The 41162-nt window shown below is 71.0% G+C and carries 31 protein-coding genes; 12 read left to right on the top strand and 19 right to left on the bottom strand.

Annotated features, from left to right (window positions below; all coding sequences use genetic code 11):
• Positions 1-101: 101 nt before the first annotated feature.
• The 3 genes from ACWC5O_RS41660 to ACWC5O_RS41650 all read right to left on the bottom strand — a co-directional run bounded on the left by ACWC5O_RS41660 (position 102) and on the right by ACWC5O_RS41650 (position 5163).
• Positions 102-2669, bottom strand: coding sequence for a polynucleotide kinase-phosphatase (locus ACWC5O_RS41660; protein ID WP_450591659.1), 2568 nt, complete (start codon positions 2667-2669; stop codon positions 102-104).
• Complete coding sequence (locus tag ACWC5O_RS41655; RefSeq protein WP_450591660.1) at positions 2666-4144, bottom strand: 3' terminal RNA ribose 2'-O-methyltransferase Hen1; 1479 nt, start codon at positions 4142-4144, stop codon at positions 2666-2668. Before ACWC5O_RS41655 ends, ACWC5O_RS41660 begins: the two co-directional genes overlap by 4 nt.
• A gap of 86 nt (positions 4145-4230) precedes the next feature.
• Complete coding sequence (locus ACWC5O_RS41650; RefSeq protein ID WP_450591661.1) at positions 4231-5163, bottom strand: hypothetical protein; 933 nt, start codon at positions 5161-5163, stop codon at positions 4231-4233.
• A 187-nt stretch (positions 5164-5350) separates the two neighbouring features.
• Between ACWC5O_RS41650 and ACWC5O_RS41645 the strand changes: the two genes are divergently transcribed.
• Entirely contained in the window at positions 5351-6280 is a 930-nt protein-coding gene (locus ACWC5O_RS41645; protein ID WP_450591662.1) for a D-alanyl-D-alanine carboxypeptidase family protein, read from the top strand.
• 64 nt (positions 6281-6344) lie between these two features.
• Here the strand turns inward: ACWC5O_RS41645 and ACWC5O_RS41640 are convergent, their stop codons facing one another.
• The 3 genes from ACWC5O_RS41640 to ACWC5O_RS41630 form a co-directional block, all read right to left on the bottom strand.
• Positions 6345-7286, bottom strand: coding sequence for a CbrC family protein (locus tag ACWC5O_RS41640; protein WP_450591664.1), 942 nt, complete (start codon positions 7284-7286; stop codon positions 6345-6347).
• Entirely contained in the window at positions 7283-7780 is a 498-nt protein-coding gene (locus tag ACWC5O_RS41635) for a hypothetical protein (protein WP_450591665.1), read from the bottom strand. The genes ACWC5O_RS41640 and ACWC5O_RS41635 overlap by 4 nt, the downstream gene beginning before the upstream one ends.
• A gap of 123 nt (positions 7781-7903) precedes the next feature.
• On the bottom strand, positions 7904-8827 hold the full coding sequence (locus ACWC5O_RS41630; protein WP_450591666.1) for an LLM class F420-dependent oxidoreductase: 924 nt from the start codon (positions 8825-8827) through the stop codon (positions 7904-7906).
• Positions 8828-9040: 213 nt separating this feature from the next.
• Between ACWC5O_RS41630 and ACWC5O_RS41625 the strand changes: the two genes are divergently transcribed.
• On the top strand, positions 9041-9199 hold the full coding sequence (locus tag ACWC5O_RS41625) for a hypothetical protein (RefSeq protein WP_450591667.1): 159 nt from the start codon (positions 9041-9043) through the stop codon (positions 9197-9199).
• A 33-nt stretch (positions 9200-9232) separates the two neighbouring features.
• Here the strand turns inward: ACWC5O_RS41625 and ACWC5O_RS41620 are convergent, their stop codons facing one another.
• From ACWC5O_RS41620 to ACWC5O_RS41605, 4 genes are all read right to left on the bottom strand, one after another.
• On the bottom strand, positions 9233-9718 hold the full coding sequence (locus tag ACWC5O_RS41620; protein WP_450591696.1) for a DUF6099 family protein: 486 nt from the start codon (positions 9716-9718) through the stop codon (positions 9233-9235).
• Between the two features lie 202 nt (positions 9719-9920).
• Positions 9921-10265: a nucleotide pyrophosphohydrolase gene (locus ACWC5O_RS41615; RefSeq protein WP_450591669.1), complete on the bottom strand. Its 345-nt coding sequence runs from the start codon at positions 10263-10265 to the stop codon at positions 9921-9923.
• On the bottom strand, positions 10262-11533 hold the full coding sequence (locus ACWC5O_RS41610) for an ATP-binding protein (protein ID WP_450591670.1): 1272 nt from the start codon (positions 11531-11533) through the stop codon (positions 10262-10264). The genes ACWC5O_RS41615 and ACWC5O_RS41610 overlap by 4 nt, the downstream gene beginning before the upstream one ends.
• A gap of 239 nt (positions 11534-11772) precedes the next feature.
• Positions 11773-12162: a cell division protein SepF gene (locus tag ACWC5O_RS41605; protein ID WP_450591672.1), complete on the bottom strand. Its 390-nt coding sequence runs from the start codon at positions 12160-12162 to the stop codon at positions 11773-11775.
• 225 nt (positions 12163-12387) lie between these two features.
• Between ACWC5O_RS41605 and ACWC5O_RS41600 the strand changes: the two genes are divergently transcribed.
• Positions 12388-14160, top strand: a complete 1773-nt coding sequence (locus ACWC5O_RS41600; RefSeq protein WP_450591673.1) for a hypothetical protein — start codon at positions 12388-12390, stop codon at positions 14158-14160.
• Here ACWC5O_RS41600 and ACWC5O_RS41595 read toward each other — a convergent pair.
• Complete coding sequence (locus ACWC5O_RS41595; RefSeq protein WP_450591674.1) at positions 14141-14656, bottom strand: YceI family protein; 516 nt, start codon at positions 14654-14656, stop codon at positions 14141-14143. The genes ACWC5O_RS41600 and ACWC5O_RS41595 overlap by 20 nt on opposite strands.
• A 97-nt stretch (positions 14657-14753) precedes the next feature.
• Between ACWC5O_RS41595 and ACWC5O_RS41590 the strand changes: the two genes are divergently transcribed.
• From ACWC5O_RS41590 to ACWC5O_RS41570, 5 genes are all read left to right on the top strand, one after another.
• Positions 14754-15257: a MarR family winged helix-turn-helix transcriptional regulator gene (locus ACWC5O_RS41590; protein WP_450591676.1), complete on the top strand. Its 504-nt coding sequence runs from the start codon at positions 14754-14756 to the stop codon at positions 15255-15257.
• Positions 15258-15366: 109 nt separating this feature from the next.
• A complete protein-coding gene (locus ACWC5O_RS41585; RefSeq protein ID WP_450591677.1) occupies positions 15367-17172 on the top strand; it encodes a methylmalonyl-CoA mutase family protein in 1806 nt (601 codons plus the stop codon).
• A complete protein-coding gene (gene scpA, locus ACWC5O_RS41580; protein ID WP_450591678.1) occupies positions 17172-19346 on the top strand; it encodes a methylmalonyl-CoA mutase in 2175 nt (724 codons plus the stop codon). Before ACWC5O_RS41585 ends, scpA begins: the two co-directional genes overlap by 1 nt.
• Positions 19347-19351: 5 nt before the next feature.
• Positions 19352-20356, top strand: a complete 1005-nt coding sequence (gene meaB, locus ACWC5O_RS41575; protein ID WP_450591680.1) for a methylmalonyl Co-A mutase-associated GTPase MeaB — start codon at positions 19352-19354, stop codon at positions 20354-20356.
• Positions 20357-20371: 15 nt separating this feature from the next.
• Positions 20372-22750, top strand: a complete 2379-nt coding sequence (locus ACWC5O_RS41570) for an nSTAND3 domain-containing NTPase (protein WP_450591681.1) — start codon at positions 20372-20374, stop codon at positions 22748-22750.
• Positions 22751-22754: 4 nt separating this feature from the next.
• On the opposite strand, the gene ACWC5O_RS41565 is transcribed toward ACWC5O_RS41570, so the two are convergent.
• From ACWC5O_RS41565 to ACWC5O_RS41555, 3 genes are all read right to left on the bottom strand, one after another.
• Positions 22755-23573 carry an SDR family NAD(P)-dependent oxidoreductase gene (locus ACWC5O_RS41565; RefSeq protein WP_450591682.1) on the bottom strand — a complete coding sequence of 273 codons (819 nt, stop codon included), beginning with the start codon at positions 23571-23573 and terminating at the stop codon, positions 22755-22757.
• Positions 23574-23658: 85 nt separating this feature from the next.
• On the bottom strand, positions 23659-25038 hold the full coding sequence (locus tag ACWC5O_RS41560; RefSeq protein WP_450591683.1) for an esterase/lipase family protein: 1380 nt from the start codon (positions 25036-25038) through the stop codon (positions 23659-23661).
• Entirely contained in the window at positions 25035-29294 is a 4260-nt protein-coding gene (locus ACWC5O_RS41555; RefSeq protein ID WP_450591684.1) for an AAA family ATPase, read from the bottom strand. The genes ACWC5O_RS41560 and ACWC5O_RS41555 overlap by 4 nt, the downstream gene beginning before the upstream one ends.
• A gap of 287 nt (positions 29295-29581) precedes the next feature.
• Between ACWC5O_RS41555 and ACWC5O_RS41550 the strand changes: the two genes are divergently transcribed.
• A complete protein-coding gene (locus ACWC5O_RS41550) occupies positions 29582-30604 on the top strand; it encodes a translation initiation factor 2 (protein ID WP_450591685.1) in 1023 nt (340 codons plus the stop codon).
• 24 nt (positions 30605-30628) lie between these two features.
• Here the strand turns inward: ACWC5O_RS41550 and ACWC5O_RS41545 are convergent, their stop codons facing one another.
• Both ACWC5O_RS41545 and ACWC5O_RS41540 read right to left on the bottom strand, forming a co-directional pair.
• The gene (locus ACWC5O_RS41545) at positions 30629-31066 is read right to left on the bottom strand and encodes a hypothetical protein (protein WP_450591687.1); all 438 of its coding nucleotides are present in this window, start codon (positions 31064-31066) and stop codon (positions 30629-30631) included.
• Positions 31067-31147: 81 nt separating this feature from the next.
• Positions 31148-31906, bottom strand: coding sequence for a TioE family transcriptional regulator (locus tag ACWC5O_RS41540; RefSeq protein WP_450591688.1), 759 nt, complete (start codon positions 31904-31906; stop codon positions 31148-31150).
• A gap of 131 nt (positions 31907-32037) precedes the next feature.
• On the opposite strand from ACWC5O_RS41540, the gene ACWC5O_RS41535 reads away from it, so the two are divergent.
• The 3 genes from ACWC5O_RS41535 (at position 32038) to ACWC5O_RS41525 (ending at position 35143) form a co-directional block, all read left to right on the top strand.
• A complete protein-coding gene (locus tag ACWC5O_RS41535; RefSeq protein WP_450591689.1) occupies positions 32038-33021 on the top strand; it encodes an ATP-binding cassette domain-containing protein in 984 nt (327 codons plus the stop codon).
• A complete protein-coding gene (locus ACWC5O_RS41530) occupies positions 33018-33842 on the top strand; it encodes an ABC transporter permease (RefSeq protein WP_450591690.1) in 825 nt (274 codons plus the stop codon). Before ACWC5O_RS41535 ends, ACWC5O_RS41530 begins: the two co-directional genes overlap by 4 nt.
• Before the next feature lie 113 nt (positions 33843-33955).
• A complete protein-coding gene (locus ACWC5O_RS41525) occupies positions 33956-35143 on the top strand; it encodes an erythromycin esterase family protein (RefSeq protein WP_450591692.1) in 1188 nt (395 codons plus the stop codon).
• A 119-nt stretch (positions 35144-35262) separates the two neighbouring features.
• On the opposite strand, the gene ACWC5O_RS41520 is transcribed toward ACWC5O_RS41525, so the two are convergent.
• The 3 genes from ACWC5O_RS41520 to ACWC5O_RS41510 all read right to left on the bottom strand — a co-directional run.
• Complete coding sequence (locus tag ACWC5O_RS41520) at positions 35263-35643, bottom strand: winged helix-turn-helix domain-containing protein (protein ID WP_450591693.1); 381 nt, start codon at positions 35641-35643, stop codon at positions 35263-35265.
• Between the two features lie 266 nt (positions 35644-35909).
• Positions 35910-36122: an MbtH family protein gene (locus tag ACWC5O_RS41515; protein WP_381654708.1), complete on the bottom strand. Its 213-nt coding sequence runs from the start codon at positions 36120-36122 to the stop codon at positions 35910-35912.
• A gap of 46 nt (positions 36123-36168) precedes the next feature.
• The coding region (locus ACWC5O_RS41510) for an amino acid adenylation domain-containing protein (protein WP_450781220.1) at positions 36169-41162 on the bottom strand (4994 nt) is incomplete at its 5' end.

The raw sequence follows: 41162 nt of genomic DNA, 5'->3' as shown, positions 1-41162 counted from the left end.
CGGAAGCCCTCGTACTGGACGTACTTGGGCTTTCGGCCGGTGCGGCGAGAGTGCGTGCCGGGCGTCGCGACGGGGCGAACGTTGCCTGCCGGGGCACTAGCTCACAGGCGCGGGTCGACCGGCTCGGACTCCAGGGCCAGCACCCCGAACACCGCCTCGTGCACCCGCCACAGCGGCTCCCCGTCCGCGAGCCGGTCCAGGGCCTCCAGGCCCAGGGCGTACTCGCGGATCGCCAGCGACCGCTTGTGGTTCAGGAACCGCTGCCGCAGCTTGGCGAGGTTGTCCGGCCGGGTGTACTCGGGACCGTAGATGATCCGCAGGTACTCGCGGCCCCGGCACTTGATGCCGGGCTGGACCAGCCGGCCCTCCGGACTGCGCACCACCGCCCCGACCGGCTTGACGACCATGCCCTCGCCGCCCCGGCCGGTCATCTCCAGCCACCAGTCGACGCCGGCGCGGACCGACTCGGGGTCGCCCGTGTCGACGTACAGCCGCCGGGTGGTCTGCAGCAGTCCGGTGCCGTCGTGCTCCACCATCCGGTCGATCAGGGCCAGTTGCTCGTCGTGCGGCAGCGCGGCCAGGCTGCGCCCGCGGACGGCCAGGATCTGGAAGGGGGCCAGGCGGACCCCGTCCAGGCCGTCGGTCGTCCAGCAGTAGCGGCGGTAGGCGTCGGTGAACGCGGCCGCGTCCGCGGCGCGGTCACGCTGCCGGTCCAGCAGCCCGCCCACGTCGGTGCCACGGGCGGCGGCGGCCTCCAATGCGGCGAGCGCACCGGGGAACACCGCGCCGGACGCGGCGCCGACGGCCGCGTACTGCGAGCGCAGCAGACCGGACGCCTTCAGGGACCAGGGCATCAGCTCGGCGTCCAACAGCAGCCAGTCCGTGTCGAGTTCGTCCCACAGCCCGGCGTCCCCGACCGCCGAGCGCAGCCGGCCGAGGATCTCCTCGGTCACCTGCTCGTCGTCGAAGAACGGCCGCCCGGTACGGGTGTACAGGGACCCGGTGGGGCCGTCCACACCGAACCGCTCCCGTGCCGCGTCCGCGTCCCGGCACACCAGGGCCACCGCCCGCGAGCCCATGTGCTTCTCCTCGCACACGACCCGCGCGACCCCGTCCGCCGCGTACTGCGCGAAGGCCTCCACCGGGTGCTCCAGGAAGTGTCCATCAGCGGCTCCGCCGCGGGCCTCCTCCTGTGAGGTCGCCGTCGGTGCCATGGTCGGCGGCAGATACGGCAGCAGGCGCGGGTCGACCGCGAAGCGGCTCATGACCTCCAGGGCCGCGGCCGCGTTCTCCTCGCGGATCGCGACCCGGCCCGCGTGCCGGGTCTCCACGGCCCTGCGGCCGTGCACGTCCGCCAGGTCCAGCGGCCGGCCGTCGTGCCCGCCGGGCGCCTCGCTGCGCAGCGGCTTCGTCGGCTCGTACCAGACCCGCTCCGCCGGTACGTCCACCAGCTCGCGCTCCGGCCAGCGCAGCGCGGTCAGCTTGCCGCCGAAGACGGCGCCGGTGTCCAGGCAGATGGTGTTGTTCAGCCAGGTGGCCTCCGGGACCGGGGTGTGCCCGTAGACGACGGCCGCGCGGCCCCGGTAGTCCTCCGCCCACGGGTAGCGCACGGGCAACCCGAACTCGTCGGTCTCGCCGGTGGTGTCGCCGTACAGGGCGTGCGAGCGCACCCGGCCGGAGGTGCGGCCGTGGTACTTCTCGGGCAGACCGGCGTGGCAGACGACCAGCTTGCCGCCGTCGAGCACGTAGTGGCTGACCAGCCCCTCCAGGAAGCGGCGCACCTCCGCCCTGAACTCCTCGCTCTCGCCCTCCATCTGCGCGATGGTCTCGGCGAGCCCGTGGGTGTGCTGGACCTTGCGGCCCTTGAGGTAACGGCCGTACTTGTTCTCGTGGTTGCCGGGCACGCACAGCGCGTTCCCGGACCCGACCATCGACATCACCCGGCGCAGCACGCCGGGGCTGTCCGGGCCGCGGTCGACCAGGTCGCCGACGAAGACGGCGGTACGGCCGTCCGGGTGCACGCCGTCGATGTAGCCCAACCTGGCCAGCAGCGTCTCCAGTTCCAAGGCGCAGCCGTGGATGTCGCCGACGATGTCGAAGGGGCCGGTGAGGTGGGTCAGGTCGTTGAAGCGCTTCTCGGTGACGACGGTGGCACTGTCGACCTCCTCCACTCCGCGCAGGACGTGCACCTTGCGGAAGCCCTCGCGCTCCAGGTGCCTGAGGGAGCGGCGGAGTTCGCGGATGTGCCGCTGGATGACCCGGCGGGGCATGTCGGCGCGGTCGGTGCGGGCCGCGTTGCGCTCCGCGCACACCTCCTCGGGCACGTCCAGCACGATGGCGATGGGCAGCACGTCGTACTTCTTGGCCAGCTCGATGAGCTGGCGCCGGCCGTCCTGCTGCACGCTGGTGGCGTCGACGACGGTACGACGGCCGGCGGCCAGCCGCTTGCCGGCGATGTAGTGCAGGACGTCGAAGGCGTCCCTGCTCGCGCTCTGGTCGTTCTCGTCGTCGGCGACGAGACCGCGGCAGAAGTCGGAGGAGATCACCTCGGTGGGCTTGAAGTGCCGGCGGACGAAGGTGGACTTGCCCGAGCCGGAGGCGCCGACGAGGACGACGAGGGAGAGGTCGGTGACGGGGAGGACCCGTCCCTTGTTCTGCGTCTCGGTCATGCTGCCTTCGCCTCCTTCGGAGTGTCGCCCAGGATCTCGTCGCGGTGGAACACGGCCATCTGGGTGGGCGGCCCCACCTCGGGGTCGTCCGGCCCGACGGGCTGGAAACCGACCTCGTAGCCGTGGCGTTCGGCCACGGCCGCCGCCCAGGTGCGGAACTCCTCGCGGGTCCACTCGAAGCGGTGGTCGCCGTGCCGGACGTGTCCGGCGGGCAGGGTCTCCCAGCGGACGTTGTACTCGACGTTCGGGGTGGTCACGAGGACCGTGCGCGGGCGCGCGTGTCCGAACACCGCGTACTCCAGGGCGGGCAGCCGGGGCAGGTCGAGGTGCTCGACGACCTCGCTGAGCACGGCCGCGTCGTAGCCCTTGAGCCGGTTGTCGGTGTAGGCGAGCGAACCCTGGAAGAGCTTGACGCGGGCCGCCTGCCGCTCCCCCATCCGGTCGAGCTTGAGCCGCCGCGAGGCGATGGTGAGGGCCCGCACCGACACGTCGACGCCGACGACCTCGCTGAACCGCGCGTCCTTGAGCAGGTCCTGCACCAACTGGCCCTGCCCGCAACCCAGGTCGAGAACCCGGGCGGCGCCGGACGCGTGCAGGGCGGCGAGGATCGCCTCCCGCCGCTGCACGGCGAGCGGGGTCGGCTTCTCCTCGGCCTCCGACTCCTCCTCCACGGCGTTGTCGATCGACTCGACCTCGCTGTCGTCGGCCTCGGCCAGGCGCACCAGCTCCAGCCGCTCCATCGCCTGCCGGGTCAGCGACCAGCGACGGGACAGGTACCGGCTGGTGATCAGCTTCTGCTCCGGGTGCGTGGGCAGCCACCCCTCGCCGGCCCGCAGCAGCTTGTCGACCTCGTCGGAGGAGACCCAGTAGTGCTTGGCGTCGTCGAGGACGGGCAGCAGCACGTACAGGTGACGCAGTGCCTCGGCGAGGGTGAGCTTCTCCGACTCCAGGACGAGGCGGACGTAGCGCGAATCGCCCCACTCCGGGAACTCGGTGTCGAGGGCGACGGACTCGGCGGTCACCGCCCAGCCGAGCGGTTCGAAGAGCAGTCGTACGAGGTCGGGGCCGCCCCGGGCGGGCAGCGCGGGCACCTCGATGCGCAGCGGCAGGGGCTCGGCGGCCCGCTTTGGGCGCGCGTTGCACACGCCCCGCAGGGCGCTCGAGAACACGCCGCTGAGCGCGACCGCGAGCAGCGAGGAGGCCGCGTAGGGGCGGTCGTTGACGTACTGCGCGAGTGCCGCGTCGGGTGCTCCGCCACGGCCCTTGCCCTTGCCCCGCCGGACCAGCGCGACCGTGTCGACCTCGAGCAGGAGTGCGGCCGTGCAGCGCTCGGCGTCCGCCTCCGGGTAGAAGACGTGCGCGGTGCCGTAGGAGGTCGAGAACTTCTGCGCCTTGTCGGGGTGCTTGTGCAGCAGGAACCCGAGGTCGGTGGCGGGGAGGGCGGCGGTGCCGCTCGTGGATATCGTCAGGAACACGTGTCCGAGTCTTCCGCGTTCGGCGCACTCTGACCATCGGTTTTAGAGCGACGCCCGGCCCGCCGGTGCCGCCGGCGGGCGCCGCCCTACGCCTTCTCGATGATCGTCCGGGCGTTCCCGACAGCCCGCTCGTTCGCCGCGCGCATGGCGTCCAGGTCCTTCTGGCGCTCGCCGATGACCTTCTTCTGGGCGCGGGCCTCGATGGCGTGGACGGTGTCGATGTAGTCGGTGTCGAGCTTGCACCGGGCGTCCGCGGACGCCGTCTTCTTCTCCTTGCCCGACGGCTTCTCGGTCCGGTACCAGGCGGTGTCGAGCGATGCCTCGTCCGGGTCGGCGTAGTGGTAGCCCTTCTCCTTCATGCAGGCCGCCCACACGCGGTCGGCCTTCTTCCAGGCCGGGTCCTTGCGCGCCGTCTTGTGGGACTCGTACCAAAGTTCGAGGGGCAGTGAGTAGTAGCCGGTGAGCTTCGTGCCGCCCACCTTCGTCGCTCTGGGCGCAGGGCCGTAGATCCGCCGCGTCGCCTGTCCCAGACACCCGCCCTCGGGGATGAGGTTCCCGTGGGCCCGGTGGCTGTCGCCGGAGTCGAACGTGCCGGTGAGGGCTACGTACTGGTCGGACGGCCACTCCTGGGGCTGGGAGGACTGCTCCCGGTCCTGATCGCGGTTGTGGTAGCCGTGCTCGGCAGCCAGGTCGGGGTCGTCGACCCCGTAGGGGCTGTCGTCACCGGTCGTACTGCGGCTCGCGAGCGTTCCCTGCCGGACCGGGTACGTCGACTCGACGTCCTTGGTCGCGAGCACCGCGAAACCGGAGAAGCCGAGCCGGATCATGCACTTCTTCGCGAGAATCCACTGCGCCTTGCCGATGGCCCGTCCCCCGTCCGACGACGGGTCCGGTATGTAGGCGTGCAGCGGGAACGACTCCATGGAGTTGAGGCGGTGGGCGTCGCCGGCGGGGTCGTCCTGGCCGGCGAACTGACAGGCCGACAGGGCCAGCAGGCCGGTGGCTGCGAGAGGGAGCACTTTACGCACCCGGTCATCCGATCAGGCCTGGATCACGCGCGCCGTGACGGAGCCCACAGTTCCGGCACAGCGAGTCCACACGGTGACCACATCGTGTCGCTTCCTGTGATCTTCGCCATGGCTCTCCGGGCCACGGCCTGGTGAAGTGAGTGATCGTCAACTGACCACTGACAGAACGGGGATGGCAATGACCATCGACACGGGCGTACCCATGCGCAGACGAGCCGCGATCGCGGCGACGGCCGCCGTCGTGCTCTCCACGGGGGTTCTCGCGGCCGCTCCCGCCCAGGCCGCTCCGTCGGCGCCGCCGGCGCCTTCCGTGTCGGCTCAGGGTGCGTACGCGATGAACGCGGCCACCGGCAAGGCGCTGTTCGGAAAGGCGGCGGACACCGAACTGCGGACCGGCTCCACGACGAAGATCATGACGGCGCTCGTGGTGCTGTCGCAGCGGAACGTGGACCTCGGCCGCAAGGTGAAGATCAAGAAGGAGTACACGGACTACGTCATCGACCCGAAGACCGGCGCCCAGCGGTACTCCAGCGCCAAGCTGGTCCTGGGCGACTCGATGAGCGTGGGGGACCTGCTGTACGGGCTCATGCTGCCGTCCGGCTGCGACGCGGCGTACGCGCTCGCGGACACCTACGGGTCCGGGTCGACGACGGCCCAGCGGACGACGTCGTTCATCGCGAAGATGAACAGCAAGGCGCGCGAACTGGGCCTGACGCACACCCACTTCGACTCCTTCGACGGGGTGTCCAACGGCAAGAACCACGCATCCCCCCGCGATCTGACCAAGCTGGCCGGGGTCGCGTTGAAGAACAAGACGTTCAAGAAGGTCGTCGGCACCAAGGTGTACGACGACATGAAGTCCTACCGGCCCGGTGGCGGAACGCACGCGATGGCACCGTGGAAGAACACGAACACGCTGCTGGACACCTACCAGGGCGCGATCGGCGTGAAGACCGGTTCCGGTCCCGAGGCGAAGTTCTGCCTGGTCTTCGCGGCGACCCGCAACGGCAAGACGGTCGTGGGCGCGGTGCTCGCGGACACGTCGGTGGACGAGCGGCTCAACGACGCGAGGAAGATCCTCGACTACGGCTTCGCGCAGCGTGGCTGAGTGAAGGACGGCGGGGGCCGGGCGGGCAGCAGTCCGCCCGGCCCCCGTCGGCGCCTCGGCCCTCTCAGGTGAAGTCCGAGCAGGCGAGGTGGGTGCCGCAGACCCGGCAGCGGAACAGGTACGCGGTCGGCTGGTCGTCCGCGTCGAGCGCCGCGAGGTACGCGTCGACCCGCTCGACGGACCAGCCCCACTCAGCGCACTCCCGCCGCAGCACCTCCACGGCGTCCGGGACGTGCCGCAGCTCCTCGCCCCCGGCCGGCTTGAGGAACTCGGCGCCGTCCCCGCAGTGCGCCGGCCAGCGCGGGGACTGCCAGGACGGGATGCCCGGCGTGCGCTCCAGGATCTCCCGCGCCACCTCGCCCGGGACCTCGCCGTCGATGACGTCGTTGAAGGTGGCGCCGTAGCGTTCGGCGGCCTTGCCGAAGGCGACGCAGTACGGGCAGATGCCCGCGTCCGGCGCCTCGGCCCCGTACACCGGGCCCGTGTACACCCAGCCGCGCACCTGTCCGCAGCACACGCACGGCTCGTCCGACGGTGCCACCACCCCGACCCCCGAGTGGTAGGTGAACCGGGGCAGGATCGGCCGCCTCGGGGGCTCCGGCAAGGGACGGACGACCTGCTCGATCGCCCGGCCCGACCAGGTGGCGGACGGCACGACGATCGCGTGGGCGCGCAGGTCGCCGTCGGGCAGGTGCCGCCGGTCGTGCTCCCGCTGCAGGAGCACGGGACAGTCCAGCGGCATGACCACGGCGCCGGTGCGGCGGGCGAGTTCGGCCGTCCGGTCGAGGACGAGGCGGCCGGAGACATGGGTGAACGACAGGCAGGTGGCGTCGCCGTACACCTCCGCCTCGCCGCCGTCCGGGGTCCGCAGGTTCCACCACTCGGGCAGGCCCCGGTCGGGCAGGCCGCCCACGGTGGCCGGACCCAGCACCTCACGGATCACCGCCTCCTTCATCGGAACCGGCTGCCCGTCGCGGAACTTCAGCACGTGGAAGGGGTGGCTCATCGCTCTCCTCCCCCGGTGTTCGCCCGGGCCCGGCGTTCGGCGGCGTACCCGTTCGCCACGACCAGCGCGATCGACGCCAGGGCCAGCACCGCGACCACCGTGTTGATCCAGAAGTAGGCGGGGCTGCTCGGGTAGGTGCCGCCGTCGTCCAGGACGCAGTCGAAGCGCAGCGGCAGATAGGAGGCCGTCTGCCCGACGAGGTGGGCGGCCCGGTAGTCGTCGCGGCACTCGTGGGCCGGCGTGGAGTCCGCGCCGGACGAGGACTCGTGCACGGCGAGCCCGACCGCCCCGGCACCGAGCACATAGAGGATCACCGCGCCCCAACCCGCCATCCACGCGGACCAGCGCAGCAGATCCCGCCGCCAGTCCGGGCGCCGGCCGGGCGCCGCCACGGAGATGAGTTTGACGGCGACCACGATCACCCAGACCGGAACCGCGAGGACGGCGGGAATGCTCAGCAGGAAGAAGAAGGAGCCCAGCACGGATTCACGCATCGGACGAGGTCATCAGGGCGGCACGGATCCGGCTGTGGCGGAGGCCATAGTTCCGGTCACAGGGTCGTCACAGGTCGCACGGCCCCTCCGGCCTCGGGCCGAGAGGGGCTGGTACGGGGCGTGTTACGACAGCTGCGACTGGACCTGACCGGAGATCAGCTCCAGGTGGTCGAGGTCGGCCAGGTCGAGGACCTGGAGGTAGATCCGCCGGGAGCCGATCTCGGCGTACCGGCCGATCTTGTCGACCACCTCGGCGGGCGAGCCGGCCAGACCGTTGGCCTTCAGCTCGTCCACCTCGCGGCCGATCGCCGCGGCCCGCCGGGCGACCTCCTGGTCGTCCCTGCCGACGCACACCACGAGCGCGTTGGAGTACGTCAGGTCGTCCGCGCTGCGGCCCGCCTCCTCAGCGGCGGCGCGCACCCGGCCGAACTGCCGCTCGCTGTCCTCGACGGAGGCGAAGGGGATGTTGAACTCGTCCGCGTACCGGGCCGCGAGGCGCGGGGTGCGGGTCGCGCCGTGGCCGCCGATGAGGACCGGGATCTTCTCCTGGGCCGGCTTGGGCAGCGCGGGCGAGTCGGTGAGGTCGTAGTGCCGGCCGTGGAAGTCGAAGGTCGCGCCGGGCTTGGTCGCCCACAGCCCGGTGACGATCTCCAGCTGCTCCTCCAGGCGCGCGAACTTGTCCTTCGGGAACGGGATGCCGTACGCCCTGTGCTCCTCCTCGAACCAGCCCGCGCCCAGGCCGAGTTCCACCCGGCCACCGGACATCTGGTCGACCTGGGCCACCTGGATGGCGAGCACGCCGGGCAGCCGGAAGGTGGCGGCCGTCATCAGGGTGCCGAGGCGGATGCGCCTGGTCTCCCGGGCCAGGCCGGCCAGGGTGATCCAGGCGTCCGTGGGGCCGGGCAGGCCGTCCACGTTGCCCATCCGCACGTAGTGGTCACTGCGGAAAAACGCGTCGAATCCGAGGTCTTCGGTGGCCTTCGCCACGGTGAGCAAGGTGTCGTACGTCGCCCCCTGCTGGGGCTCGGTGAAGATTCGAAGGTCCATACATCCATCCTGCACGCCACCTGCCCCGTCAACCTCACTGGTACCGCCGGGCGCGGCCGTCCACGGTCGGGTGAAAATCATCCATTGTGCGCGCCGGGTGAGGCGTGGGCCAGTGACCGGCCCCGGCGGTGATCGTTGGCCCGTCGGAGCCGGACCGTCCGGCGCCCGCGCCGGACGGTCGCCGCCGTCGCGTGTCGGGCCGAGGAGGCCGTCATGTTCGAAGAGCCCATTCCCTCGCGGAGTGGCTCCGCCGGTCAGCCGAAGGGGCTGCTGGAGCAGATGGAGGAGCTGATGGCGGCGTTGAACGCGGATCTGTCAGCCCTGGACGCGGATCTGCAGCGGGCGTCGGCCGAAGAGGGCGAACTTGCCTGACGCGCCGCAAGGCTGGTCTGCGCAGCGTTCGTCTCACACGCCGGACGGGCTGTCCTTCGCCTCCTCCGGTAACACCTCCTCCCGCGCCGCCAGTTTGCGCAGCATCTCCACGACCCGGTCCCGGGACTCGTCCGCGGCGTCGATGGCCTCCATGCACTGCCAGTAGGTCGTCTCGTCGGCCGCGGAACTGGCCATGCCGACCAGGGCGATGCCGACCTCGCCGAGCAGCCCGCCGAGGAAGAGAAGGGTCTGCCGGGCGTCGTCCAACTCGGTGAGCTGGGCGGCACGCAGGTCGCCCGGGTCGAGTTCGGGAGGGTCCAGGACGCCGCAGCCCCGGCCCGCCAGCTCGGTCAGGCCCAGTGCCTCACCTCGCAGCTCGGGCGGGCCGGACACCGCGAGCCGACTGCCGATGGCCTGGGCCAGTGCCTGTGCCTGCCACACCTCGGCCATGATCTCGGGTATGTCGGCGCCTCCCGCCAGAGCACGCCTGCTCGTCACAATGAGCCGTACCGCATCCATGCGCTGCCCCCGTCCCACTTGTCGTGCGTCCTCGCACGTCCGCCTGAACTCCCTTGTCCACTACCCAGCGTGAAACCCCGTAGGGCGAAAAGCCAGAGGTGGTCCGAAATCTGTGGACAACAATTCGGCTTCGGCAGGAGATTCGACTCCGCAGAGTAATAACGGAGTCCTGCAGTCCGGGAGTATGGGCCGTGGGGCGATGTCAGGGGTTGTCATCCGTACCGCGGGCCGGAAAGCGCTGTTCGTTGCGATCGATCTTGGCCGACAGGGCGGTCAGCGGCTCGATGCCGAGCACTTCGCAGAGCTGGAGGAGATAGGCGAGGACGTCGGCGACCTCGTCCGTGACCCGGTGCGCGGTGTCGGGGTCGTCCATCACGCGGGCCGACTCCTCCGGGGTCAACCACTGGAAGATCTCGACCAGTTCGGAGGCCTCCACGCTGAGGGCGGCCACGAGGTTCTTGGGGGTGTGGTAGGGCTGCCAGTTGCGCGCGGCGGCGAACTCGGCGAGCCTGCGCTGGAGTCCGGCCAGGTCAGGGTGTTCCGTCACAGGTTCAGGTGTACCACTGTGACGCCCTCGGTCCCCGCGGCCCACGAGGCGTCGCTCACCGTACCCACGCAGCGGATGTGCCCGCGCTCGCCCATCCGTGCCGCCGTCCGCAGGAGTTCGCGGCGCTGGCCCGGGTCGAGGCCGCGGTCGAAGCCGTCGGCGAGCACGGTGAGGGTCCGCAGGGCGTCGGGCACCTCGCCCGGTGTGTCCATGTCCAGCACGCCGGGTCCGGTCAGCAGCACCAGCGCCAGCGCTACATAGCGCAGTTCGCCGTCGCCGAGCCGGGCCAGTTCGGTGCGGAAGCCGTCGCCGCGGTCGAGCAGCGCCCGGACCGTGCCGTCGGCGAGCGGCTCGGCGACCAGGTCGGTCACCGGCCCCGCGCAGCCCGCGCGGAGCGCATCGACCAGCGCGGAGTGCCGGCGGCCGCATTCGAACCGGGTGCGCCACAGGACGTCGGCGAGGTTGTCGCAGCCCCGCATGAGCCGTCCCGTGCCGGTCGGGACGGGGGTGCGCATGCACTCGGGGCGCGGGTCGCAGGCGAAGACGGAGCGCAGGGCGACGACCATCTGCTCGGCGGCGGCCAGCACATGCCGCTGCCCGTCCGTCTTGCCGGCCACCCGCAGCGGCAGCAGGGCGGTGCCGAGCCGGTCGTCGGGCAGCGGGGCCCGGGTCACCGGGGCGGAGCCCGCGGTGTGCCAGGCGGCCTGCACGGTCCGGCGGCCGGGGTCGCGCAGGGCGGTCTCCAGCAGGACCACGCCCCGCGCCGTCAGCCGCTCGCCCACGATCCGCAGCTCGGGCTCGGCCTGTACGGCGACGTCGAGCCGGACCGGACCCTCGGCACCGTCGGCCGTACACCCGATCCGGAACCCCCGCCGCCCCTCGGCGTCGGGCCGCGCCCGCTCCGGCACACAGGAGACCGGGTCCGGGAACACCTCGGCGAGCCGGACCCCTCCCCCGAGTCGCGCCAGCGCCTCGTACGCCCCGAGCGCGGTCGACTTCCCCGCACCACTGGGCCCGGCGAACAGGGTGACGGCCCCCAGCGGAAACGCGGCCCGCCGATGCCCGGCAAAGGCGGACAGCCGCAACTCGGTGATCCGGGCACGTACGTCGACGGCAGCGGGTTCCGGGGAAACAGGGTCCGCCGGGACGGACTCCGGGGACCGGGCAAGCTGCGCCGGCACGACAGGCTCGGTGAACGTCGAGAGGTCGGGGGCCGCGGAGGGCCCGGAGGACGCGGAGGACTCGGCGGACGCGGAAGGCACGGCCATATCCGGACGGTAGGACTCCACTGCCACGGCGAACCGTTTTGCCGACGGCACCTTCCTACGATCGGGGGACCGGCCGACTCGAAACCGGCCGGACGGCTCGCCACAGGAACGAGCACGTCTGCCGGAAGAACTCGTCCACCGGGAAAGCACGCCTACCGGCAGAACACGTCCACCGGCAGAACACGCCCGCCGACAGGACACGCCCACCGGCACAAGCCCCCGCCCGAAGCCCTCGCGCCTCAGCCCCCGGGCATCCCCGCCCCCTCCATCAACCCGCTGACCTCCGTACCGGGCGGGGTCAGGAGGAACACGTTGCGGTCGACCCGGTGCATGCCGCTGCCCAGGCCGAAGACGACGCCGGTGCTGAAGTCGAGGACGCGCTTGGCGACCTCGCCCTCCGCGTTGGAGAGGTCGAGCAGCACCGGCGCCCCGGCCATCAGCGTCTCGGCGACCTCGCGGGCGTCCGCGAAGACATTGACCCGCAGGACGACGAAACGGCGCCGCGTCTCGGTCTCCGCGTCCGGCAGTGAGCGGTGGTTCACCGCGGACGGCCAGGCGTCCCGGCCACGCAGCGGCACGACCTGGGCGAGCCCTTCCCACTGTTCATCGGTGACGTCGTAACGGCTCACCGGCTCCCCCCGACCTGACTCGCACTCCATGCCTGCACCAGCCAATTCTTACGCCAAGTCACCCGTTCGGCCCAACAACGACACGAAGCGCGACAGGTCCGCCGGCCACTTCCTCCGCCCAACACGAGGCACATGTACGAATACGCCCGTTTCTTACCTCCCTCACACCGGACTCTTCACCTGCGACGACGCCTCGCTCACCGGCTGCCACTAGCGTCCGGTGCCGTGCACTTGGCAGAAACACAGCAGGTGACACCCGCCCGGCGGACGCAGTCGGCGGTGTCCGCCGCCCCGGGGGTCCGCGCGGCGGCCCCGGAGGCTCCCGCGCAGTGGCACCGTGTCCTGACCCTGCTCGCGGACGTGAGCCTGTTCATCGGCACCCGCTCGGTCTGGAACCAGGCGGCCAGCCACCAGCTGGTCCTCGCGGCGGTCATCTCCGTCTGCTACGCCTCGATCCTGATCAGCGGTGTCCTCACCCTCACGGTCCGCCGGGCGCGCTCGCTGGCCCGGCTGGACCTGGTGGTGCTGCTGACCGCGATCACGCTCACCCTGTGCGCCTGGGCGCTGAACCACGCCGGCGGCGACGAGGCGGTCCTCACCACCCAGGCCGCGCGGGAAATGGTGGCCGGGCACCCGATCTACGGGCAGCCGTGGCCCTGGCTGTTCCACACCAAGGGCGTCGCGCTGACGGCGACGATAGACGGCGGTTACGACCTCACGTACGGCTATCCCCCGCTCACCCCGCTGCTGACCGCGCCCCTGCTGTGGCTGGGCCACGGCGGCGCTCCGGCGACGGTGATGGCGACGCTCGCGCTGATCGCGGCCGCGGTGGTGCTGTGGCGGATGCTGCCGGTGCCGTGGCGCTCGGCGGCGACGATGCTCTGTCTGGGCTTCAGTTTCCTGCCGACGTACGCCCGCCAGGGCTACCCGGCGATCGTCGCCCTGGCCCTGCTGGTGCCGGTGGTGGTGCGCTGGCCGAGGATCGGCGCCGGCGGACGGCTCGGCGCGGCGGGGATCGCGCGGGCCGTCTGCCTCGGGGCCGCGTGCGCCGCGCAGCAACTGCCCTGGTTCGTGACGCCGTTCCTGCTGGCCGGCATCTACGCCGTACGCCGGGGGGAACTGGGCGGCCGCGCGGCCCGGCTGATCGTGCTGCGGATCCTGGGGATCGCCGCGGTGACCTGGCTGCTCGTCAACACGTACTTCATCGCGCACGAGCCGGGCCCCTGGCTCGGCGGGATCGCCCTGCCGCTGACGCAGGGCGCGGTGCTGCACGGCCAGGGCCTGGTGGACATCTCCCTGTACTTCACGCACGGCAGCGACCGGCTCGACTGGTACGGCCACGCGAGCGCGCTGCTGGCCGCCGCCCTGCTGGCGCTGTTCGTGCTGTTCGTGCGGCGGCTGGGCCCGGCGGCGACCGTGCTGCCCTGGTGTGCCTTCTACCTGGCGACCCGCTCCCAGGACGGCTACTACCTGATGATGACCCCGCTGTGGCTCGCGGCGGCGATCACCGCGCCGCTGTCGGACTTCGCGCGGGCCTGGCAGCCGCGCCCCCGGTGGCTGACGGGTCCGCGCCGCCGCCCGGCACTGGTGGGCGCGGTGGTCCTGCTGGTGCTGCCCGCGCTGGTGAGCGCGACCCTGGCGGTGACGGGCCGGCCGCCGCTGCGGATGGCCATCGCGTCGGCGCGGCAGGCCACGGGCCAGTCGCCGGCCACGCTGACCCTGCGGGTGACCAACACCGGGAGCGACCCGCTCACCCCGCACTACATGCTGACGAACGGCCAGGGCATGAGCAGGTACTGGTCCCTGGTGCGCGGCCCGGCCACGATCCCGGCGCACGCGACGGCGACCGTCGAACTGCGGGCGCCGTCCGGCCGCTTCCCGCTGCCCGCCAGGAAGAGCGCCCACCTCCGGCTGCGCGCCTTCACGGCGAACCCGCAGACGCTCTCCACCCGGGACCTGCGGCCGGCCGAGCTGGGCCTCAGGCCGCGGCGCGGGTGAACTTGAGAGCGGCCGTCACGGTGGTCAGGCCGCGCATCATGCCGAGCTGGTTCCAGGTCACGCCGAACTGCTCGCGGTCCACGGTGAACTCGGTCTCCAGGGTGAGCGCCTCGGCCGTCGCCGAGGTCAGACGCGCGGTGAGGTTCAGCGGCCTGCTGACGCCCCGCACGCTCAGCTGACCGGTCACCCGGACGCTGTCGCCGTCCAGGCGGTCGGCACCGCGGACGGCGAAGGTGATCTCCGGGTGGTTGCCGGCGTCCAGGAGGTCGGCCGAGCGCAGGTGCTCGTCCCGTTTGGCGTTCCTGGTGTCCAGGGAGGCCACGTCCAGCGTCACGGTGCCGGTGGCCGAGCCGTCCGGCCGGACCTCGCCCCGGCCGGTGACGGCGGCGAAGGCGCCCTTGACGGTGACCAGGCCCCAGAAGGTCCTGTGCCGCAGGCCCACCGTGGACGCGGTCGGGTCGAGCTGCCAGGTGCCTGTTTCCACGGCGACGGTCATGGCCGTCCTCCTCTGTCGTCGACATATGGTCGTTCAAATTTGGATGACCTCACGCTAGCCCAATATCCAAATTTGGACAACAGGTAGACTCGAAGCCATGGCCGCCCCCGACGAACACCCCGCCGACCAGCCCCCCTGCTTCTCCGCCGCGGGCGGCGGACTGCTCCCGGGCGAGCTGCGCGCCTGGATGCTCCTGCTGGCCGCGACGGGAGCGGTGGAGCAGCGGCTGCGGTCGGCCGTGAAGAAGACCCTCGACGTCTCGCACGACGAGTTCCTCATCCTGTGCCTGCTGGCCGAGCAGCCGCGGGGCGGCCTGCGCATGACCCGGATCGCCGACCTCCTCGGCCGCCCCAAGACCCGGCTCACCTACCAGATCGCCTGCCTCCAGCGGGCCGGCCTGGTCACCCGCGAGTCCGTGTGCGGCGACAAGCGCGGCATCGAGGTCACCCTCACCGACAAGGCCCGACGGCTGCTCCGGGAGGCGTCCGGCACCCTCGCCGAGACGGTCCGCGAGGCGCTCTCCCGGTTCGTCGGCCCCGAGCAGCGCGAGGCGCTGTCCGCGCTGGTGCCGGACCTCGCCGAGAGGCCGGACCAACCATAGGAAAAGGGGCCTCCACACCCCCGAGGGGCACAGGTCACAGCCGTAACGAGGGAAAGGTCACAGGCCCACGCTCTGCAGTCACTTGAGCGCCCTGACCTAACATCCGAGCATGACGGTCCTGCCTGACGACGGGCTCTCACTGGCCGCCGAGTTCCCTGACGCGACACACGAGCAGTGGCAACACCTGGTCGAGGGTGTGCTGCGCAAGTCGGGCAAGGAAGTCTCGGGCGCGGCAGCTGAGGACGCTCTGTCCACCACGCTCGAGGACGGGCTGCGCACCCGGCCGCTGTACACCGCGCGCGACGGCGCGCCCGACCCCGGTCTGCCCGGCTTCGCGCCGTTCGTGCGCGGCGGCCGCCCCGAGGGCAACACCGCGGGCGGCTGGGACGTACGGCAGCGGCACGCGGCGCTCGCCGACGGCGCGGTCCTGACGGACCTGGAGAACGGCGTCACCTCGCTGTGGCTGGTCGTGGGACAGGGCGGCATGCCCGTGTCCGCGCTCGCGCGCGCCCTCGACGGGGTCTACCTCGACCTGGCCCCGGTGGTCCTGGACGCCGGCCGTGACGTGGCGGCCGCCGCGGCCGAGCTGCTGCGGCTGTACGAGGAGCGGGGCGTCGACCCGAAGGCCGTCCGCGGCAACCTCGGCGGCGACCCGCTGGGGTACGAGGCCCGCACCGGCGCGGCCCAGGACTTCGCTCCGCTCGCCGGGCTGGCCCGGCGGACCGCCGACCAGTACCCGGGCCTGCGCACGCTGACCGTGGACGCGCTGCCGTACCACGAGGCGGGCGGCTCGGCCGCACAGGAGCTGGGCGCCTCCCTGGCCACCGGTGTCGCCTACCTGCGGGAGCTGACCGCGGCCGGCCTCACGGTCGAAGCGGCCTGCGCGCAGCTGGAGTTCCGGTACGCGGCCACCGCCGACCAGTTCCTGACCATCGCCAAGCTGCGCGCGGCGCGCCGGCTGTGGGCGCGGGTCGCCGAGGTGTCCGGGGCGCCCGGCGCGGGCGCTCAGGTGCAGCACGCGGTGACCTCGCCGGTGATGATGAGCCGCCGCGACCCGTGGGTGAACATGCTCCGCACGACGGTCGCGACGCTGGCCGCCGGGGTGGCCGGCGCCGACTCCGTCACCGTGCTGCCCTTCGACCACGCGCTCGGCCTGCCGGACGCGTTCGCCCGCCGTATCGCGCGCAACACCTCCACGATTCTGGTCGAGGAGTCCCACCTGGCCCGGGTCATCGACCCGGCGGGCGGCTCCTGGTACGTCGAGCGGCTCACCGACGAACTCGCCCACGCCGCCTGGGAGTTCTTCCGGTCGATCGAGCGGGACGGCGGCCAGGCGGCCGTACTGCGCTCGGGCCGGATCCGCACGGACCTGGCGACGACCTGGGCGGAGCGCTCCAAGAAGCTCGCCAAGCGGCGTGAACCCATCACCGGTGTCAGCGAGTTCCCGCTCCTGTCCGAGAAGCCGCTGGAGCGCGAGCCCGCGCCCGAGCCGCCGTCCGGCGGGCTGCCCCGGGTGCGCCGGGACGAGGCGTACGAGGCCCTGCGCGCCCGCTCCGACGCCCACCTGGCGGCGACCGGCGCCCGTCCCCGGATCTACCTGGCCACCCTCGGCACGGCCGCCGAGTACACCGCGCGATCGACCTTCGCCGCCAACCTCTTCCAGGCGGGCGGCATCGAGCCGGTGACCGAAGGCGGCTTCGAGGACAGCGGCGCCACCGAGGCCGTGCTGTGCTCCAGCGACACGCTGTACGCCGAACAGGCCGAGCGGACGGCCGAGTCGCTGAAGGCGGCCGGGGCCCGGCACGTGGTCCTCGCGGGCCGGGGCGACTACGCCGGCATCGACTCGTACGTCTTCGCGGGCTGCGACGCAGTGGACGTGCTGTCCGCGACCCTCGACCGCATGGGAGTGTCCTGATGGGAATCCCCGACTTCTCCGGCATCGAGCTGGGGACCCCCGTCCCCGAGGGCGGTGACGCGGAATGGCGTACGGCCGTCAAGCACGCCACGGGCAGCGAGGCACCGGTGTGGGAGACCCCGGAGGGCATCGGGGTCAAGCCGCTGTACACCGGCGGTGACCTGGAGGGCCTGGACTTCCTCGGCACGTACCCGGGCATGGCGCCGTACCTGCGCGGCCCCTACCCGACGATGTACGTCAACCAGCCCTGGACGATCCGCCAGTACGCGGGCTTCTCCACCGCCGAGGAGTCCAACGCGTTCTACCGGCGCAACCTGGCGGCCGGCCAGAAGGGCCTGTCGGTCGCCTTCGACCTGCCCACGCACCGGGGTTACGACAGCGACCACCCGCGCGTGACCGGCGACGTCGGCATGGCGGGCGTGGCGATCGACTCGATCTACGACATGCGGCAGCTGTTCGACGGGATTCCGCTGGACAAGATGACCGTGTCGATGACGATGAACGGCGCCGTGCTGCCGGTACTGGCGCTGTACATCGTGGCGGCGGAGGAACAGGGCGTACCGCCCGAGAAGCTGGCCGGGACCATTCAGAACGACATTCTGAAGGAGTTCATGGTCCGCAACACCTACATCTATCCGCCGAAGCCGTCGATGCGGATCATCTCCGACATCTTCGCGTACACCTCACAGCGGATGCCCCGCTACAACTCCATCTCCATCTCCGGCTACCACATCCAGGAGGCCGGAGCCACGGCCGACCTGGAGCTGGCGTACACCCTCGCGGACGGAGTCGAGTACATCCGCGCCGGGCGGGAAGCCGGTCTGGACGTGGACGCGTTCGCGCCCCGGCTCTCCTTCTTCTGGGCGATCGGCATGAACTTCTTCATGGAGATCGCCAAGCTGCGCGCGGCCCGGCTGCTGTGGGCCAAGCTGGTCTCCCAGTTCGAGCCGAAGAACACCAAGTCCCTCTCCCTGCGCACGCATTCGCAGACCTCGGGCTGGTCGCTGACCGCGCAGGACGTGTTCAACAACGTCACGCGTACGGCCGTGGAGGCGATGGCGGCGACCCAGGGCCACACCCAGTCGCTGCACACCAACGCCCTCGACGAGGCGCTCGCCCTGCCGACCGACTTCTCGGCACGCATCGCCCGCAACACCCAGCTGCTCATCCAGCAGGAGTCCGGCACCACCCGGGTCATCGACCCGTGGGGCGGCAGCGCCTACGTGGAGAAGCTGACGTACGACCTCGCCCGCAAGGCCTGGGCGCACATCCAGGAGGTCGAGCAGGCGGGCGGCATGGCGCAGGCCATCGACGCCGGCATTCCCAAGCTGCGCGTGGAGGAGGCGGCGGCCCGCACCCAGGCCCGTATCGACTCCGGCCGTCAGCCGGTGATCGGCGTCAACAAGTACCGGGTGGAGAACGACGAGGCGATCGAGGTCCTCAAGGTCGACAACTCCTCCGTGCGCGCCCAGCAGATCGAGAAGCTGCGGCGGCTGCGTGCGGAGCGGGACGAGACCGCCTGCCGGGACGCGCTGGACGCGCTCACCCGGGCGGCCGACGGCGACGGCAACCTGCTGGAGCTGGCCGTGCGCGCGGCCCGCGCCAAAGCCACGGTCGGCGAGATCTCCGACGCCCTGGAGAAGGTGTACGGCCGCCACGCGAGCCAGATCCGTACGATCTCCGGCGTGTACCGCAACGAAGCAGGGGAGTCCCCGTCCGTGGACCGCACCCGTGCCCTGGTGGACGCCTTCGAGGAGGCCGAGGGGCGCCGGCCGCGCATCCTGGTCGCCAAGATGGGCCAGGACGGCCACGACCGCGGCCAGAAGGTCATCGCGACCGGCTTCGCCGACCTCGGCTTCGACGTCGACGTCGGCCCGCTGTTCCAGACCCCGGAGGAGGTCGCCCGCCAGGCGGTCGAGGCGGACGTCCACGTGGTCGGCGTGTCCTCGCTGGCCGCCGGTCACCTCACCCTCGTACCGGCGCTGCGCGAGAAGCTCGCCGAGGAGGGCCGCGAGGACATCATGGTCGTGGTCGGCGGTGTGATCCCGCCGCAGGACGTGCCGACGCTGCTGGAGATGGGCGCCGTGGCCGTGTTCGGGCCCGGGACGGTGATCCCGGACGCGGCGTACGACCTGGTGCAGCGGCTGTCGGCCGACCTCGGCCACGACCTCTGATCCGCATGGCAGCGATCGATCTCGACACGTATGTGAAGGGTGTGCTCGACGGGAAGCGGGCCCTGGTGGCCCGCGCCATCACGCTCGTCGAGTCCACCCGCCCCCAGCACCGGGCGCTGGCACAGGAGTTGCTCACCGAGCTGCTCCCGCACAGCGGCCGGGCGCGGCGGATCGGCATCAGCGGGGTGCCGGGCGTGGGCAAGTCGACGTTCATCGACGCGTTCGGCACGCTGCTGACCTCGCTGGGCCACCGGGTGGCCGTACTCGCCGTCGACCCGTCCTCCACCCGGACCGGCGGCTCGATCCTCGGCGACAAGACCCGCATGGAACGCCTGGCGGTGGACCCGAACGCCTTCGTACGCCCCTCCCCCAGCGCGGGCACGCTGGGCGGGGTCGCGAAGGCGACGCGCGAGTCGATGGTGGTCATGGAGGCGGCGGGCTACGACGTGATCCTCGTCGAGACCGTCGGCGTCGGCCAGTCCGAGACCGCGGTCGCCGACATGGTCGACTCCTTCCTGCTGCTCACGCTGGCCCGCACCGGCGACCAGCTCCAGGGCATCAAGAAGGGCGTCCTGGAACTGGCCGACGTCATCGCGGTCAACAAGGCGGACGGTCCGCACGAGCGTGACGCGCGCGCGGCGGCACGGGAGTTGGCGGGCGCGCTCAGGCTGATGCACGGCAAGGACGCGTTCTGGACTCCGCCGGTGCTGAGCTGCAGCGCCCGTGAGTCCACCGGTCTGGACGTGGTGTGGGAGCGGCTGGAACAGCACCGCACGCTCCTCGACTCCACCGGACGGCTCACCGCCAAGCGGCGGGACCAGCAGGTCGACTGGAGCTGGTCGATGGTCCGCGACGAACTCCTGGGCCGCCTGCACGCGCACCCCGCGGTACGCGCGGCCGCGCCCGCGCTCGAACAGCAGGTCAGGGACGGCACGTTGACGGCGACCCTGGCGGCGGAACGCATTCTGGCCGCGTTCGCGGAAGGGCCGGATTCCGCAGCCGACGCGTGAGTCGACGCCTGCCCCATGGGATCTTGGTACAGCGGCCGTGGACCGGATCCGGGGCCGCTGGACGATCGGGCGGGGGCGGGGCTGGTGGAGACGTTCGACCTGGGCAGGCTCACGGACTTCGACTTCGAGGCCGTGTGCAAGGACCTCTTCGAGCTGGAGTTCGGCGTCCGGCTGGAGATCTTCACCCCGGGACCGGACGGCGGCGTGGACCTCCGGCACCTCAAGGGTGACGACCCCGCCCTCGTCGTGCAGTGCAAGCACTTCCACCGGTCCGGCCGGGCCAAGCTGCTGGACCACATGCGGAAGGTGGAAGCCCCCAAGCTGGCCGGGCTCCGGCCGGGACGGTACGTCCTCGCCACCTCGGTGGAACTCAGCCGGTCCGCGAAGGACAAGCTCCACGCACTGCTGAGGCCGTTCGTCCGATCCCCCGGCGACATCTACGGCAAGGACGACATCGACGCGCTCCTGCGCAAGCACGAGCAGGTGGTCAAGCGGCACCTGAGGCTCTGGCTGACCAGCGCCTCGGTGCTGAACTCCCTTCTGTCCAAGAGCATCGTCACGCGCTCGCAGGACCTCGCCGAGCGAGTCGGCCACACCCTGCGGACGTACGCCGACAACGGGAGCCGTGACGCGGCGCTGCGGCTCCTCGAAGACCGGCACGTGTGTGTCGTCGCCGGAGCGCCGGGGGTGGGGAAGACCACGCTGAGCCATGTGCTGTGCGCCCACTACCTGAGCCAGGGTTACGAACTCGTGGAGATCTCCGAGGACGTGGAGGAGGCCAACGCCCTCTGGAACGCCGAGGTGCCCCAGATCTTCTACTACGACGACTTCCTGGGGCAGACCGCCATCGGCGAGAAACTGGGAAAGAACGAGGACGGCCGCCTCATCTCCCTGATGCAGCGGGTGGCGGGCACGCCCGGCAAGAGGTTCCTGCTCACCACACGGGAGTACATCCTGGCCCAGGCCAGGCAGCGCTACGAACGCCTCGACCGGCACCGCTTCGACCTGTTGACGTGCGTGCTCGACGTGGCCGACTACACCTACCGGGCGCGGGCCGCGATCCTCTACAACCACGTCGCCGCCTCCGGCCTCCCGGACCGGACCAAGTCGCTCTTCGCCTCGCGGGACGTCTACGCGCCCGTCGTCGGGCACGACAACTTCAATCCCCGCGTCATCGCCGCCACCCTGGCGGAGGCTGAGCTGCTCGGCATCGCCACGGACCGCGTCGCGGCCGAGCTGGTGGCGAACCTCGACGACCCGGGCCGGGTGTGGGACCACATCGTCAACCACCAGATCAGCGCGTCGGACGTGCTCGTCCTCAAGACGCTGCTCTCCTTCCTGGCCGCAGTCCGGTTGGACACGCTCGAGGACGTGTGGGTCAAGTCGGGAGGTTCGCTCAGGGAGCTGCGGCATTCTCTGAAGGTGCTGGACGGAACCATGGTCAGGACCGTTCGGACCGGCAGCCATGTCGTCCACTACGTCTTCGTGGAGTTCCACAACCCGTCGGTGCGGGACTACATGCGCGACTTCGTCTCCGGTGACCCCGACGACATGCGGGATTTCGTCAGCCGGATCGGGCTCTTCGAACAGATCGAGTCGCTGTGGTCCATGCTCTCGGCGCGCGGCGGGAAGCAGGTGCTCAAGACACTGAAGCGCTGCCTGCCGGAGCTGGAGGAGGCCGTGGAGAGGGCCTTCCGGGCGGAGACCGTCGTGACGATGGGCCACCACTCTGCAGACGATCCCGCTCACCGCGCCCTGGTCTGCCTGAAGTTCGGCACCGCCGTGGAGTCGGAACGCATTCACGACATCGGGTGGCGGAGCATCCGTGAAGAGGCCGTGATCGGCGAGGCATGGGACCAGGAGACGATCGAGGACATCCTCGTCTGGCTCGGGAATTCGAAGAACCCCCAGCACAATGCGTTCCGCTGGACCGCGATCGATCAGGCGGCGCAGTGGATCGCGGCCGTCGACCTGCCGAACTGGCAGTCCTTCACCCGGGCCCTGCAGTTCGCCGAACTGCTCACGGACTTCGGGGACACGGTCGACGACGCCCATCGGACCATCGTCGATCGCATGGACGACTACGCCGAGTGGGCGCTGGAGAGTTGGGCCGAACATGGTGAGGCGTCCCGCCACCCGGTGGGCGAGATGAAGGAGATCTTCCGTCACTACGAATCCGGGGAAGGCGACCGCGACCGGTTCGACGACGACCTCTACGACAAGGTGCGGGCACGCGTCGAGGCGGCAACCCCGCCCGGCTCGCCCCGCACCACCAGGAATCGCCCCCGGCGCACCCACCGGTCCGCCCCCACGAAGGAGGAGCTGGCCGAGGTCGCCGACATGATGTCGACGCTCGCCCCGGCCACCGGATCGCAGGGTCCGGCCCACACGTGAACGCTCACTGCCGGAGACCGCGTGGCGCGATGCGGAAGTCGAAGGCGTGCGTCCCGGGGTCGAGTGCCGTCGCCCCGCCGTCGACGGTGAGCACGGCGCCGTTGACGTACGACGCCGCCGGGGACAGCAGCCAGCTGATGGCCTCGGCGATCTCCCGCGGCTCACCGGGCCGTCCCATGGGCAGCAGCCTGGTCGCCTCCTCGTAGGCGGCCTCCACGCCCCCGTCTCCCAGGTCCGCCTCCTCGGCGAAGCGAGCCATGCGTCGGTCGGCCATCTCGGTCCGCACCCAGCTGGGGCACACGATGTTGGCACGCATCCCCTGCCGCCCGTAGTCGACGGCGACGGAACGGCAGAGCTGGAGCAGGGCCGCCTTGGAGGTGGCGTACGGCGCGTTGCTCGTGCCGTTGCGCAGTGCGGACACCGAGGCGACGCCGACGACCGCCCCTCCGCTCTCCAGCAGGTGCGGGATCGCCGCGCGCAGAAGGAGCAGCGGACCGGTGACGTTGGTGCGCATGACCTCGTCCCAGTCCGCGAGGGACAGGTCGCCTACGGCTCCCCCGCGCCCGATGCCCGCGTTGAGCACCAGCCCGTCGAGCCGCCCGTACGCGTCCAGAGCCGCCCGGACGAGGCCCTGGGCCGCTTCGGGATCGCCGGTGTCGGAGGGGTGCGCGAGGGCCCCGGTCTCGCGCTCGACCCGCCGCAGGGGTTCGGTCCGCCGGCCGGAGACGACCACCTGGTGGCCCTGCTCGCACAGCAGCCGGGCGGTGGCCTCCCCGATGCCCGTACCTCCGCCGGTCACGACGACAACACGCTTGTCCGACACCGCAGTTCAGTCCCTCCGTCGAGATCACCAAGCACGTTCGAGCCTAGGGCCTGTCCGGGCGGAGGCGGACGTCGGTCAGGTACGGCTAGACGACCAACAGCACGTCCCGGCACGAGTACCCGAGAGCCTTCGAGTAGACCTCCAGAGTCCACCGGCCCGGTTCGGCACGCAGTTCGGCGCGGAAGTCCCCGTCTCCGCACGGCTGCATCGCCTCGTCCGCCACCGGTCTGCCGTCCTCGCCGAGACGGCGGACCCGCAGCCCCATCGCGGCGTCGGCGTTCGTCGCCCACACCTCGAAGAGCTCTCCGGCCTGCGCGAAGTCGGGAAACTCGACACCGACGGGCTCCCCGGTGCTCAGCACCCCGGCCAGTTCGAGGCCGTCGCAGACGCGCCTGAGCTGCTTGAGGGCGTGAACGGAGTTGATGAGGTCCGCGTGCCTGTTGTCGAGCCACACGGTCCGACCGATGTCGGACCACTCTGGCGGGGTCTGGGCGACGTCCGCCACCGTGCCGTCGCCGCGAAGCCGCAGGCCGTGGTCTTCCGGATCACCGGAATCCGAGAAGTCCTGATGGAACTTCGGCCTGCCTCCCGCAGAGAGGGAGAGCGCCTGGTCGGTCCGGTGCTTGTCGCCGCCCAGAGCGACCAGCGTGCAGCGCCTCAGGCCGTGTACGGCGTCGTTCTCCTCGATGGCGTGCTGCACCTCCTGGAAGAAGGCGAAGGAGTCGTCGATCGTCCGCGTCTCCACGCCCTCGACCGGTTGCCCCTTCAGCCGGGACCTGCCCTCCTGACGGTCGACCACCACCCGGTAGGTGGGGATGAGCTGGCCGAGCGAGGGGTAGGTCGAGCAGACCTCGTGGATCCACTCGCGGAACGGGCTCGGCACCCACCGCACCCGGCCGGTCAGGAACCGCAACGCCTTGACGCTCCCCGAGAAGGGTGTGCCCAGTGTGGCGACCGACCGGGTCTGCTCCCATCCCCCGAGCACCTCGGTGTAGTACCGCACCACCAGACCGCCCATGGAACGGCACAGGAAGATCACCTTCGCCTCTTTGGCCCGCGGAAACCGCTCGGGGTCGGCCGTCTCCTGCCACCGGGTCAACCGTTCCTGGACGAAGCGCTTGAGCTTCTCGGCCGAATTGCGGTTGCTCAGGCGCCAGTCGTAGGCGAATTCCACGAATCTCTCCTGCTCGATGCCGAGCAGCTCACGGAGGTCCGGGCATTCCATGTTGGAGACCAGCCCCGGAAGAAGGCGCGGCCCGCGGATCACGCCGCCCACTTCCAGGGCGTGCGGCGGCTCCGGGTCCTCGTCCCCGAGGCCCTTGGGGAGTTTGAGCATGTCTCTCGTTCTCCCGGGCCGGAAGAGCCCGCTCATGGCCTCCGGGGTCAGGTCCCAGATGTCGGCTCCGTTCCGGGTCAGGGCCGTGCCCATGATGCCGGGTACGAGAACCACCAGATCGTCCTTCAAAGAACGCGCTCCCTGTCGCTTCGTGCGGACTCGACGTCTTTGCGTGCGGATTCGCCCGGCCAGGGCACGAACACCTGGTCGCAGCGAACGCTGTGCTGCGCGGTGCCCTGGATCATGAGGGTGATGCCACGGCCGTCGAAGGCCGAGTCCACGCCCGTCACGTCGTACCCTCGCGATTCCATGGGGGCCAGCGCCTTCTCCCGTCTGACGTCCCAGAGCCGGAGGCGGCCGGAGTTCCGGCTCCAGCCCACGAGCACAGGCCGCTGCTCCGGACCGGCCAGAAGGACGCCGTCGAGTGCTCCTCCGGGCTGCCGCGGCAGAACGGTCGGGACGGCGTACCCTCCGTCGCACTCGGCGTACTTCACCGTCTCCCCGGTGGTGAAGGCGATCAGCGGCACCGGCGTGTTCGTGCGCTGCAGCAGGCCCGTGGCCACTGCCTTCGCCTGGATGACGCTGACCGGCTGCGGCCTCGCGCCAGGCTCCGTGAGGTCCCAGACCCGGACCGCGTTGCCGCCCCAGGCCGACAGCCACGAGGGGCCCGAGGCAAGCCCCACCACCTCGAGCCGCTGTACGGCGCCTGCGGCTCCCATCCAGAACGTCTGCGCCTCGCTCCAGGTGCCGGGGTCCCGCATCTCGCGTTCCCAGGTGACCACGCTCTGCCCGAACGGCCACAGCAGCCGCAGCCGGCCGGTTCCGGTGGCCTGGAGAGCCAGGGAAGGCACCGGCCGATCCTCCGGTCCCGGCAGGGCGAAGCTCTCGGTATGCAGCAGTGTCAGTCCCGGCCCGAGCGTCCAGAGAAGAACCTGCCTGCGCCCGACCGCCGCGGTCAGCCAGCGGTCACCGACCCTCGTCGCGGCGAGCGCCTCCACCTTCGCGGGGTGCGCGAGGCGGAGCGCCTCGCCGGCCTGCCCCTCGAAGGAGTGCGGGCTCACCAGCACGTCGGGGCCCTGCGAGCGGCTCAGCAGCAGGGTTCCGTCGGGCCCTGGGTCCGTCACCCGCAGCCGTGTCCGGCCGGCCGCCCTCCCGCCGGTGCGAGGGACGTCCGCCGCTGCACCGTCCGCCGGCGGATCATGGGGCTCCCAGACACGGATCCGCGTCTCGTCCGCCACCGCCAGACGCCCTGTGCCCGAGGGGTCGAAGGCCAGGGACTGGTGATCGTGGTCGCAGGGCAACGAGACCTGTTCCGCGCCCCTCTCGTCCCAGACACGGACTGCCGCGTCCTCACCCACCGCTGTCAGCAGTCCACGCGGACCCCGTCCCACGGTCACGGCCCGCCCGGCGCTCGCGGGGCCGGGGCTGAACAGCGGGCGTGCCTCTCCCTGGAAGAGGTCGTCCATCCGCCAGGTGTGGAGTGCATGGCCGTCCAGCGCCCCGATCACCGCCCCGGGTCCGGCACCGTCCGGCAGGGCCAGTGCAGACACCGCGACGACCTGCTCGATGCCGTCCCCCAGCGACCGGACCCGATGCAACGGCTCCTTCATCGTCTTCCGGCCGGGCACCTCCCACACCTTCACCCCTGCGGCGCCCCCGGTGATCACCGCGGCCCTCTCACCCGCCACCAGGAGACAGACGCACAGGACCGGCACGCCGACGGTGTGCGTACGGAGTTCCTTCCGGGAGTACTCCATGGTGCTGTCCCACCGCCACAGCCAGACGCGGTCACCGTCGACCGTGGCGAGGAGGACCTCCCTGCCCCACCGCACCGAGTCGACCGCGCCGGGAGTCCCGCCCCAGTACAGCTCCTCCACCGGGTACCTGCCGTTGCCGTGCCACATCCGCACGCACAGGCGGTCCACCGTGGCGACCACCCGGCTGTCGCCCCGGCCCGACGCCGTCACGCCCCGCTGCCGCGGAGGGGCGGCCCAGGTGGCCGGCCCGGTGTCCCTGCCCCGGATCTCGTGTCCCTCCGCGGTCCACGACTTGACCTCACCGGCGCCCGAAGCGTGGATGATCCCGTCCCCGTGGGCCTCCCAGTGCACGGCGAGCGCCCCGCCCGACGGGGCGGGCCAGCTCCGGTGCAGCGGAAGCCGTACGGCGCTGCTCCACACGTCGTCCCAGAACACCGACGACGGCTTGGGCACGGCGGCGAGGAACTCCCGCGCGAACATGGCCAGCGCGGTGGCCCGGAGCATCGCCCATCTGCCCTCCTCCGCGTCGTGCCGGCGGAAATGGCCGGCGACGCTCAGGTAGAGCGCGCTGTGCGGGGTGGTCGGGAGCCGGGCGGCGACCAGGGGTTCGAGGATGTCGGGCGAGGCGGCCACGAGGAAGTGACAGTCGGTCACCAGCTCCTCGAGGAGGTCGTCCCCGCCCAGGGCGGCATGTGCGGTGAGGTGACGCTTCACGTACTGTTCCGCGGTCCGCCAGTCCTCACCGCGGCGCGGAGTCAGGGCCCGGTGGACCGCGCGGTGCTGTTCCCGCTGCCGCAGCTCGTCGCCGAGCAGATGGGCGCCGAAGCTGGGGTGGTGGAGGCGGTAGACCTCCTCGTCCACCTCGACGTCCTTCGCGATCGTCACGCCGGTGGCCCGGCGGATCACGTCACGCAGGTCCTGCTCCCCGTACTCCCGGCTCTCGGGAGCACGCACCGCGTTGGTCACGGCCAGCCACACCCTGGGCTGGGGCAGTCCGACTCCCTGGGCCAGCGCGAGAGCGGTCATGAAGTCCCGGACACGAGCGGTGTCCTGCGGGTCGAGGCGAGACAGCTCCTCGGCCAGCAGGGCGTCCAGGACGGACGTCCCCTGCCGTAACTCCCTGCGCACCTGCTCCGCGTCGGACGGCACCAGCCGCTTGGCCACGTGCCGTGCCCACAGGGTGGCCACGAGAAAGAGGCCGTTGCTGCCGGCCGCGATCTGCTTGGCGACGGCGCCGCGTTGCTGCGCGGCGTGCGGCTGTCCGTAGGGAGAGTTCCCTTCGGCGAGCAGCCGTTCGACGTGCCGGGCGATGTCCTGCTCGGTCTCGTCCTTGCGGTCCAGCTCCATCACGGTGGTGGTGTGCAACACGTCCAGCAGGGTCTCGGCGCGCAGCTCGCCCGGAAGACGGCGGCGGGCGTTCGGCCGGGTGGCGACCACCACCCGTACGCCCGGCAGGGCCGCCAGCGGGTTGAGCAGTCCGCGTGCGATGTCGAAGGAGTGCCCCGCGGCCGCCTCGTCGATCCCGTCGAACATCAGGGTGAGACTGCCCTTGCGCTCCGCCAGTGCCTCGACCTGCTGCACGAGGCTGTGCGGTGATCCGTGCTTGATCTGTGCCGTGTCCAGTCCGAGCGGTGTGAGGCCTCGTGCCAGCTCCTCGCAGAGCGTCGACAGCGTCCTGCCGCCGCAGTGGAGCGCGGCGTTGACCGAGCGGAGTTCGGGCAGCACCCGAGGACGCCGGTCCTCGGGCAGGGAGGCCACGAAGTGCTCGACGGTCAGGTGCGCCACATACGCCAGGAGCGTCGACTTGCCCGCGCCGGACGCTCCCGTCACCGTGAGCATCCCGGTTTCCCGGGTGCGCAGCCAGTCGACGAGGCCGGCGAGCACCCGATGTCGGGAGGCGAAGTCCCGCAGGTGCCAGCTCTCGCCCGAGCCGGAGAAGACCGGCAGTTCCTCGCCGGCGAGTTCCTTGCCGATCCATGACCGGTCGTCCTCCGGACGCAGCGCGGACCGCGCCCGCGGGGACCAGTGCGGGTTGGGCAGGAACCAGGCGCGCAGTGTCTGCGGCTCCTGCCAGAAGGGGACCTGTTCCCCGGTCCGGCTCCTGACCGCGCTCATCAGCTGCTGGAAGGGGACGAACTCGTTCTCGCGCTGGAAGATCCGTGCGCTGCCGTCGATGATCTGTTCCGGGGTCGACAGGACCTGCTCCAGGCAGTCGACCCAGTGTCCCTCCAGCGCCTCCTGCCGTGAGCCGGCGGTCGCGACGACGGCGAATCCGACCTCCGCGTCGTCGACGCCGGCTCTCAGCCGCGCGTCCTTGACGTGGTGGCTGACCTCGCGCACCGCTTCGCCGGAGAAGCAGGCGTCCAGGACGAGCAGGGTGTCCGTGGGGTCCTCGGCGAGCCAGGAGACGAGTTCCTCGGCCGAGACGGCCCGGCCGGGATCGAACTCCCCGTCCTCGTAGCTGTCTTCACAGGCGAGGTAGAAGGCACCCGACACGACTTCGCCGTGCCCGGTCCAGTAGAGGATCTTCCTGTCCACCGCCTGCTGCCTCAGACGCAGCACCAGGTCGCGGATCTGCTCGCGCCCTGCGGACGGTGCGGCTCCGCCGTCCCTCCCCGAGCTGCTCACACCCAGTGACGGAGCAGCAAAACCAAGGCGGGCGGCCTGTTCCACAAAGCGCGAGGCCGTTCTCCGCAGCTGCGTACGGTCCCTGACCCGCCGTGCGTCACCCCGGTACTTGTCGACAACGACTGAGGCGACCACACCGCCATGCTTCTGACCCCGGTCCAACCGAACTCCCCCTCCAAAGAGTTCAGCCACCCGTCCGCACCGCGCGGCAGGACGGTTTGTGGAAACCTGACGTCTCACACCTCACAAGGTGCGCCGCTCACGCTACTCGACATGGGGGAGAACTCGTGGAATCGCGCGACCGCATGGTGATCGGAAATCTCGTCACGGACTGTCATATCTTCGAGGGAGACGGCACCCGCCCGATCCCGAAGGAGAATGTGCAGATCATCTACGAGCCGGGGCTCCGCCGCGTGGAACTCCCCGTCGAGGTCCAGCGGTGGCGGGAGGACATCGAGGCCGAGATGCAGCGGCGGCAGGCGGCGGGTGAGCCGTACGCCTGGAACAACCCCCGTTTCGCCGTGGAGAGCATCATCACCTCGCGCAGCGACGAGACCGAAGAGCCCTTGGTGCGGATGAGTCTGTGCGACGCGGACTACTACGACTTCCTCGCCACGTCCGTCAACCTCGACGAGCCGCTGCGCGAGGGGGAGTCCGCCACCCTGCGCTCGCAGTACCTGGAGAACGCCGATCCGGTGACCGCACCCGCGTTCCTCTCCTGCAGCTTCGGCGTCAACGTGGCGGTGGAGACGGGACCCGACCGGAAGATGGTCTTCGCGCGGCGCAGCGTCAGCGTGGAGGGCCACAACAAGGTGCGCTGGAACTCCTCGGTCAACGAGGGACTCGCCGCCATCCACGACGTCCCGGAGGACGGCTCCCCCATCAGCCTGCACGCCGTGGCGCGCCGCGCGCTGCGGGAGGAGCTCGCCGTCCAGGACGAGGACGAGGTCGAGCTGGAACTGCTCGCCTTCGCTCTCGACGTGCGCAACCATCAGTGGGCGGCCTTCTACCGGGCCGTGCTCCCCGACCTGACGGCCGACACTCTCGTGGCCCGCCGGAGCCGTGGGATCGAGGACAAGTGGGAGCACGACCGGTTCGACTTCGTCCCGGCCGACCCCGACAGTGTGCTCGACTTCATCCTGCGGAAGCAGCCCGAGGAGTGGACCCCGTGCGGGCCCGCCCTCTTCTACCTGGCCCTGGTCCGCGCGGCGGTCATCGCCCGTGGCGGCAACCGGTCGGGCCGGCTGGACGTCGAAGCGGCCGAGCGCCGGGCGGTGGAACGGCTCGCGACGCCCGCCGCCCGTGAGTAACGCCGTTGCGCCGGGGGCGGCTCGTCAGAAGACGTTCCGCTCCCGGTGCTGGCGACGCAGCTCCAGGAACTTCGCGCGCACCTCGTCGGCCGGCATGCCGCCGCCGGCCTGGATTCTCAGGTCCGCCAGTGCGTCCCGGGACTCCATGAAGCCACGCCACTTCTGCTGAGGCTTCAGCCAGGTGTCCACGGCCGTCATCACCGCGACGACCAGCGCCAGCGCCGGCACCCAGTCGATCAGCCAACTCCCGTGGCCGCCTCCGAGGTTCTGGTCGGCCGCCACGATCGCGCTGGCGATGATGAGCAGGATGCGGCTGAGGTAGTAGGTGACCCCGTAGTTGAAGGTGGCGATCCGCCACCTGCGCATCTCCCTGTCCATCTCCTTGACGAGGGGCTCGGGCAGGGGCTCGGCCGCTGCCCGCTGCCCGGCTTCCGCCACGGTCTCCACGACGTCCTCGGCCATGCGTCCCCCTGCCCTCTCCATGTCACCGCGCGAACAGGCCCATTCTCACCGACGGTGCGAGGGCTGGTGCCGGTGCCCGGCTCAGTGCTCAGCCGTGGCCGCGGGGTGGGTGAGCGGCCCGGGTGGGGCGATGTCGAGGAGGGCTACGTAGCGGGCGAGTTGGACGGAGGCGTTGAGCATCGCGACGCCTCGGACGGTGAGGCGTCGCCGCCAGTCGTCGAGGGCGGCGGACAGTGCCTGGGTGCCGCCGGCGGTGCGGATCTGCTGGACCACCGTGGCGATCTGGTCCAGCTGATAGCCGCCGCGTCTGAGGAGGTGCGCCAGTTCCGCGTCGCGGACGTCGGGGGCACCGTACGTGCGGTGGCCGGTGACCGGCGCGCGGCCGGGGACGAGGATGGCCGCCGCTTCCCAGTTGCGGAGGGTCGCCGCGGTGACCCCCAGGCGATGGGCCAGTTCGCCGATGCTGAAGGTCTCGCTGCTCACCGGTACGTGCGCGGCGGTGTCGGGGCCGGTGGTCAGGTGCGCGACGGCCTGTCCGACGGCGTCCAGTGTTCCCCGGTCGCGCAGCAGTTGGGCATGACTGCGGTCGACGGCCGTGAGCGCGGCGTCGAGTTCGCCCGTGTTGAGCGCCCGCATGATCTGCCCGCTCACGGCGTAGCCGTGCGCCGGGATGAGCGCCAGATAGGCGCGCAGGGCCGCCGCGTGCCCCTCGGTGTAGACCCGGTAGCCGGACGGGGTGCGCTCGGCGAGCGGGATGCATCCGTCCCGCTCGTAGTTGCGGACCGCCTGGGTCGAGATGCCGTGCTCACGCGCCAGGTCGGTGGGACGCAGGTAATCCATGGATTGAGACTTTAGCGCACTATTCCTGCAGCTTTTCATTCAAAGTTTCAATCGGGATTGCAGGTATACGCTTGAGCATCAGGAGCAGGGAAGTTCGGGAATCGCCACAGCTCGGAAAGGAAATCCGGTATATGCCGGCAGCGATCGAAGTGGCTGGACTGTGCAAGAGCTTCGGCTCGGTGATGGCACTCGACCACCTTGAACTCACCGTGCCGGCGGGCACCGTACACGGTCTGCTCGGCCCCAACGGCGCGGGCAAGACGACCACCGTCCGCCTCCTGAGCACCCTGATCAGCCCGGACGACGGGACGGCCGAGGTGTTCGGCATCGATGTGCGCAGCGACCCGCGAAGAGTACGGGCCGTCATCGGACTCACCGGGCAGTACGCCGCCGTGGACCAGTTACTGACCGGGCGCGAGAACCTGCACATGATCGGCAGACTGTTCCGGCTGTCCAGGTCCGACAGCAGGGCACGGGCGAGCGAGCTGCTGGAGCGCTTCGACCTGTGCCAAGCGGCCGACCGGCAGACGAAGACGTACTCGGGCGGAATGCGCCGCCGGCTCGACCTCGCCGCGAGCCTCATGGCACGGCCCGGACTCATCTTCCTCGACGAGCCGACCACCGGCCTGGACCCGCGCAGCCGCATGGCGGTGTGGCAGATGGTGCGCGAACTGGTCGCGGAGGGCACGACCGTGCTGCTCACGACGCAGTACCTGGAGGAGGCGGACCAGCTCGCCGACTCGCTGTCGGTGATCGACCAGGGCAAGGTCATCGCCGGCGGCACGCCGGACGAGCTGAAGGCGCAGGTGGGCCAGGACTGGGTCGACATCACCCTCATCGACGGCGCCGCCCTCGACGAGACCACGAGACTCCTGCGGGAGCGGCTGGGCACCGACCCGATCGCCGACCCGGAGACCCTGGTGGTCCGCGCGCCGCTGGCCGACGGCGGCACGCTGCCCGATCTCCTGCATCTGCTCAAGGCCTCCGGTGTCGCGATCGGCAACGTGGCGCTTTGCCGCCCCACGCTCGACGACGTGTTCCTCGCCGTGACCGGTCATTCCGCCGAACACAGGACCGACAAGCAGAACAGCGGGAAGGACAACGAGCGGTCATGACGTCCACGGCCCTGACCTTGCAGAGCGGCAAGGCCGACACGAAGCCGCACGGCAAGGTCTCCTGGTGGTTGTCCGATGTGTGGGAGATGACGCTGCGGAACGTCCGGCACACTCTGCGCAGCCCCGAGCTGGTGAGCTTCTCGCTCCTCCAACCGGTCATGTTCATCCTGCTGTTCACGTACGTCTTCGGTGGCGCGATCAACATCGGGGGCGGACGTTACGCCCAGTTCCTGCTCCCCGGCATCTTCGTCCAGATGGCGCTCTACGGTTCGGCCGCCGGCACCACCATCGGCATCGCCACGGAGATGCGTGAGGGTCTGATGGACCGCTTCCGTTCGATGCCGATGAGCCGCTCCGCCGTGCTCGTCGGCCGGACGGTGTCGGAGATCTTCCGCAACGCCGTCACCGTGGCCGTGACGGTGCTCATCGGCCTGCTCGTCGGATTCCGCTTCCTGGGCGGATTCCTTCCGGCGCTGGGCGGCATGCTGCTGTTGCTGCTGTTCGGCTACGCGGTGTCCTGGTTCGGCGCCTTCATCGGCCTGTCGGTACCCAACGCGGAGGCCGCCCAGGCGGCCGGTGCCGTGTGGATCTTCCCGTTCACTCTGATCTCCTCGGCGTTCGTGCCGACCAGCACGATGCCGGGATGGCTCCAGGCCTATGCCGCCCACAGCCCCATGACCGCGGCCGTCAACGCGCTGCGCGCGCTGTTCAGCGGCGGCCCGGCCGGCGGCTACGTCCTGCAGACGGTCGCGTGGTCGATCGGCCTGATCGTGGTCTTCGCCCCGCTCTCTGTGCGCAAGTACGCGTCAAGCTCCCGCTGACCCGCCCCCCTGCTTGATCGAGGGTTTGAGACTTCCCGGCACAACTGAGCTCGCTTGATGGGCCAGGCCATCGAGAAGTCTCAACCGGTCTTGCAATGGTTCAATTGAGACACATGAGAAAGAACCTGCACGACCTCACCGTGGCCTCATGTGACCTGCTGGCGCTCGGTGAGCCGACCCACCAGGAGCCCGCCTTCGGGTGGGTCCGCAACGAGCTGTTCGTCCAGCTGGTCGACCGCGGCTTCCGGTCGATCGCCCTGGAGACCGACCGTGTGGCCGCGCTGGGCGTGAACGACTTCGTCCAGGGGGGAGCCGGAAGCCTCGACGCGGTCATGCGCGAGGGCTTCTCCCACGGCTTCGGGAACCAGGAGCCCAACCGGCGGCTGATCGCCTGGATGCGCGCCTACAACCAGAACCGGCCGCCCGAGGAGCGCCTGGCGTTCCACGGCTTCGACACCCCGACGGAGAACCACAGCGCCCCCAGCCCGCGGCGCTATCTCGAGCACACCCGCGACTACCTGCAACTCGGCGTCGACCTCGCGGAACTGCTCGGCGACGACGAGAGCTGGAGCCGCACGGAGGCGGTCATGGACCCGGCCATGTCGCTCGGCGCCACGGCCGAGGCCGAGCAGGCGCGTTCGATCGCCGACGCCATGCTCACCCTGCTCCACGCACGCGAGCCGGAGCCGGCCGCGGCGGACGCGCACGCCGAGTGGCTCAGGGCCAGGACGCATCTGACCGCCGGCATCGGCCTGCTGCGCTATCACAAGCAGTGCGCGCAGAGCCTCGAACACGCCGCACGGATCTCCCGCCTGCTCGCCACCCGGGACTCGCTCATCGCCCAGAGCCTCCTCGACGTCCGCAGGGCCGAGGCACGGCGGGGCCCGACCCTGGTCTTCGGCCACAACCTCCACTTCCAGCGCGACCCGAGCAGCTGGTGCCAGGCGGACCTGGACCTCAACTGGCACGGTGCCGGCACCGTCCTGGGGCCCCTGATGGGCGAGCAGTACGGCTTCGTCGCCGGCAGCCTGGGCCGCAGCGAGGCTCTCGGGCTCCTGGACCCCGAGCCCGACACCTACGAGGGCCTGCTGCAGAGCGGTACCAACGCCTGGGATCTGGCAACGGACGTCACGGACGCTCCCGCCCGCACGCGGACCGACATCGCACCGCAGCAGGGCTACCGCCCGCTCGACCGGACGATCCTCGAGGGAGCCGACGCGGTCCTGCACATCAGCGACGGCACGGCCGCCGCCCAGCAGTCGCAGGACGCACTCCTGCCCGCGCTGGCGGTCACTTCGTGATCGGTCACGGCACCGGGCCGACGGATCCGTCGGGGCGTTGGCCGGCACCTGGGTGATGTTCTCCGGCTCGACACCGCGTGGCCCGACTGCGGCACGCGGTGTCGTAGCTGCGCACGCCCTCAGGCGGCCGCGTTCTCCAGTACATAGCCGCGTCCCCACGCGGTCCGGATGACCAGGTGGATCGGGGACAGGCGGCGGCGGAGCCGCATGATGTGCAGGTCGAGCGAGTTTCTCGTGGGCATCGGCACCCGGTCGGCGAGCCGCTGCGTGAGTTCGTGCCGGTACACGACCTCACCGAAGTGCTCGATCAGCAGCTCCATCAATTCGGTCTGCGCATTCGAAATGGTGATCGAGTGCGGTCCGAAACACAGCGTTCCGGCCGAATCCAGAGTCGGAACCTGGCGGCTGTCGAGCCGGTTCTGTAACGCCCTGACACGGGCGTCCAAATCCTCTCGGGATATGGGCGCACGCACCCAGTCCTCGAACGGGTCGTTGCACACGGGAGGGTGTGCACCTCCCTCTACGACGAGAAGACGGGGCACCCCCTCCCTCCTACATCGATTCCGCAGGTCCGTTTGTGCCGGCCATCGGACGAACATCACGTCGCTGTTTGTGCCAGCCACAGCACAAGCCTCCCCGTTGACGCTCATGGATTGGTCAGGTCCATGCCTCTATGCCATGTTAGGTTGTTCGGCCTGCAACCGGGAGGCGGTACCGAACCGTTCCGGCCCGCCCCGAGCGTGCGCCTTTCACCACGGCGCGCGACCTACCGGTTCATCGCCTCCCGGAGACTGCGGGGCCGCATGTCGGTCCAGCTCTCCTCCACGTAGGCGACGCTCTCCGCCCGTCCCGCCGGACCGAAGACAACGCGCCAGCCGGCCGGCACCTCGGAAAAGGCGGGCCACAGCGAGTGCTGGTCCTCGTCGTTGACCAGCACGTAGAACTGGCCATTCTCGTCGTCGAACGGGTTGATACTCACCCTAATCCTCCAGATCTCGTTCCAACGGTCAAGGGTTTGGCCCAGATCATCGCGCTGCGCGCAGAATCTGGTTGATGACACGACAGATTTCAGCCGCGTTACGCGGCCAGTACATTTCGTTGTGAGCGCAAGGGATGTCAAAGCGCTGGATTCGGCCGTCGACGAACTCCTGCCACAGCACCTCGAGTTCCTCCTCCAGCTGCCGCTTGTCGTGTGTCTCCGGGTCGAGGAGTGCATTGAAGAAGACGACATCGCCGTGGTACCGCGGCGAGGTGAACCGGCGCATCTGATCCATCTCACCGACGAAGATGGACGAGGCCGTGGCGACCAGGGCCGGGTATTCCTCCATTCCGGCCAGATGGCCCATGTAATTGGCCAGGAATCGGCGCACCATGACCTCGTCGAGGGCTTCGAGATCGGCGAAGTGACTGGAGGGCGCGGCGTCCAGCAACGCCAGGAGCGCCACCTCGTGTCCGCGGCGCTGCAGTTCCGCCGCCATGGCGTGGGCCAGGGTGCCGCCGAAGGACCAGCCCAGCAGGTGGTAGGGGCCGCTCGGCTGGACCTCCAGCACCTGCCCGACGTAGTCCTCGATCATCTCCTCGATGGAGTCCGCCGGCGGCGTGGCTGCGTCGAAGCCGCGCGCCTGGATGCCGTAGAGCGGCCAGGACGGGTCGATGTGCCGGGCGAAGCCCAGGTAGGGCCAGCTCAGCCCGCCGCCCGGGTGCAGCCACCACAGCGGGGGCTGCTCCCCCTCGGTGCGGATCGGCAGCAGCACGGCGAACGGGTCCTCGAAGCCCACCTGTGTGTCCGCGGACAGCTGCGCCGCCAGCTCGGCCACCGTGGGGTACTGGAACACCGTCCGGATCGGCACGTCCAGGCCCAGCTTCTCGTGGATCTGCCAGACCAGGCGGGTCAGCCGCAGGGAATGGCCGCCGCAGGCGAAGAAGTCGTCGTCGATGCCGATCCGGTCCAGGCCGAGCACCTCGGCGAAGAGTCCGGCGAGTTCCTGCTCGCGCGGTGTGCGCGGCGCACGGTAGTCACCGCCGGTCGGGTCGGGCTCGGGCAGCGCGGCGCGGTCCACCTTCCCGTTCTCGGTGAGCGGCAGCCGGTCGAGGACGACGATCTCGCTGGGCATCATGAACTGCGGCAGCCGGCCCGCGAGTTCCTCCCGCAGGCGCGAAGGCAGCCGGGACACGCGGCGGGACACCGCGGGCACGTTCACCAGGCGGGACGAGGGGGCGTCGGCCGGCCGGTACACGCCGTCGCAGCACAGGGCGTCGACGTCGGGCAGGACGACCGCCTCGAAGCAGTCCGCCGCCTGGGCCGACCAGGTGCAGTACACGGCGAGCCCCCGTGCCGCCCCCCACGTCTCCAGCTCGGCGGGGTCGAGCGTGCCCCCCGTCTCGACCGGGGCACCCCACTCGGCGGCCTCGCCGGCCAGCCTGGCGTTCGGAACGCGTGTCAGGCGCAGTTGGCCGCCGTGCCGGGCCAGCGCGGTCTCCACATCGGCCAGTTCACGCACGTCGGCCCCCCAGACCGCCGTGGGCAGGTCCGCGAGGTGCAGCGCGCTGGTGGGCTCCTTGTGCAGCACGACCTCGTAGCGGTGGCGGGTCAGCTCGTTGTGGTGAGCGCCCTGTTTGAGGCGGATGTCGGCGGCGACGGCCTCCGGACGTGCCACGGCCCAGCGGGTGAAGTAGCCCGGGTCGACGACCAGTTCCTTCTCGCCCAGCACCGCGCGTTCCACGGCGGCCTGCACGGCGGCCGGGCCGTCGTCCGGCTGCCGGGAACGGTGGACCGCGGCGCTGAACATCCGCAGGGTGCGGTAGTTGCGGACGTCGCCGATCACGATGCGTCCGCCGGGCGCGAGGCGGTCCATCGCGAGGTCGAGTACCCGGGTGAGGTAGTCGGCGTCCGGGAAGTACTGCACGACCGAGTTGAGGATCACGGTGTCGAAGAACCCGGCCGGCAGGCCGTCCGGGTCGTCGGCGGGCCGGCAGCGCAGGGTCACCTTGTCCGCCAGCCGCCGGTCGGCCCCGACCTGGGCCCGCAGCCGCTCGATGACGGGTGCCGAGAAGTCGGTGCCCCAGTACTCCTCGGCCTCCGGCGCCAGCGGCCCCAGCAGCAGGCCCGAGCCGACGCCGATCTCCAGCACCCGGCGCGGCCGCAGGGCGCGCACCCGCCCGAGCACGGCCTCGCGCCAGGCCCGCATCTCGGGCAGCGGGATGGCCTGTCCGGTGTAGGAGCTGTTCCACCCGGTGAAGTCCTCGCCGACCCCGCTCGGGTCCACCGCCGTCCCGCCGTACATCTCGTCGTAGATCTCACGCCACTCCCCGACCTGCTCGACCGCGTCACGGCCGGTGGAGGCGGACTCGTCGGGCACCACGTAGGCGACCATGCTGCGTTCACCGAGGCGGTCCCGGCGTACGGCGACCACCGCGTGCGCCACGCCCTCGCGCTCACGCAGCACCGCTTCGAGTTCGCCCGGTTCCACGCGGAACCCGCGCAGCTTGATCTGGTCGTCGGCCCGGCTCACGTACTGAAGGCTCCCGGCCGTGTTCCAGCGCACCAGGTCGCCGGTGCGGTACATGCGCGCCCCGGGCGGCCCGAACGGGTCGGCGACGAACCGCTCACCGGTCAGGCCAGGACGGCCCGCGTACCCGAGGGCCACTCCGTCGCCCCCGACGTACAGCTCCCCGACGACACCGGGCGGCACCGGCCGCAGCCGGTCGTCCAGGACCAGCAGCCGGCTGCCGTCCATGGGTTCTCCGATGGGCAGCGGGTCGGTGCACCGGTCCACCGAGGACACCCGGTACCGGGCGGCGAACGTGGTGGTCTCCGTCGGGCCGTACCCGTTGACCACGGTGAGGCCGGGACAGGCGTCGAGGACCCGGCGGACGGCGGTCGGCGAGAGCACGTCACCGCCCGCCCACACTTCGGCGACGTTCGTGAAGCACTCCGGGTGCTGCTCGGCCATCACGGCGAACAGCCCGGCGGTCAGCCACAGTCCGGTCACCGCCCGCTCGGCGACGACACGGGCCAGTTCCGCGGTGTCCGGCCGTCCGGCGCGGGCCACCACGGCGGTGCCGCCGCCGAGCAGCGGCACCCACAGCTCGTAGGTGGCCGCGTCGAACGTGTGCGGCGAGTGGACCAGGACACGGCGGTGGGCACCGGTGGCCCAGCAGCCGTCGAGCGCGAGGTCGACCACGTTCCGGTGGGTCACCTCCACACCCTTGGGGCGGCCGGTGGAGCCGGACGTGTACATCACGTACGCGACACTGCGCTCCCCCACGCCGTCGGCATCGAGCGGCGAGTCCGGACACCCGTCGACGTCCTCCTCGGCGAGACCCTCGTCCACGGTGACGGCTGGAGCGAGGTCGGCGAGCATGAACTCGGTGCGCTCGGGTGGATGGGTGGGGTCGATCGGCACGTAGGCGGCGCCGGTCTTCAGCACGCCGAGGATCGCCGCGACCAGCAGAGGCGAGCGTTCGAGCACGAGGGCCACCCGGGTGTTCGGGCGGGCGCCGCGGGCCCGGAGGTGGTGGGCGACGCGGTTGGACCAGCGGTCCAGTTCCGCGTAGGTCCAGCTGTGCGTGCCGTCCGCGCAGACCAGCGCGATCGCGTCCGGGTTCGCGGCGGCCGTGGCGGAGAACCGCTCGTGAACGGTGCCGGCCTCGAACGCTGCGTCCCGGCCCTGACCACCCCACCGGTCCAGCGCCACGCGCTCGCCCTCGGCCAGGATGTCCACGGCCCCGATGGACGTCTCCGGTGCGATGACCACCTGGCGCAGGAAGTGCAGCCAGCGGTCGAGCATCGTGGTGATCGTGCCGGCGTCGAACAGTTCGGTCGCGTACTCGGCGAAGCCCTCGATCCGGGCCGGCCCGTCGTCGTCCCGTTCGGTGAGGCTGATGAACAGGTCGAAGCGCGAGGTGCCCATGCTGAAGGGTTCCTCGGACACCGCCAGGCCCGGCAGGGCGAACTCGGGCCGCGCGTTGTTCTGCAGTGCCAGACACACCTGGAAGAGCGGGTGGTGTGCCGGCGACCGCACCGGGTTCAGGACCTCGACCAGGTGCTCGAACGGGATGTCCTGGTGGTCGTAGGCGGCGAGGCTCGTCTCGCGTACCCGGCGGACGAGTTCGGCGAAGCCGGGGTCGCCGGAGGTGTCCGCGCGCAGCACCCAGGTGTTGACGAAGAAGCCGACCAGCCGGTTGAGCGCCTCGTCGGTGCGTCCGGCGATGGGCGAACCGATCGGCACGTCCGTGCCCACGCCCAGCCGGGTGAGCATCGCGGCCAGCCCCGCCTGCAGCACCATCGACACCGTGGCGCCGGTCTCCTGTGCCAACCGCTGGACACCCTCGGTGAGTTGCTCGTCGAGTGCGAGCGGCACCAGGTCGCCGGCGTACGACGCCACAGCGGGCCGTGACCGGTCGGTGGGCAGGTCGACGGTCTCCGGCAGGCCGGCCAGGTGGTTCGTCCAGTAGTCCAGCTGACGCCGGTACAGGCTGTCCGGGGCGTCACTGTCCCCGAGCAGGTTCCGCTGCCACAGGGTGTAGTCCGCGTACTGCACCGCGAGCGGCTCCCACTCCGGGGTCCGGCCGTCACGGCGGGCCTCGTAGGCCGTGGTCAGGTCCTGAGCGAGCGGGAGAGCCGACCAGCCGTCCGCCGCGATGTGGTGGGCGCCGATCAGGAACACCGACTCCAGCGCGCTGATCCGGAAGAGCCAGGACCGGAACGGGATCTCACCGGCCAGGTCGAACGGCAGGCGCGCCGCCTCCCGCAGCGCGTCGGGGAGTTCGGCCTCGGTGACCTCGCGTTCCTCCCAGGGCACCTGGATCGCGGTCGGCTCCAGGATCTGCTGGTACGGCTGCCCGGCATCCTCGCCGAAGACGGTGCGCAGCGACTCGTGCCGCACCACGACGTCGTGCACGGCCTGGCGGAGCGCGGCCGTGTCGAGGTCACCGCGCATCCGCAGCGCCAGCGAGACGTTGTACGTCGCCGACGGACCCTCGAACCGGTGGATGAACCACAGCCGCTGCTGCGCGA

The sequence above is a fragment of the Streptomyces sp. NPDC001450 genome (assembly GCF_053597295.1).
Note: the sequence above shows the minus strand (reverse complement) of the source record. Positions and strands in the feature narration are given on the sequence as shown.

Bases quoted from the DNA above. Each gene is read 5' to 3' on its own strand.
- ACWC5O_RS41660 (WP_450591659.1), bottom strand. From the start codon at position 2,669: ATGACCGAGACGCAGAACAAGGGACGGGTCCTCCCCGTCACCGACCTC.
- ACWC5O_RS41645 (WP_450591662.1), top strand. From the start codon at position 5,351: ATGACCATCGACACGGGCGTACCCATGCGCAGACGAGCCGCGATCGCG.
- ACWC5O_RS41640 (WP_450591664.1), bottom strand. From the start codon at position 7,286: ATGAGCCACCCCTTCCACGTGCTGAAGTTCCGCGACGGGCAGCCGGTT.
- ACWC5O_RS41635 (WP_450591665.1), bottom strand. From the start codon at position 7,780: ATGCGTGAATCCGTGCTGGGCTCCTTCTTCTTCCTGCTGAGCATTCCC.
- ACWC5O_RS41630 (WP_450591666.1), bottom strand. From the start codon at position 8,827: ATGGACCTTCGAATCTTCACCGAGCCCCAGCAGGGGGCGACGTACGAC.
- ACWC5O_RS41625 (WP_450591667.1), top strand. From the start codon at position 9,041: ATGTTCGAAGAGCCCATTCCCTCGCGGAGTGGCTCCGCCGGTCAGCCG.
- ACWC5O_RS41620 (WP_450591696.1), bottom strand. From the start codon at position 9,718: ATGGATGCGGTACGGCTCATTGTGACGAGCAGGCGTGCTCTGGCGGGA.
- ACWC5O_RS41610 (WP_450591670.1), bottom strand. From the start codon at position 11,533: ATGGCCGTGCCTTCCGCGTCCGCCGAGTCCTCCGCGTCCTCCGGGCCC.
- ACWC5O_RS41595 (WP_450591674.1), bottom strand. From the start codon at position 14,656: ATGACCGTCGCCGTGGAAACAGGCACCTGGCAGCTCGACCCGACCGCG.
- ACWC5O_RS41590 (WP_450591676.1), top strand. From the start codon at position 14,754: ATGGCCGCCCCCGACGAACACCCCGCCGACCAGCCCCCCTGCTTCTCC.
- ACWC5O_RS41585 (WP_450591677.1), top strand. From the start codon at position 15,367: ATGACGGTCCTGCCTGACGACGGGCTCTCACTGGCCGCCGAGTTCCCT.
- scpA (WP_450591678.1), top strand. From the start codon at position 17,172: ATGGGAATCCCCGACTTCTCCGGCATCGAGCTGGGGACCCCCGTCCCC.
- meaB (WP_450591680.1), top strand. From the start codon at position 19,352: ATGGCAGCGATCGATCTCGACACGTATGTGAAGGGTGTGCTCGACGGG.
- ACWC5O_RS41570 (WP_450591681.1), top strand. From the start codon at position 20,372: ATGGGATCTTGGTACAGCGGCCGTGGACCGGATCCGGGGCCGCTGGAC.
- ACWC5O_RS41545 (WP_450591687.1), bottom strand. From the start codon at position 31,066: ATGGCCGAGGACGTCGTGGAGACCGTGGCGGAAGCCGGGCAGCGGGCA.
- ACWC5O_RS41540 (WP_450591688.1), bottom strand. From the start codon at position 31,906: ATGGATTACCTGCGTCCCACCGACCTGGCGCGTGAGCACGGCATCTCG.
- ACWC5O_RS41535 (WP_450591689.1), top strand. From the start codon at position 32,038: ATGCCGGCAGCGATCGAAGTGGCTGGACTGTGCAAGAGCTTCGGCTCG.
- ACWC5O_RS41530 (WP_450591690.1), top strand. From the start codon at position 33,018: ATGACGTCCACGGCCCTGACCTTGCAGAGCGGCAAGGCCGACACGAAG.
- ACWC5O_RS41525 (WP_450591692.1), top strand. From the start codon at position 33,956: ATGAGAAAGAACCTGCACGACCTCACCGTGGCCTCATGTGACCTGCTG.